Raw genomic sequence first — 56,434 nt, forward strand, 5'->3', positions numbered from 1 at the left:
CGGGGGTTGGCTGGCGTAGATCGGTTAAGCCTCGGGCTGCCGTCCGATCAGGACTTCATCACCGAGTATTGCGCGCGCCGCGGCCTAACGGGGATTGAGAATTTTGGCTTCTACCTTGCTTTTAACTTCTTTCGGATGGCCGGTATTCTGCAAGGTGTCTACAAGCGGGCCTTGGATGGAAACGCGTCAGACCCGGCACGCGCTAAGGCTTTCGGTGCCTATGTGCCGGTCTTCGCCCAAAACGGATTATCTGCGCTGCAAAAAACGTAGGCAGTATTCTCGGCGCCCTTCAACAAATCCAGCAAAAATCAGCAGAATTCGCTGTTGCCTCGGATCTCACGAAGGCAAGATCGGCCTGATCAAGATGGAGTTGCCTCATGGGATTTGATCCGACCGCGCAGACCGACATCCACAATTGGATGCACCGATATGTGGAGCAGAGGAAATACGCAGGCAGCGCCCTTCTGATCCACCAGAACGGGCAAGAGGCATTCTTTCACGCATGTGGCCGCCGCTGCATTGAAACCGACCTCGCGTTCCAGCGCGATAGCCTGGTTCGGATCTATTCGATGACTAAGCCTGTGACGTCCGTTGCTTTGATGATGTTGGTGGAACAAGGGTTGTTTCATCTAGATGCCCCGGTTTCCGATTTCCTGCCAGAGTTTGCAACGATGCAAGCCTTGGTCCCGGGTGCAACGCAGTTGAACCAGACCGAGGACGCGCCGACACCCAGCTTGCATCAATTGCTGACGCACACCAGCGGGCTGAGCTACCCATTCAATCCCGGTGTGTTACCCGAGGCTATGGATGCGTTTGATCTAATCTTTTCTCCGCAACAGGGTCTGCTGGCAGATCGGGTCAAAGTGCTGGCAGAGTTACCGCTGGCGTTTCAGCCGGGCAGCCGCTGGGAATATTCGGTAGGGATCGACGTGATTGGCCGCGTGATTGAAGTCGTATCAGGCAAACCGCTGGACGTGTTTCTGACCGAACACATCTTTCGACCACTTGGGATGAGTGAAACCGCGTTTTCAGTGCCTGAAGGGGCAGGGGACCGATTTGCCTCGCTCTACACCCCGCTCGAAGGCGATGCCATGGCGCTGAATGCCGCAAAATCGGGTGGCGAAACACTGCGGTTGGTGGATCGGGCCGGAGAGTCCCCGTTTGAGGCGGCAACGACCTTTTCTGGCGGTGGCGGATTGATCAGTACCATCGACGATTACAGCAAGTTCGCCGAGATGTTGCGAAACAAAGGAACCGCAAATGGCGCGCGATTGCTTGGGCCGAAGACTGTAGAATTCATGTTTCGCAACCATTTACCGGACGATATTGCATCCATGGGTCCACAAAGCTTTGCCGAGCAACCCATGGAAGGCACAGGCTTTGGCATCGGAGGCGCGGTGGTACTGAACCCGGCGCGCACCCGAGCCCCAAGCTCGGTTGGCGACTATGGCTGGGGCGGGATGGCCTCGACCTACTTCTGGATCGATCCGGTCAACGCGCTGTCGACTGTGTTTTTTACACAGCTCTCGCCATCCAGCTCTTATCCATCCCGAGCCGAGTTAAAGGCGCTTGTTCACGCGGCGCTCGTTGAATGATCGGTGTTTGAGTGATACCGGAAAAGGCCAAGACGCCGGAGAGCCCCGAATGACCGAAGCCGAACGCATATTGCTTGATCTGCTGAATATCGAACCGCTTGAGGTCGATTTGTTTCGCGGAACCGGTTCTGGTGGCGAGACACCAACGCGTATCTTCGGCGGGCAGGTGATCGCGCAAGCGCTTGCCGCAGCGTACAGGACGGTCGAGGATCGTTTATGCCATTCCTTGCACGCCTATTTCATAAGGCCCGGAGATCCGTCAATTCCGGTTATATATCAAGTGGATCGCGCGCGCGATGGAGGTTCTTTTACAACCCGCCGCGTGGTTGCGATCCAGCATGGCAAGCAAATTTTGAACATGTCGGCCTCGTTTCACAAGCAGGATGACGGATGGGAACATCAGCATCCGATTCCGGACGTTCAAGCGCCCGAGCACCATCCATCGCGTGACGAATTGCGCGAAAAATACCTGGATCGCGTTCCCGAAAAGCTGAAAGCTGAATTGCTGCGCGAGCGCCCGATCGAAGTGCGCGAAATTGATCCGCTGGACCTGTTTGCACCCGCCAAGGCAGATGACAAGAACCACGTCTGGTTTCGCATGGGCGCAGCGAACCACGCGGACACCGTCACACAACATCTTCTATTGGCCTATGCCTCGGATATGAGCTTGCTCAGTTCCGGAATGCGGCCCCATGGGCTGAGCTGGTTCACTGGTGAAATTGATGGGGCCAGTCTGGACCATGCCATCTGGTTTCATGCACCCGTGCAGTTTCAAAACTGGCATCTGTATTCGATGGAGTCGCCGTGGACAGGGCAGGGGCGCAGCTTCAATCGGGGTTCGATCTTCTCGCAGGATGGCAAACTGGTTGCATCCGTCGCGCAAGAAGGCCTGCTCAGAAGACGGAAACCGCGCTAAGAACTGCCAGCAAACCTTTGATTAAGCTTCATCATTCCACCTAACCATCGGTCGTAGTCTTCTGTTTTTAAACGCATATAGTCAAGCACTTGTGGATGCGGAAGAATCAAGAAACGTTCATCCGCCAACGCCTCGACACAGGCTTGGGCGACCTCATCAGGTTCAATTATTCCGTCAATCGCGGCGACCGAATCCTCATGTCCACGTATCATCTCGGACCGAACGGCCTGTGGACACAGAACTGAGACCCTGAGACCTTTACCGCCATAGGTCATCGCAACCCATTCAGCAATACCCACAGCCGCATGTTTGGTTACGCCATAAGGGGCTGCGCCGGGTTGATTGAGCAATCCAGCCGCTGATGCTGTGATCATCAAATAACCACCACCACGCGCAACCATCCTTGGGACCAGGTGCCGCGCGGTCCAGACATGAGACATCACGTTGATCTGCCAGATGCGGTCCCATTCAGCATCCGGCACTTCAAATCCACCTAAGGTGAGTATTCCCGCATTGGCACAGAATAAATCAATCGGAGCGATCGTATCCTCGACAGTCTCAATCAGATTTCGAATATCACTTTCCTTGGACACATCACAGCTGAGTGCATCACCGCCAATTTGCGCCGCCACGGCCTGCGCGCCGGCAAGGTCGATATCGGCGCAGACTACATGCGCACCTTCTTCTGAGAACCGCTTGGCAAGACCTTTACCTATGCCATTTGCAGCGCCAGTGATGACGACGGTCTTCCCAATCAGAACCATTGCATAGCTCGTGTCTTACTTCTCAAACACAGCGTAACATATTGGCAAGCCACGACCAATGTGTGTTCTATAGTCGTGGCTCGCTTGCTAAGTATTTTACATAATACCGATTATGCGAGTAACAGATGCAGCCTCAGTAAAATGCCTGTAGTCCGGTTTGCGCCCGCCCCAGGATCAATGCATGAACGTCGTGCGTGCCCTCATAGGTGTTGACTGTCTCAAGATTGATCATGTGACGCACCACCTGGAACTCAAGTGAGATACCGTTGCCGCCGTGCATGTCACGCGACATCCGCGCAATGTCCAATGCCTTGCCGCAATTGTTACGTTTGATGATCGAGATCATCTCGGGCGCAGCTTCAGCCTGATCCATCAGACGGCCGACGCGCAAGCTTGCTTGCAGTCCCAAAGAGATTTCGGTCTGCATCTCTGCCAGTTTGCGTTGAAACAACTGGGTCTGCGCAAGTGGTCGATTGAACTGTTTACGATCCAAGCCGTATTGACGCGCTGCGTGCCAGCAGCATTCCGCGGCCCCCATCGCACCCCAGCTGATACCATAGCGTGCGCGGTTCAGGCAGCCGAACGGCCCCTTGAGACCCTGAACATGTGGAAGCAAAGCGCCCTCGTCCACCTCAACGCCATCCATGACAATTTCACCTGTGATCGAAGTACGCAGGCTCAGCTTGTTCTCGATCTTCGGTGCGCTCAGGCCCTTGGTGCCTTTATCCAGCACGAACCCACGAATCTTGCCATCATGCGCATCTGACTTGGCCCAGACCACATAGACATCTGCGATCGGTGCGTTTGAAATCCACATCTTGCTGCCGGTCAGACGATACCCGCCATCAATTTTCTCGGCGCGGGTCTTCATCGCCGCCGGATCCGAACCCGCATCCGGCTCTGTCAGGCCAAAACACCCAATCCATTCGCCACTTGCCAGTTTCGGCAGATATTTGCGACGCTGTTCTTCGCTGCCATAGGCGAAAATCGGGTACATCACCAACGAGCTTTGCACCGACATCATCGAGCGATAGCCGGAATCCACCCGTTCAACTTCCCGCGCCACCAGTCCATAAGATACGTAGCTCGCACCGATCCCGCCATATTCTTCGGGGATTGTCGTGCCCAACAGCCCCATTTCACCCATTTCACGAAAGATCTCGGGATCGGTTTCTTCGTTTGCAAAAGCCTTGGTGACACGCGGCTGCAATTTCTCCTGGGCGTAAGCGCGCGCGCTGTCGGCAATCAGGCGTTCATCCTCTTCCAACTGGTCCGACAAGCGAAACGGGTCGTCCCAGTTGAAACGTCCAAGGTCAGGCGCATCTTTTGCGCGCAGGACAGGCTTTGTATCTGGAGCGTTCATTTTGCTTCTCCGACTTGAATAGATTTGCGCAACTATAATCTGAGAAATATTCAAAAAACAGCGAGACATTTGCATTGTTTCATGATCAAAACGCATAGATGGACACCAAGCGCCCTATCCTGCCACCTATATCCGCGCTGCGCGCGCTTGAAGCTTTGGATCGCCTTGGATCAGCCTCGTCAGTCGCGGATGAAATGGCACTGACGCAGAGCGCGGTCAGTCGGCAACTGCAGACGCTTGAAGCGCATTTGGACGCAGAATTGGTCAGCCGTGATCGCAAGCGATTGTCACTGACAAAGGCTGGACAAGACTATGTACAAGAAATTCGGCCAGCCTTGTCTCAGATCGCGCAGGCGGCGCTGAAACTGCACATTTCCCCTGTCGGTGGGACATTGAATCTGGCGATTCTGCCGACATTCGGAATGCGCTGGCTGGTACCGCGTCTGCCGGATTTCGCCCGCCGCCATCCGGATATCACAATCAACATGACCACGCGGTTGCGACCGTTTAGTTTTGCTTCGGAACCCTTTGATGCGGCTTTACATTTTGGGGAACCTGATTGGCCCGGAACTGATCGCTTGCTATTAAGTGTCGAGCGGGTTTTGCCCGTCTGCGCGCCCGAGCTTTTACCCAAAGGCACTCCGACCTCACCTCGCGATCTGCTAAAACTGCCGCTGCTGCATATCCAGACACGACCGCGCGCCTGGCAGGACTGGTTTCAACAGATGGGTGTCACGCACCCGCATCCCCTGCCCGGCACCGTCCACGACCAGTTCAACACGATCAACCAAGCCGCGCTGCACGGCCTGGGTGTTGCCCTGTTGCCAAACTATCTGGTGGAACAAGACCTAGCGACAGGTAGGCTGGTTGCAGCCTTCCCTGACGCGATAGAGACGATGGGGGCATATTATCTGGTTTGGCCGCGCGAAAAATCGGGTGATGGATCATTGCGAGAGTTCCGACACTGGCTTGCTTCTCAGGCCCAGACCGAAGAGTCATTGCCGCGTTAGCCGAGCGCGTACCCTGCCCCGCGTACAGTGCGCACCGGGTCTTCGCCGCCATGTTGGGTCAACGCTTTGCGAAGGCGTCCGATATGAACATCAACGGTACGCGTATCAACGTAGATGTCACGGCCCCAGACGCGGTCAAGCAACTGCTCTCGGCTCCAGACCCGGCCGGGCTTCTCCATGAATGTGCTCAGCAACCGGAACTCGGTCGGGCCCAGTTTTAACAGCTTGTTGTCGCGGCTTACCTTGTGGGTCTCAGAGTCCAATATGATATCGTCAAACTCCAACCGGATGCCCACGGTCGCTGGACGCACTCTGCGCAATTGTGTCCGTACACGCGCCATCAATTCGACAACCGAGTAAGGCTTAACCACATAATCATCGGCACCGGTTTCAAGGCCGCGCACTTTATCAACCTCTTCCGAGCGCGCCGACAGCATGATGATCGGAATTGATCGGGTGTCGGGCCGCGTTTTCAGGCGGCGGCAAACCTCGATACCGCTCAGATTGGGCATCATCCAATCCAAAACGATGATATCCGGGCGGTCTTCTTCGACCAGCAACAAAGCTTCGTCGCCATTAGCGGCACGGATAACCCGGAACCCTTCGGCGTCCAGATTATAGGCCAGTACCTCTCTTTGGGCCAACTCATCCTCAACAACCAGTACCGTCGGTTGATCAGCGGACATGACTGAGATCTCCTAGATCGTTTGCGACGTGTTGTCGGCTTTGGGGCGCGCTTCGCTGGGTCTCTCGCCGGTGACGAGATAGACGACCTGCTCGGCAATGGCGGTGACGTGATCGCCCATGCGTTCGATATTTTTTGCGATGAAATGCAGGTGCATGCACGATGAGATATTGCGCGGATCCTCCGCCATGAAGGTCAGGAACTCGCGAAACAGGCCGTTATACATCTGGTCCACTTCCAGATCCCGTTCGATCACGTCCTGCGCCAGCTCAGCATCACGCTGGATATAGGCATCCAGCGCGTCGCGCAGCATCCGCTCGACCTCGCGCGCCATTCGGCGCAGAGCGGCGGCACTGCCGTTGATTTCGCCGGCATTCACCAGAACGGTCGTTCGCTTGGCGATGTTCTTGGAGTAATCTCCAATCCGTTCAAGGTTGGTCGCAACTTTCAGAACGGACAGAACCAGCCGCAAATCGCTGGCCGTCGGTGCACGCAAGGCAATCAGGCGCGCGGTCTCTTCGTCAATCAGTTCTTCCAGTGCGTCGATGGCCTTGTCGCCTTGACGCACTTCATTTGCCAGTTCTTCGTCGCGGGTCTCCAGCGACCGGGCCGCGCCCATAATGGCGGCTTCGACCAGTCCACCCATCTTCATGATGTGTGCTTGGATGGCCTCAAGGTCGCGGTCGAACGCGGATGCAATATGTTGTTCGCTCATTGCAGTTATCCTGTGCTCAGCCAATCCGGCCGGTGATGTAACTTTCGGTTCGGGGATCTTCGGGGTTGGTGAAGATCTGCCCGGTTTCGCCGAACTCAACCAAGTTCCCCAGATGGAAAAACGCTGTCTTCTGACTGACCCGCGCGGCCTGTTGCATCGAATGGGTTACGATCACCACTGAATAGCGTGAACGCAGTTCGTCAATCAGTTCCTCGACCTGCGCGGTTGCGATTGGGTCGAGCGCCGAACAGGGTTCGTCCATCAATAGCACCTCAGGCTCGGTGGCTACGGCGCGCGCAATGCAAAGACGCTGTTGCTGACCACCAGAAAGGCCGGTACCGGGGGCATCCAGACGGTCCTTGACCTCATCCCAGATCGCACCACGACGCAGAGATTTCTCTACGATTTCATCCAGTTCTGCCTTATTCTTGGCAAGGCCGTGGATACGCGGACCGTAAGCCACGTTGTCATAGATCGATTTGGGGAACGGGTTCGGTTTTTGAAAAACCATGCCGACCTTGGCACGCAACTGTACCGGATCTACGCGCTTGTCGTAAATGTCTTCACCGTCCAGCAGGATATCACCCTGCACCCGGCAAATATCGATTGTGTCGTTCATCCGGTTCAGACAGCGCAAGAAAGTGGATTTACCGCAGCCAGAGGGTCCGATGAAAGCCGTCACAGTCTTGTCTTCGATATCGACGCTCACGTCCTTGATGGCGTGGGTCTCACCGTAGTAGACCTGAACCTGTTTGGCGTTGATCTTGATGTCTTTGGAGTCCACGGTTCTCTCCACTCGTGTCATATCGTTCATTTTAAACCCCTCCTACCAGCGGCGTTCAAAGCGGCGGCGCAGGATGATAGCGATGATATTCATGGTCAGCAGGAACATCAAAAGGATGATGATGCCACCCCAGGCTTTCTCGTAAAAACCCACATCGGCACGCGCGGCCCAGGTGTAGATCTGTGCCGGCATGGCCGAGTTCGGCTCGGTGAAGCCCGCCAAAAAGCCATCGGGATAGCCTCGGGCGACAAAGCCCACCATGCCGATCAACAGCAACGGAGCAGTTTCACCCAGCGCCTGCGCCAGACCAATGATGGTACCAGTCAGGATACCGGGCGCGGCCAACGGCAGCACGTGGTGGAAGACGGCCTGCATCTTCGAGGCCCCTACCCCCAACGCCGCGTCGCGGATAGACGGGGGAACCGCCTTTAGCGAGGCTCGGGTCGAGATGATGATCGTTGGCAGGGTCATCAGCGTCAGCACCAGACCACCCACCAGCGGTGCCGACTGCGGCAGGTGCATGAATTGAATGAACACTGCCAGCCCCAGGATACCGAAGACGATGGACGGAACGGCGGCCAGGTTCGAGATATTCACCTCGATCAGGTCGGTAAATTTGTTCTGCGGCGCAAACTCTTCCAGATAGATCGAGGCGGCGACCCCAATGGGCAGCGATAGGCACAGCACCACCAGCATCATGAAGAACGAGCCAACAACTGAGGCACCAATACCCGCGCCACCGGGGTTATCCACGCCCGAGTCCGCACCAGTGATGAACGGCCAGTTGAATGCCTGTTTGATGATCCCTGCCTCTTTCAACGCGTCCACCAGATCCAGATCGCTGAGTTGCAGGAAGCGGCTGTCCTGCAGGGTGTCACGAGACACCCGACCCTTGAAGTAGCCATCCACACGGCTTGAAGCCGCCAGATCGAACATGATCGGCTCACCCAGCTTGCTAGGATTATCGGCATAGAAGGTTCGGATCGTACCGCCGATTTTGCCCAACAGACGCTCGATGGCATCCTGATCGAAATCCACGGTGATGCCACTTTCGGCTAGTTGTTCATTCAGTTCCGCAATGAACAGATTGGAGTAGGCCTTTGTCTTGAACATCGTGCCTTCGGCTTCATCGCGCTGCGCTTCACTCAGCGTGAATTCTAAACTGATAACTGTGCGCTGGAAGGCCGGGATGCCCTGCGACAGGATTGAGGCAAACAGCACAATCAGAAAGAACAGTCCGGTCGCGATGGCGACGATCCCATAGGCGCGAAAACGCTTTTCGGCAGCCGCGCGTTTTTTGGTCCGGGCATCGGATGCAGTCAGCGAGGTCGAGGTGTTTTGCATGCTGGCGTCGGTCATTCGTACTGCTCCCGATACTTGCGCACGATATAAAGGGCGAAAACGTTCAGCCCCAGCGTGAGGATGAACAGCGTCATGCCAAGCGCGAAGGCGACGAGGGCCTCGGGCGAGGCGAAATCGGCGTCGCCTGTCAGCTGGCTGACGATCTTGGCGGTTACGGTGGTCATGGCCTCGAACGGGTTCAGGTCCAGACGCGCAGCGGCCCCTGCCCCCAGAACCACGATCATGGTCTCACCAATTGCGCGCGAAGCTGCCAGCAAGATCGCACCGACGATCCCGGGCAAGGCTGCGGGCAAAACGACCTGCCGGATGGTCTCGGATTGTGTGGCCCCCAGCCCGTAAGAGCCATCACGCATGGCCTGAGGCACCGCGTTAATGATGTCGTCGGAAAGCGACGAAACGAACGGGATCAGCATGATGCCCATGACAAGACCGGCGGTCATCACCGCCGTACCGGCTTTCATCCAGCCCAATCCGTCATCCCCGAACACGCTCAGCAACAGCGGGCCAACGGTCAGCAGGGCGAAAAGGCCGTAAACGATGGTCGGGATACCGGCCAGCACCTCAAGCATCGGTTTGGCGATCGAGCGCACGCGCGAAGAAGCGTACTCACTGAGATAAATCGCAGCGAAAAGACCGATTGGCACGGCCACCAACAACGCCACCAACGAGATATAGAACGTGCCCCACAGCAAGGGGATGATACCCAGATCTGATGCCCCGCCACGGCCCGAGAAACTGGGCGCCCAGGTAGTACCGAAAAAGAACTCTGATGCCGGGTAAAGCTTGAAGAACTCCCACGTATTGAAAACCAGCGAAAGGACGATGCCGACCGTTGTCAGGATCGCAATCGACGCAGCCGCCAGCAGCATCACACGAATTCCCTGCTCAACCACATTGCGGGCACGATATTCAGAATGCGTCTGGAACCAACTGAACACAGCCCCGGCCAAGGCGACCAGTATCACAGCGGCGGACATTATCGCGTAACCGGTTGAATTTATCGCCCGATAGGCTTGAGCTGCATGCAAAACCGTCTGCGTGATGTCCGAGGTTACGACTTGACCCGCGTCCTTCAACTTTTGGGTCATCTCGGAAATATCCGCCCGCGCATCCTGTGCGAGCGTTTCGGTGAGATGTCCCTGCGCAACGGCACTGTCCAGACCATTTGCGGTCCGACGCACCTCGGCCATAACAAGACTGCGCGACGATCCTTCCTTGATCGCCGTTTCGGGAACCATATCCGAGATCTGAGAGTTAACGTAGAGCGGCTGAACCAGCAGCCAGACGATCAGCAAACCTAAGGCGGGAACTATGACTTTCAGTGCGACGTTAGCGCCATAAAACGAGGGAAGAGAATGCAGATTGCGGCTGTCCCCTCCGGCACTTTGCAAGGCGCGCATTCGCCCCAAAACATATCCGACTGCCGCGATCGCAAGCACGATCAGAATGAGCCAAAGAATTGGCATGACGCCCCCATAGGTCTTGATCGGGATTAGGGAAAAATTGGGGGCGACAGAAAACGCCGCCCCCAGTCAATTCAATCGGGGTGAGGGATTAGCTGCCCGAACCCAAGGTTACTTCGTTGGCAATCGCGTCCTGCGTTTTTGCCAGTTCAGGATCGGCAACCAGACCGTAGTTGGCCAGCGGGCCCGAGGGACCAGCAATTTCTTCATGAGTGAAGAACTGGGCGTATTCTTTCAGACCGGGGATCACGCCGATATGCGCTTTCTTGACGTAGAAAAACAGCGGGCGCGAGACGGGGTATTCACCCGACGCGATGCTCTCGGTCGACGGTGCGATACCACCCATCGTAGCCACTTTCAGCTTGTCGGTGTTGTTCTCGTAGAACGCCAGACCAAACACGCCGATACCATTGGTGTTGGTGTCGATGCGGGCCAGAGTTTCGGTGTAGTCACCGTCGATATCGACCGATTTGCCGTCGGTGCGCACGTCCAGGCATGCATCTTCGGCGTCATCTTCGCTTAGGCCGCCCGCGACCATGGCTTCCATCGCGCCCGTCGCTTCGCAACCTGCCAGCAGAACCTTGTCTTCGAACACTTCGCGGGTACCGTGCTTGGTGCCCGGGATGAACATTGCGATTTCCACATCCGGCAGGTCAGCGTTGAACTCGGCCCAGCTGTTGAAGCTGTTGTCGACCAGCGCGCCATCTTTCATCACTTTCGATCCGATGGCGTTGTAAATATCCGCGGGCTCAAAGGCAGTGAACGCAGGACCCGACTGCTGGCTTGCAAATACGATGCCGTCATAACCGATGCGGACTTCCATGATATCGGTCACACCGTTTTCGGCGCATGCTTTAATCTCTTTTTCACGGATGGCACGCGATGCGTTTGCAACATCGATCGTGTTTTCACCGACGCCTTCGCAGAAGCGTTTCAGACCGGCGGACGAGCCGCCTGATTCAACAACCGGTGTGGGGAAGTCGGTATTTTCACCGAACAGTTCTGCAACGATTGACGCATAAGGCAGAACGGTGGAAGAGCCAGCAACTTGAACGTTGTCACGCGCAGCAGCAGTGGTTGCCGAGACGGCAGCGATAGCCAGCGCAGAAGCCGACAGTTTTACAAAGGACATTTCAGTCTCCTTGAAAAGGATGGGTACTGATCATCCCCATGATGATCTGAGCGCAGCACTATGACGCCTGCGTAAGCCTTTTGTGACAGGTATGTAACGGTTTCATGACAACTCATGAATTTCTCAGAAATTCTTAACTTGACGAAGCGTCACCCCAGTAAAGCCTGCGTTTGGCACGATCTCAGCGTGGTAGAATGACCGTAAACGTCGCTCCCTGCCCCGGTTCACTTTCCACCCGCAACCTGCCCCGATGGCGATTGACGATATGCTTCACGATCGCAAGCCCCAGTCCGGTTCCGCCCAACTCGCGCGAGCGGTGACTGTCTGCGCGGTAGAACCGCTCGGTCAACCTGGGCAGGTGTTTGGCATCAATACCGGGCCCTTGATCAATGATCTTGATCCTTACCGCGGGACCGCGCATCGCCGTATCCCGCTCAGACAGTGTTACGACCACACCGACCTTGCCACCGCTGCCCCCGTATTTGATCGCGTTTTCAACGAGATTGGTTATCACCTGACGAAGCTGATCGCTGTCTCCGACCATCTCGATCGACTCGTTTGGGGCATCCAACGAAACAACAACACTGGCATCATCCGCCAGCGGTCGCAGAGTGTTTAAGGTCGATTGAATCAGGCCTGTCAGTTCCAATGGCTCTTTAGGTCTGACCCGTTCTTCACTTTCCACCCGATTGAGCGACAGCAAATCCCCCACAAGCCGGTTCATCCGATTGGCCTCATCCGCCATGATCTGAAGAAAGCGGTCGCGGGCGGCGGTGTCGTCGCGGGCGGGGCCTCGCAATGTTTCGATAAACCCCATCAAGGCCGTTAGCGGCGTGCGCAATTCATGGCTGACATTGGCCACAAAATCGCGCCGCATCTGACCGGCCTGTTCCAAATGCGTGATATCCTGAAATACCGCCAATACCGCCTCGGTCCCGCCGACGAATCTGCACTGCACCTCAAACGTCGTATCCTGAGCACCATCATTGGAAAGATGCCGCGCTTTGCCGGGTTGCTTCGAGCGCAGGCATTGTTCGACGGCATCGATGACCTGAGGTTGGCGCAGGATCGTGGCAAAATGCCTGCCTTCGATTGCGTGCCCCAAAAGCGTCCGTGCCTCGCTATTTGCGGCGACAATACGCTCGGTCTGACCGACCAGCACGGCGGGCATCGGAATGGCAGAAACCAATTCGGCAAGCAGGGTATCCGTCATGCGCGTTTAGACCGGACGCAATGTTTGGCGAAACTTGCGCATGTTGTCCTGATAGTGCAGCGCACTCAGCGTTAGTTTCTGGGTCGCCGCCTCATCAAGCTGCCGCACAACTTTGCCCGGCGAGCCCATGACCAACGAATTATCGGGAACCTCTTTGCCTTCGGTAATCAGCGCCCCCGCCCCTATCAGACAGTTCTTTCCGATCTTCGCTCCGTTTAGAACGATAGCCCCCATACCGATCAGCGTATTGTCTCCGATCGTGCAACCATGCAGCATGACCTTGTGACCAATTGTGCAGTTCTTCCCAATGGTCAGCGGATAACCCGCATCGATGTGCATCACGCAGTTTTCCTGCACATTGCTGCCTGCGCCCACACGGATTTCTTCGTGATCGGCCCGGATGGTGCACCCGAACCAGACCGAAGCGCCTTGTTCCAGGACTACTTTGCCGATCAAGTTGGCGTCGGGGGCTACCCAGGTGTCTTCGTGAATTTGCGGCGAGTGATCGCCCAAGGCATAGATGGTCATGACAAGCCCTCGAACTCGGTCTGCAACGAGCGGATGTGGTTCTGCAGGCTGGGCTGTTGGATGCGACGCATGCGTTCTGCGCTGACGATGGTCTTCAGCTTTTCCTCGGTGGTATCCAAATCATCGTTGATCAGAACATAGTCGTAGTAGCCCCAATGGCTGATCTCATCCCAGCTTTTCAACATGCGCTTGGCGATCACATCCTCACTGTCCTGCCCACGCCCTTCCAGCCTGCGCCGAAGCTCGCGGATCGAGGGCGGGAGGATGAAAATCGACAACGCATGCTTGCCCAGATCCGAATTGCGGATCTGCACTTCTCCCTGCCAATCGACATCAAAAAGCACATCGCGCCCCTGTGTGATGGACTCGCGGACCGGTCCAGCAGGAGAGCCGTAGAAGTTGCCGAACACATGCGCGTGTTCCAGCATCTGCCCATCCGCCACCTGCTGTTTGAACTCGTCCTCGGATAGGAAGTAATACTCCCGGCCATGCTCCTCACCCGGGCGCGGAGCACGGGTGGTGGCCGAGATCGAGAATTCCAAACCGACATCCCATTGCATCAAACGGCGGGCCAGAGTGGATTTACCTGCGCCCGAAGGCGAGGACAGTATGATTAATAGACCGCGGCGATCCGCCATGTGATGTTCCCGTCCTTATTCCACGTTCTGCACTTGCTCGCGCATCTGATCGATGACCGCTTTCAGCTCCAACCCAACCGCCGTCAGTTCGGCATTCTGCGATTTCGAGCAGAGCGTATTGGCCTCACGATTGAATTCTTGCATCAGGAAATCCAGCTTACGCCCAACCGGGCCGTCTTGCGTTAAAAGGGAACGCGCCGCAGTGACATGGGCCTTCAACCGGTCAATTTCTTCGGTAATATCGGCCTTGACCGCGATCAGGGCCAGTTCTTGTGCAACACGATCAGGGTCCGCACCTTGCGTATTGTCGAGAACGCGCGTCAGATTTTCGCGCATGTTTTGCGCCATTTCCTCGCGGCGACGCTCGGCCAGATCAGCGGCCTGATCCGTCAACTTTGCGACTTGGTCGAGTTGTCCCGCAAGAATGCCTGACAGAGCTTCACCTTCGGAACCGCGCATCTCAATGAATGAAGCAAGCAAGCCACCGAACTCAGATTTCAGGTGCTCGACAAGTTGGGCTGGATCATCCGCGTCAGCTCCGGCTTCCAACATCCCTTTCAACGCAAGAAGATCACTTGCTTTGGACGGTGCCAACAATACGCCCCGCGCGCCTGCAAGCGCTTCGGTCTGGGCCAGTGCATCCAGCGCAGCTTCCATCGCTGGGGTGTTCAACCGGACATCCGCGGCGGATTCTTCCCGTCCCATCCGAAGGGACAGCGTGATGTTCCCTCGGTTGACCTGCTTCGACAGATCGCCTCTCAGCGCGGCCTCTAGCCCTGTCAACCAATCGGGGAGCCGCAGTCGCAAATCCAGCCCCTTGCCATTGACGCTGCGCAATTCCCAAGTCCAGCTATGGGGACCAAACGCCCCCTTGCCCGAGGCGAAACCGGTCATGGATTTGATCATGCCTGCCCTTTCCGTCAAATTCACTGGTCGCACCTAATGCCATTGACCAGCAAGGGGCAAGACCTTGCTCATTCCCCAATCAATGCCAAGAGGTTAACCATTCGTTAAAGAATTGCTCCAAAATTGTATTAACCCGTGTCAATCTGACAGTCAGAAAAGCTGGCGGATCGCAGCTTTGCCCATTAGATGGCATTTTAGGAAAATCGCGAGTGATTGACGGTAGGGTGATGAAATGAAAACCTTTTTCGGGACTGGTTCCGGCTCAGAACTTGGAAAGATCATCGCAATGGACCGATTTGACAGCGGGCGAAGCCTTTCTCCCATCCGTCAGGCCGAAGCCTATTGGACCGCCTTGCTGACAGGTGAAGGCGTTCCGATGCGCTCGCAGATCGATCCGCGCGGCCTGGAGAATATTCTCGAATACACATTCATACTGGAACGCATCGCGCCGGGTTTGGCCCGGTTTCGGCTGGCGGGAAGTCACCTGAACAATCTGGCGGGCATGGAAGTTCGCGGTATGCCTCTAACGGCTTTTTTCGAACCGAGCGCCCGCGATGATGTCAAATCCATTCTGGACCAAGTCCTCACCGGCCCCGCAGTTGCTGAACTGGGCTTGCTTTCGAAAGGCAAGCTCGGACGAACCAGCCTTCAGGCCCGCATGATCCTGCTGCCGCTTAAAAGCGATCTGGGCGACGTCAGCCGCATTCTTGGGGTCATGGTCAGCGACGGAACCATCGGGGCAACACCGCGTCGCTTCATCGTCTCGGATCGCCGCATCAACCCGATCTCTGAACTGCAACAGCCTCCGAGGCCTGTCCAACAGCAAGCAGAGGGGTTCGCTGAAGACCAGACTACGTTCAAAGGGGCACCGCACCTAAGGTTGGTATCATCACGTGACGACTAAATGAAAACGGCGGGCATGAGGCCCGCCGTCTTACTAATTCAGGATGTATTCGAAGTCAGCTTGCAGCGCGCTTGCTGCGGTCACGACGTAGGTTGGTCAGTTCTTCCGCGACAAGGAATGCAAGTTCCAGCGACTGCGAAGCGTTCAGGCGCGGGTCACAAGCTGTGTGATAGCGATCCGAAAGATCCTCTTCGGTCACCGCGCGCACACCTCCGGTGCATTCGGTGACATCCAGCCCTGTCATCTCGAAATGAACGCCACCGGGGATCGTGCCTTCAGCCTGATGTACGCCAAAGAAATCGCGTACTTCGCGCAGCACGGAATCAAACGGCCGGGTCTTGTAGCCGGTTGCGGATTTGATCGTGTTGCCATGCATCGGATCGCAGACCCAAGTAACCTGTGCGCCCTCTTCCTTTACGGCTTTGACCAGACGCGGCAGATGCTCACCCGCTTTACCTGCACCAAAGCGCGCGATCAGAGTCAGACGCCCCTCTTCGTTTTCGGGATTCAACTTGGACATCAGGACCTTGAGGTCTTCGGCACTGGTTGTCGGACCACATTTCAGACCGATCGGGTTCAGTACGCCCCGGCAGAACTCGACATGCGCACCGTCGGGCTGACGGGTGCGGTCGCCGATCCAGATCATGTGACCCGAGCCAGCCAACCAATTGCCAGATGTCGAATCCAGACGCGTCAGCGCCTCTTCGTACTCAAGCAGCAGGCCTTCGTGGCTGGTGTAGAATTCCACCGACGAGAATTCGTGTGTGGTATCTGCGGTGATGCCCGCAGCCCCCATGAAGTCAATCGAATCCTGAATGCGGTCGGCGATCTCAGAGTATTTCTGAACGTCTTGCCCGTCGGCAAAACCCAGCGTCCACGAATGCACGTGGCTCATATCCGCAAAACCACCGGTCGAGAACGCCCGCAGCAGGTTCAGTGTAGCCGCCGCCTGTGTATATGCCTGAAGCATCTTGTCGGGATTCGGAATGCGTGCCTCGGGTGTAAAGGCCAGCTCATTGATGATGTCACCGCGGTAGCTGGGCAACTCCACACCGTCGACAACCTCAGTCGGTGCACTGCGCGGTTTTGCAAACTGGCCCGCCATGCGGCCAACTTTAACCACGGGAACCTTGGCGCCGTAGGTTAGCACCATTGCCATCTGCAGCATCACCTTGAACGTGTCACGGATCGCATCCGCGCTGAACTGCTCAAAGCTTTCAGCGCAATCCCCGCCTTGCAACAGGAACGCTTCGCCACGGCCCGCGGCTCCCAGATGCTGCTTCAGCCGTCGCGCTTCACCCGCAAAAACCAGCGGGGGATACTGCGAAAGCTGCGCCTCGACTTTGGCCAGCGCGGCCGCGTCGGTATAGTCTGGCATCTGAACCCGGGGCTTGTTGCGCCAGTTCGTTTTTTGCCATTCAGTCATAGCTTTTATCTCCGCTGAAGTATTTCAGGTGGCCTCTATACAAAATGCATGAATGAGAGGCCATATCCCTTTTGCGCCTCTTGACGCCATAATCAAGCTTTGAGCATGGTGACTGGCATATCCGCCACCGTGGAAATCCCGGTGCGCGCCGAATCAAGGACAGTTCGCCATGCAAGAGCAACGCCAAGTTGTCACTGTGGATCATAGCACAGGCAAGCCGCATAACTTTGTATTTGTGCTTTTGGACAAGTTTTCCCTTCTGTCATTCGCTTCGGCTTTGGACAGTCTACGGATCGCCAATCGAATGGCCAACCGAGAGCTTTATACCTGGACCTTGACGGGCGAAGGCGGTGAAACAGTGACTTGTTCAGCCGGAACTTCTTTCAATCTTGATTCTGATCTGACCGAATTGCAGCGTGACGACGTCGTCCTGATCTGCGGGGGGGTCGATGTACAAGCGGCAACCACCAAGCGCATTCTGAACTGGGTACGGCGCGAAGCGCGTAAAGGGTTGAAAATCGGCGGTCTTTGCACCGCGGCCTATACGCTGGCCAAAGCCGGTTTGCTGGAAGGCAAGCGCGCAACGATCCATTGGGAAAACTCAGACAGTTTTGCCGAAGAATTCGACACAGTAGAGCTGACCAAGTCGGTGTTTTTGGTTGATGGCAACCGAATGACAACTGCTGGCGGCACATCCTCGATTGACCTGATGCTCAAGCTGATTGCCGAAGATTACGGAGAAGATCTGGCCAACGCGGTCGCTGATCAGATGATCTATTCTTCGATACGTACGGATCAGGACACGCAACGTTTGTCGACCCCTACACGGATCGGCGTACGCCACCCCAAGCTCAGTCAGGTTATCCTGATGATGGAAAAGAACATAGAAGAGCCAATCTCGCCTTCTATTCTAGCCAAGGACGTAGGCATGTCGACGCGCCAGCTAGAACGTCTGTTCCGCCGCTATCTCAGCCGCTCGCCCAAGCGCTACTACATGGAACTGCGCCTGCATAAAGCGCGGAACTTGCTGATGCAGACCGATATGAGCGTCATCAATGTGGCGCTGGCTTGCGGCTTTGCCAGCCCGTCGCATTTCTCCAAATGCTACCGGGCGCATTACAACACCACGCCTTATCGCGAACGCGGTGCACAGAGCGGTCGGTTGTCTGTTTAATCCAAAGCCGCAGGGAAACCTTACAAATCTTTCGCAAAGTAGTGCAGGTGCGGCCGTAACATCGGTTGATCCAGATAGGTCGTGGTTTCGATTGGTGAGTCCAGTTCAACAAAACCAAGTTTGGGGTACAGGTCGCGCATTTCGACATTCGGTGTAAGCGTATCGGCGATGAGGCGTTTCAAACCCATATCACGCGCGGCCTGTTCCCGGGCTTCGATCAAGGCACGCCCGGCACCGGTCCCCCGTGCCTCCTCGGTCACAAAAACCCGCTTAAGTTCACCGGTTTGGTGATCAAATCGTTTCAGCATCCCACATCCAATGATGTCTCCGGCATCGTTTCGCGCCACCACAAGACATCCATTCGGGGGTAGGTAATCATCTGAATGCGCCCAAAACTCCGCCAATGCGCTTTCGGGGGCCGCTGGATCAATCTCAAAGCACATATCCTGCATTCGTTGCACGATAAGCGCGTAATACTGTGCCAGAATCGTATTCAGTTCGCGCTTTGGCGGCGTTGTTTCACAAAGCTCGATTACAAAATCACTCATTCAAATCTCCTGATCACCCTGAAGCCCGGAACAGATACACCGTGACCGAATGGCATAGAAGCAAACGCCCTAACCCCGTTTTATACCGTCAGAGGGGCGTCATTCGGTAAACCGCGCCTTGCCCGACGGAAATGAACCAGATCGACCCATCTGGTGCTTCGGCGATGTCGCGAACACGTTCGGTCTCGGGGCCTTCGATCTGCTCAGCCTCACGCAGTGGATCGCCCGCCAAACGTGCAATGTAGTCGAATTTCAAAGAGCCAACGAACAGATTTTCCTTCCATTCCGGCCAAAGTTTTCCGGAATAGACCATCAAGCCAGAGGGTGCGATGGAAGGATCCCAATAATGCTCGGGCTGTTCCATTCCTTGCTTCGACGTGCCTTCACCGATCTTCTGACCCGAATAATGAACGCCATACGAAATCACTGGCCAGCCATAATTGGCACCGGGTCTGATCAGATTAACCTCATCCCCGCCTTTTGCCCCGTGTTCCGAAACCCAAAGCCGGCCCTGCTGATCCAAATTGGCACCCTGAGGGTTTCTGTGACCAAACGACCAGATCTCGGGGCGGACACCGGGATTGCCCACAAACGGGTTATCACTGGGAACTGAACCATCACGGTTGATCCGAATGACCGTACCCATGTGGTTCGTTCGATCCTGCGCAGCCGGGCGATCACCTCGGTCACCGATAGTGACGAACAACGTGCCATCATTCGCTTCAACGACGCGAGAACCAAAGTGGCGCCCGCCGGAGCCACCGGGAGAGGCCTCGAATATCACACGCAGATTGGTCAGACGTTCTCCGTTCTCCGATAAATGAGCGACAGCGACAGCGGTGCCTGCACCGCCTCGTTGCGATTTGGAGAAAGTCAGAAAAAGCTCGCGGGTCCGATTGAAGTCACGCGCGATGGTGACATCTAGCAAACCGCCCTGCCCGTTCGCGACCACTTTTGGCAGACCCTTGATGCGCTTCGCCTCACCTCCGGCAACGTACAAAAGCTCGCCATCTCGCTCAGTGACAACAAAGCTGCCATCCGGAAGAATGCCAATCGCCCAAGGTGTATCAAGGCCTCTGACCACCTGAGTAACCTGAACCGGCCCGCCGGTTGTGTTGATGACATCGGACCAGCCTGCAATCGACCAGCACGACAGAATGAGAATCGCAAAAGTCCTGATCATATCGACCCAACCCCTAGTGGTGCACCGCAACAAACTGACCTAGCCTAACAAAACAGATAGGATTGCTGCTTTCAAAAGCACTTTTTTGTTAGGACTTTTCTTTTTCGGACAGCTTGCCTAGGGTCATGCCCAGAACGACGACGTTCAAACGATAAATAGGGAGTAACCTAATGAAAAAGCTGCTTACCGCTACTGCAGCAACCGCTCTGCTGGCGGGTACCGCTATGGCCGAGGACGTGAAGCTGGGCGTGCTGTTCGGCTTTACAGGCCCGATTGAATCGCTGGCCCCGGCCATGGGTTCGGGCGCAGAAATGGCGATGGCCGAGGTCACCGAATCCGGCAAACTGCTGGACGGCGCAAGCGTGACCGGAACCCGCGCCGATACCGGCTGTATCGACAATGGTCTGGCCACATCGAACGGCGAACGTATGATCGCCGATGGCGTCGCCGGTATCATCGGCGGCGACTGCTCGGGCGTCACTGGCGCGATCCTGCAGAACGTCGCGATCCCGAACGGCATGGTCATGATCTCGCCGTCGGCCACGTCTCCGGGTCTGTCGACCATGGAAGACAACGGCCTGTTCTTCCGCACCGCCCCGTCGGATGCGCGTGAAGGTCAGGTGATGGCTGACATCCTGAACGATCGTGGCATCAGCTCGATCGCGCTGACCTACACCAACAACGACTATGGCAAGGGTCTGGCGGATGCGATCCAGTCCTCGTTCGAGGCATCGGGTGGCGAGGTGACCATCGTTGCCGCGCACGAAGACGGCAAGGCCGACTATTCGGCCGAAGTTGGCGCGCTGGCCTCGGCCGGTGGCGATATTCTCGTGGTCGCAGGATATCTGGACCAAGGTGGTTTGGGCATCATCCAGTCGGCTCTGGACAGCGGAGCGTTTGACACGTTCGGTCTGCCGGGCGGCATGATCGGTGACTCGCTGCCGGCAAACGTTGGCCCCGACCTGAACGGCTCGTTCGGTCAGATCGCTGGCTCGGGCGGTGAAGGTGCCGAGAAGTACTTTGCCATGGCTGAAGCTGCGGGCTTTGACGGTTCGTCGCCCTACTCGCCGGAAAGCTATGACGCCGCCGCGCTGTTCATGCTGGCGATGCAGGCCGCAGGTTCGACCAACCCCGCTGAATACGGCGCGAAAATCATGGATGTCGCCAATGCTCCGGGTGAGCAAATCTTCCCCGGAGAACTGGCTAAAGGTCTGGAGCTGTTGGCTGCCGGTCAGGACATCGATTATGTCGGCGCATCGGGCGTTGAGCTGATCGGCCCTGGTGAAAGCGCAGGTTCCTATCGCGAGATCGAGGTGACCGACGGCGAAAACAAGACCGTCAACTTCCGTTGATCCAAGGTTAAAAGTCATAAAAACAAGCAGCCCGGCCCTTGTGTCCGGGCTGTTTCAATGAAAAAAGGCCGCACTCCGGTTAACGGGGATGGTAAAAACGCCGAAAACGGCGGCTAGGGGAAAAGATGATCGTCGTCGATGACGTGCACAAGCATTTCGGCGGGTTTCATGCGGTGGACGGGGCATCGCTGGAAATCCAAAAGGGCTCGATCACCGGTCTGATCGGACCGAACGGGGCCGGAAAAACCACGCTATTCAACGTGATCGCGGGCGTACTTCCACCGACTAGCGGTAAGGTACATATGGACGGTGAGGATATCACTGGCCTGCCCCCGCATGAGCTGTTTCATAAAGGCCTGCTGCGCACCTTCCAGATAGCGCATGAGTTTTCGTCGATGAGCTGCCGTGAAAACCTGATGATGGTGCCCGGCGCACAATCCGGAGAATCGCTGTGGAACACATGGTTCGGGCGTAAGCGTATCGCGGATGAGGAACGCGCACTTAGGGCGAAAGCCGATGAGGTGCTGGAGTTCCTGACTATCGAACATCTCGCCGATCACAAGGCCGGTCAGGTCTCGGGCGGTCAGAAGAAGCTGCTGGAACTTGGCCGAACCATGATGGTCGATGCCAAGATCGTGTTTTTGGACGAGGTCGGCGCTGGTGTGAACCGCACCCTGCTGATGACCATCGCCGACACGATCCTGCGCCTGAACAAGGAACGCGGCTACACCTTCGTGGTCATCGAGCACGACATGGATTTCATCGGCAAGATTTGCGACCCGGTCATTTGCATGGCCGAGGGCAAGGTGTTGGCCGAAGGCACTCTGGACGAGATCAAGGCCAATGAACACGTGATCGAAGCCTACCTAGGCACCGGCCTTAAGAACAAAGACAAGCTGGAGGCGGGCGCATGAGCGACAACCCCTACCAGGACGACAAGGGCAACAAGGACGCCTCGATCACCAATACGCATGGCGTCGGCACCATGACACCAGCGCATCGCAAAAGCGGTGAAACGCATCGGGTCGAGGGCGGTCCTTTCCTGATTGGCGACACCATGACTGGTGGCTATGGCAAAGGGCCGGACATCCTGCATGACTGCACCATCGCCGTTGATAAGGGCGAGATCGCGGTGATCGTCGGCCCCAACGGCGCGGGCAAATCCACCGCAATGAAGGCTGTGTTTGGCATGCTGGACGTACGCCAAGGGTCTGTGCGGCTGGATGGCGAAGATATCACCAATCTTAGCCCGCAAGACCGCGTGGTACGCGGCATGGGCTTTGTCCCGCAGACCTCGAACATTTTTACGTCGATGACAGTGGAAGAGAACCTAGAGATGGGTGCTTTCATCCGGCGCGACGACATCAGCCAGACGATGGAACAGGTCTATGACCTCTTCCCCATTCTCCGCGACAAACGCAATCAGGCCGCCGGAGAGCTGTCAGGTGGTCAACGTCAACAGGTCGCCGTGGGCCGTGCGCTAATGACCCAGCCCAAGGTGTTGATGCTGGACGAACCCACCGCCGGTGTCTCACCAATCGTGATGGATGAGCTGTTCGACCGGATCATCGAGGTCTCGCGCACCGGGTTACCGATCCTGATGGTCGAACAGAATGCCCGTCAGGCGCTGGAGATTGCGGACAAGGGATATGTACTGGTCCAGGGTCGCAATGCCTATACCGGGACAGGCAAGGAGCTGTTGGCCGATCCAGAAGTTCGCAAGAGTTTCTTGGGGGGATGACACCAGTGACAGCTACTCTCGTGTTTGATCACTCTGAAATCAGGTCGAAAAGACGTACGAACTTGGAAAATGAGGTAACGAACTAATGGACTTCCTCAACGCCCTTGTGGCGCTCTCCAACTTCGTTCTTGTTCCCGCAATCGCCTATGGCAGCCAGTTGGCACTGGGCGCTTTGGGGGTGACGCTGATCTACGGCATCCTGCGGTTTTCTAACTTTGCCCATGGCGATACGATGGCCTTTGGCGCGATGATCGCGGTGCTGGTCACTTGGGGCCTGCAAGCCGCTGGCGTCAGTTTCGGGCCGTTGCCAACGGCTCTGCTCGCCCTGCCCTTTGCCATTCTGGGCTGTATCGTTCTGGTGCTGATCACCGACCGGTTGGTCTATCGCTTCTATCGGGAACAGAAGGCCAAGCCTGTCATTCTGGTGATCGTCTCGATGGGTGTGATGTTCATCATGAACGGCCTTGTGCGGTTCATCATCGGTCCGGATGACCAAAGGTTCTCGGACGGAGCGCGTTTCATCGTCTCGGCGCGAGATTTCAAGGCGATGACTGGGCTGCGTGAAGGGCTGGCTATCAAGACCTCCCAGGGCATCACGGTGATCGTGGCGGTTGTCGCCGTGGCGCTGTTGTTCTGGTTCCTGAACAAAACGCGCACCGGCAAATCAATGCGGGCCTATTCTGACAATGAGGATCTTGCGTTGCTGTCCGGTATCAACCCCGAGCGCGTGGTGATGATCACATGGATCATCGTTGCCGCGCTGGCGACCACTGCGGGCGTGCTTTACGGCCTCGACAAAAGCTTCAAGCCATTTGTCTATTTCCAGCTTTTGCTGCCGATCTTTGCCTCGGCTATCGTGGGTGGCCTCGGAAACCCTCTGGGAGCCATCGCAGGCGGTTTCATCATCGCGTTTTCTGAGGTGACGATCACCTACGCGTGGAAGAAAGTGCTGACTTATCTGGCACCTGAAAATCTGGAGCCGTCAGGTTTGGTGCAGTTCCTGTCCACCGATTACAAATTCGCTGTCAGCTTTGCCATTTTGCTGATCGTACTTCTGTTTAAGCCAACCGGCTTGTTCAAAGGAAAAGTGATATGAGCGAGCCCGTCAAAAACACGCTGCTTTTCGTGGTCGTCGGCGCACTCATCCTGTTGACCGGATTCACCCAAAGCTGGAACGCCGCAATCCTGATCCTGAACATGGGCTTGATCTCGGCCATCATGTCGATTGGCGTCAACCTGCAATGGGGCTTTGCTGGCCTCTTCAACGTTGGAGTCATGGGCTTTGTCGCGCTGGGCGGGTTAGCGGTTGTGCTGGTTTCGACACCCCCAACCCCCGGCGCCTGGTCTGGTGGCGGGTATGGCGTCATCCTGTCGCTTTTGATGGGTGCGGCAACCGTAGTTGCAGCTGTGATGGTGGCCAAAAAAATGCCCAAGGGACGCACACAAACCTTTGCGATCATCGGTATTCTGGTCGTAGGTTTTTTTGTTTACCGCGCAATTTTTGATCCCAACGTAGCTGCGATCGAAGCGATTGATCCTGCTGTCGCTGGTAATATCGGCGGTTTGAACCTTCCTGTCCTATTCGCTTGGCCTGCCGGGGGACTTTTGGCGGCGGGCGCAGCATGGCTGATCGGAAAAACGGCGCTGGGCCTGCGCTCGGACTATTTGGCAATTGCCACACTTGGTATCGCCGAGATCATCATCGCCGTCATGAAAAACGAGGACTGGCTGGCACGTGGTGTCAAGAACGTCTACGGCATTCCACGTCCCTCACCGGTGGTTGGCTACGAAGTTGAATTGCAGCAAGACCCATCTTTCCTTGCAAGGGCCGAGTGGTTTGGGCTGGATCCGGTTACAGCCTCGACGCTTTCCGTCAAGCTGGGCTACTCTTTGCTGTTCCTGATCGTGCTCCTGGTGCTGCTGTGGATGGCTCAGATGGCGTTGAAAAGCCCTTGGGGCCGCATGATGCGCGCCATCCGCGACAATGAGGTTGCCGCCGAGGCGATGGGCAAGGATGTCACCCGCCGCCATCTGCAGATCTTCGTGCTGGGCTCGGCCATCTGCGGCATCGCCGGTGCGATGATGACCACTTTGGACGGGCAGCTGACGCCGGGCACTTACAACCCGCTTCGCTTTACCTTCCTTGTCTGGGTCATGGTGATCGTCGGCGGGTCGGGCAACAATTTCGGAGCCGTACTGGGAGCGTTCCTGATCTGGTTCCTGTGGGTTCAGGTTGAACCCATGGGCCTGTGGCTGATGAACCTGATAACCTCAGGCATGCCTGACGGCAGCGCACTTAAGACGCATCTGATCGATAGCGCCGCACATATGCGCCTGTTCACCATGGGGCTGATTCTTTTGATTGTTCTCAGATTCAGTCCAAGAGGGCTGATCCCCGAGAAATAAGCAAAATTTCTTGCGAAATTCCCCTAACGCACCGTTAATCGGTGCGTTTTATTGTGCGGCGAGTCAGAACGCTCTAAATCGGTGTATCGTGATCCACCACATCGCGCTGTGCCCCATACCATGTTTGTTTGGTGCGGAGTTGTAACGATCTGACAGTTAACCAAGATGAGAGCACCGTAGTCGCAATGATTAAACCACTCAGAGTTTTCGCAATCGGGATCCCGCTGATGGCAACGCTATCAGCGTGTATTCCCTCACCCGAACAATTAGAGACCACCCCGGTCAAGGTCCAGACGCCCAAAGGAGTTGTGACCTGTCAGCTTTACCGCCAGGACCGCGTCACCTGGGACCGCGCAATCGATTTTCCGGCCACCAAAATGTCGGTGCCCGAGGCGGATAATTATTGCAGACAGGAAGGCCTGCGCCGGCTTAATCGATAACAATATGGGCGCGCGACTGGTTCGGCGCGCGCCGCACTCCGGCTTCTAGCGATTGCGGAACAAGCCGCCCAGTATGCCCCTGACGATGCGGCGGCCAGTTGTTCCTTTCAGCTCTTTGATCACGGCCTCGCTCATGGCCGTGGCGAAGGTATCCTTTTTGCGCGAAAGACGAGATGACGATCGCCCAATGCGGTTGCCCGAATACCTTCGGGCCGAGGCGTATTCGCGTTCTGCCGGGGTCTGCTGTTCCAGAACTTCGTCGGATTCCGCCTGTTCCGCCGCATTCGCAGCGGCATCCGCGCGCGCCTGCAGAATCTCAAACGCCGATTTGCGGTCGATACGCTTGCCGTATTTTGCATCCATCGGCGAAGCTTTGATCACCGACTGACGCTCAGCTTTGGTAATCGGACCAAGTTGTGAGCCCGGTGGCCGGATCAAAGTGCGCTCGACCACGCCCGGTACACCCTTCTTTTGCAGCATCGACGTCACGGCCTCGCCCACGCCCACCTCTCGGATTGCGGTCTCAGTATCGAAAGCTGGGTTTTCACGATAGGTCTCAGCAGCAAGTCGCAGATTCTTGCGGTCGCGCGCTGTGAAGGCCCGCAGCGCATGTTGGACCCGGTTGCCCAGCTGACCCAAAATATCTTCCGGGATGTCTGCCGGATTCTGCGAGATGAAATAAACGCCAACGCCCTTTGATCGGATCAGGCGCGCCACCTGCTCGACCTTGTCCACCAGCACCTTGGGGGCGTCCTCGAACAGCAAGTGCGCTTCGTCAAAGAAGAACACCAGCTTCGGTTTTTCAGGGTCCCCCACTTCGGGCAGTTCTTCAAACAATTCGCTAAGCAGCCACAACAGGAAAGTCGCGTATAGGCGCGGAGAGCCCATCAGCTTGTCAGAGGCCAGAATGTTCACCATCCCCTGCCCGTTCGCATCTGTCCGCATCAGGTCGGCCAGGTCCAACGCAGGCTCGCCAAACAGATTGGTACCGCCCTGATTTTCCAGAACCAGCAAGCGGCGTTGAATAGCACCGATCGAAGATGTCGAGACATTGCCATAGCGCAGCGATAGTTGGGCGCGATTCTCGCCTATCCAGACCAGCAATGCCTGCAGGTCCTTCAAGTCGAGCAGCGGCATGCCTTCTTCGTCTGCGACCCGAAAGGCGATGTTCAGAATGCCTTCCTGCGCCTCGCTCAGCTCCATCAGTCGCGATAGTAGCAGTGGGCCCATCTCGGTCACTGTGGTCCGGACCGGATGCCCCTGCTCGCCAAACAGATCCCAGAACGTGACTGGACACGCGGCGTAAGAGAATGTGCCGAACCCGATCTTCGCGGCCCGATCCAAAAAAGCCTGGTGTAATTTGTGGGTTTCGCTTCCAGGCAGCGCCAGCCCCGACAAGTCCCCTTTCACATCGGCCAGAAACACTGGAACCCCTGCCTGTGAGAAGCCTTCAGCCAGAATTTGCAGCGTAACCGTTTTGCCCGTACCGGTCGCACCAGCAATCAGGCCATGGCGGTTCGCATATTTCAGCGACAGCCCCTGTGCCACTGAATAGCTGTCGCCACCACCGCCTACGAAGATCTTGTTGTCCATTGAAAATCTGTCCCGAATTCTACCGATCTGCTGCAAGCATACAAAGTTAACCTTTCGCTGCGAGAGTAAATGTTGCTTCTCGTGGCCTGGCTGCGGGGGCAAACTTCCTCCCTGTCGACTGGCCGTGCCTTTGGGCACGGCTTTTTTTTAATTTCTACGAAAACCGAAAGACGCAAGAATAGTTTTTTAGGGTTAGGAGTTGACCAACGGGTTCCCCTTTCGTAACGTCTGCGCATAACTAAGTCGGCCAGTCCGACGGGGAGAAAATATTCAGGAAGGGAGCCGCTCCACCGGCTCCCTTTTTCGTTGCAGATCGCGGTGTTTCCCACGCATTTCGGCAAAAAACGATCAATTCCCGGTCTGGAATTCGGATTTACCCTGACACCATTGAATTGCGGTGATAGAGGAAACAAAAAACTGGATCAGTTAGATGAGGCATTCATGATCAGGAAACTTGTCCCTTTTAATGTGGCGGCCGCAGCACTGTTATGCGGAACAGCATTTGCGCAGGAAACCACACAGCAACCTGAAGCCGGTGCTGAAGCCGAAGTTGGCAGCGATCTGGATCTGGGTGAATCCGGTCCCCGTGTTGGCGAGCAATACGTCAAAGAACAAACGGGTGAATGGAATATTTCCTGCATCAAAACCGAAGGCGAAGACGATCCCTGCGCGATGGTTCAGATCCTCAATAACCAACAGGGTGATCCGATTGCCGAAGTTTCGATCGGAAAACTGCCCGAAGGCGGTGCCGCTGTTGCTTGGGCGAATGTCGTTGTACCGCTCGAAACCCTGCTGCAGGCGCAATTGGCTATGTCGATCGATGGGGCACCGCGCAAGCTTTACAATTATCACCACTGCATTCCGGTTGGCTGCGTGGCGCAACTGGGTTTGACTCAGGGTGATATCGACGCGATGAAATCAGGCCAAAAGGCGGTGCTGTCGCTGGTTCCTGCGCGCCTGCCAGATCAGGTTCTGAATATGGACATGTCTTTGTCTGGCTTCACAGCAGGCTTTGACGGGCTGAATGTTTCCATAAACTAAGCCCCGCAAAAACATCGAATAAGAAAGCCGCCGTGATAACACGGCGGTTTCTTCATATACGCTTCAACGCAAGAACGGCGTTCAGCCCACCAAAGGCGAAAGCATTGCTAAGGGCGACATTAACTTTCGCTTCACGCGACTCGTTTGGCACCACATCCAGCGCGCATTCGGGGTCGGGCTCTTCATAGCCAATGGTCGGGGCGATCACCCCGTCGCGCAGGGCCATGATACAGGCTAATAGCTCAACTGCGCCGGTACCGCCGATCAGGTGTCCGTGCATGGACTTTGTTGACGAAATCATCAGATCGTCGGCGTGTGGACCAAACACACCAGCAACGGCTGCACATTCGGTTTTGTCATTTGCAGCCGTGCCGGTCCCATGGGCATTTATGTAACCCACATCGCTTGCATTCAGCCGTGCATCCGATAACGCCCCGGCCATGGCCCGTGCTGCCCCTTGTTTGCTGGGCATAACTATGTCGGCCGCGTCCGAGGACATGGCAAAGCCCACGACCTCGCACAGGATATCTGCTCCGCGCGCGCGCGCGTGTTCGTATTCTTCGAACACAAAAACACCCGCACCTTCGCCTTGCACCATCCCGTTTCGGTTTGCGCTAAAGGGCCGACAGGCATCTTTTGACATGACGCGAAGCCCTTCCCATGCCTTGACGCCCCCAAAGCACAGCATCGACTCCGAGCCACCGGTCACCATTGCGGGCGCCGCCCCGCTGCGCACCATCTGAAATGCCTGCGCCATCGCATGGTTCGAAGACGCACACGCTGTTGATACTGTAAAGCTAGGGCCTTTGAGGTTGTGCTCCATCGAAACGTGGCTGGCCGCCGCGTTGTTCATCAGCTTGGGCACGACAAAAGGATGCACGCGATTTTTACCATCCTCGTAAACCGAGCGGTAGTTGTCATCCCAGGTGGAGACGCCACCACCGGCCGTTCCCAGCACCACCCCCGACCGCGCGGCTGTGTCACCCGAGAATACGATACCGGATAGATCGATCGCTTCTTTGGCGGCGGTTAACGTGAACTGCGTGAACCGATCATACAGCGTCATCTGTTGGCGGTTGAAACGGCCCTCGGCCTCAAAACCCCGGACTTGACCGCCGATCTTGATCGACAGGCGATCCACATCACGAAACTCAAGCTCGGAGATACCACAACGACCCTCGCGCATGGCTTCCAGAGTGTCGGGAACGGAATGGCCCAACGCGTTAATGGTGCCAGCACCCGTAATGACGACGCGTTTCATACCAGCGGTCAGACCTTTTCAGACACGAGTTTTTCGATACCCGCAATGATCGCTGTCACATTCGAAATGTCGAAATCGCCGGATGTGGGCTCGTTTGCGTTGAAGGGCACGGTGATATCGAACTCTTCCTCGATGGCAAAGATACTCTCAACAAGACCCAGGCTATCGATGCCCAATTCTTCGAGCGTACTGTCGGGCGTCACATCCGAAGGCTCAAGCACGGCCTGTTCGGCAATGATTGCTATGACGCGGTCGCTGATGCTCATCTCGATCCCCTGATTTTCGCCTTGGGGATGATTTAATCACTTGAAGGCTGTTTGAAAACAGCCTTTTTCAGCGCCTCGACGTCGCGCGACAATCGGGGCAGACGACGTTGGGCTTTATATATCTCGGTATGGCTTTCCATTTTAATGCCCGGGTAGCCCATGATCACGCGACCAGCAGGAACATTTGACAGAATCTTGGTGCCGCCACCGGCAATCACGCCATCACCGATGAAAATATTATCGACAACACCAGTCTGACCACCCAGTACTACGTTATTACCAATCTCGACCGAACCAGAAACGCCGGTTTGCCCACATAACAAACAATCCTGCCCGACTCGGGTGTTGTGTCCCACGTGGACAAGATTATCCAGTTTCGATCCACTACCGATTACAGTATTGCGTATGGTCCCGTTGTCGACAGTGCAGTTCGAGCCGACCTCGACGTCATCGCCAATCTCGACCGCACCCAGCGAATGGATGCGCAACCAGCTTTGCGCCTTTGCATCCCCCTGATCACCCAGAGTTTTCCGCGCATTTTCGGCACCCGAGACTTCTGGTGTGACATAGCTGAAACCGTCCCCGCCGATACGGGCACCCGGCTGCGCGATAAAGCGATCACCGATTTGAGCCCGCGCACCGATGCTGACCATTTCGCGCAGCAGAGCGTTTTCACCAAGCGACGCATCCATACCGATCACGCAATGCGCGCCGATAACCGAACCCGCGCCGACGCGCGCGCGCGCGCCGATAACAGCAAGCGGGCCGACCGATACGTCTACCCCGATCTCGGCGGTTTCATCAATGACAGCCGATGGATGAATTCCCGGCGCAATCCCCTGCCCGCGATCCAGCATCGCGGTGATCCCTGCCATCGCCATGCGGGGGCGTTGCACAAAAATGGCGGCCTCAAGCCCCAGTGCTTTCCAGTCCGCGCCATCCCACAAAACCGCGGCCCGTGCTGTACCGGTCTCCAAGGCTTCAGCATATTTTGGCGACATCGCCATGGCCAGATCGGTTGGCCCGGCATCTCCCGGCTCGGCTGCCCGCAAGATGGTCAGCCCAGTCTGGCCTTCTGCGACGACCCCCAAGGAATCGGCGATTTGTTGAACGGTAAACTGCATGTCGGGCGTCCTCGTGGCGGGATTTGCCTCGTGATTACCCTTGAACGTCCGGCAGGACCACCCCTGCCTTTTGCAGCGCTTCCCAGATTTTGCGATCCCGGTCATACACGTCGCGGCGATACTGCACCTCGCCTTTGGGGCCAATATAGGCCGTGCGATAAATCAGATGCACCGGAATTTTTTTATCCAGTTCAACCTTCGTTTCTTTGCCCGTGTTCAGCACCCGGTGGAAAAACGCCTTTGGATCCTCTTCCTGCTTGGCCAGCAGCTTATAGGCAAACTCGAACGGTTGCGCCAAACGGATGCATCCATGCGAGAATGCCCGAACCTCGCGTGCGAACAGAGATTTCTGAGGCGTATCATGCAGATAGATGTTGTACTTATTAGGGAACATGAACTTCACTAGCCCCAGTGCGTTGCTTTTGCTGGGGGGCTGACGCATGGAAAACGGGAAATTACGCGCAGTGAATTGGGTAAAGTCAACCGCTCCACGATTCACCTGACGGCCACGGCGATCGGTGATCTGGATATGGCCGACAGCATTTGGATTGGCCCGCAATTGCGGCAGATATTCCTTCGTGATGATCGAGCGTGGCACATACCAACTTGGGTTGATCACCATATGCTCCATCTCATCTGAGAACTCTGGGCTTCGGCGATCATGTGTGTTTTTGCCGATCACGGCACGAGTCTCAAACGTGACCTGCCCGTCATCGACGATCTTGGCAGAAAAATCAGCCAGATTCACCAGAATATGCCGCTCACCACGGTCTTTGGGTAACCAGCGCTCCCGTTCAAGCGCAACGTAAACAGCTTTCAAGCGATCTGAAACTGGGCGATTGATCTCGGAAATCGTGCCTTTGCCAGCTACGCCATCCGCCTCAAGACCATGAGCAGCCTGAAAGGATTGCACCGCCGCAAACAGCGCATCATCATAGTTTGGGCTGGCAGTAGGCTTCAGATAACCCATCGCGACAAGTCGATTGCGCAGCCTGATGACATTGCTCCCTGTGTCCCCAAGCTCAAGCTTGGAGACAGGAACGGTCTCGCCCCAGCCACCTTGTGTCATCAGCGCTTCCAGCGCCTTCTTCTGTTTCAACAGCGCAAGATACTGGCGCGATTGAGGCATCATATCCCTGAAATAGGTATCACCCTGGCTGGAAACGAGCAGTTCAAGATGCGCTGCGGCGCTGCGTCGTTCCACCGCCCGCACTAGGCCGGGATCAATCTGCGAAGGCGTTACAGAACCGGAATGCAAGTCTCTGGCATATTTGACAAAAACCCGTGTCAGCTCGGCCTCGAGCATGCCCAGATCACGGGTGTTGCGCGCGTCCTGCATCTTTGTCACCAAAGTCTGGACGTCGTATTGTGCCCCAGGCAATCCATGCAGGTCGGTCGTCGAAAGCGCTTCGATCAGAGCTTTGCGTCGTGCAGCATGCTCGGGCGTATCGCCAACCCAAACCGGATCAAACCCGTTTGTGCGATAAAACTCAGCAATTGCCGGGCTGTTGGACACACTTTCCGCAACGGCCATTTGAAACGCTGTGCCATCCGTCCCCGCCTGCGCGACTGAGGCCGAAGCCACAAGGAAAGCGGCGATAAAAACACTTGAACGAGCACGGGTAACAAATGACATAGGATGGCCCTGTTTCTTCAATGACTTGTCACGCCCTATAAGCGGCGTCTGAAAATAATGTTTTGCCGAGCGCCTGATGTCTATTCACAAATTCATCACCAGACCGCTTCTTTGACCCCTGGTGCGCGTTTGCATCGCCGACGCGCGAACTGCGCCAAAAGCAAGCATACTTGCATCAGTTGCGCAAAAAACTGCCGAAATTTCCCCCTTGATTTGACTGCGACCAAAGATTTCTTGGCTGTTGAATCCTACTGTGCCATAAATCCCGCATCTGGGATGGGAAAAAATTAATACGGCACGCGTAACATCGTGTGCAGGCAGGAACAGTACGGGACGAAACAAAAAATGACCAAGAGCAGTACCTCGGGCCTGACCCGGCGTGCCCTATTGGGCGCATTCGCCGCAACCGCAGTTGTTGCAGCCCCCACATATTCCAACGCAGCAGGTTTCCTTCGCGGCGGAGGTGATATTCGCCGTATCCGCATGTATTCCGGCCGTACCGGTGAACGTATCGATATGGTCTATTGGGTTGATGGCAAATACATCAAAGACGCGGTGAAAGAGGTCAATCACTTCATGCGCGACTGGCGCAGCGATCAAGTCAAGTCAGTGGACCTGAGGACCATCGACATCATGGCGGCCACCCACAATCTTCTGGATGTCAGCGAACCCTACATGCTGCTGTCCGGTTACCGCTCGCCGCAAACCAACGCAATGCTGCGCCGCCGCTCGCGGGGTGTTGCCAAGAATTCGCTTCATATGAAGGGTCAGGCTGCTGATCTGCGACTGTCATCACGCTCGGTCTCGCAAATGGGCAAAGCAGCGATGGCCTGCCGTGCCGGTGGCGTTGGACAGTATTATCGTTCGAATTTCGTTCACATGGATTGCGGTGTCATCCGCTCGTGGCGCGGCTAATCGAGCATTTCATCTTTCGCTTTTGCACAAACCCCATCAGATAGTTCTGGCGGGGGTTTTGTTTTGCCTGGAAAGAACAGGTTCGTGCACCGTCAGTTCTGCGTAATATGACGACTAGCAAGGGTGAAATGGCGCACCTGAGAGGATTCGAACCTCTGGCCTCTGCCTTCGGAGGGCAGCGCTCTATCCAGCTGAGCTACAGGTGCCTTGGCCGTTAGCTACCCTCGTTCCAATCCGGGTGCAACTGCAAATCCGCAGTACGATCAGGCAAACAGATCGTGGGCAAGCTCCAACGCATCGATCAGGGTGTCGACCTCATCCGTCGTGTTATAAAGCCCAAAGCTGGCACGACAGGTAGCAGTGACCCCCAAATGATCCATCAGCGGCCCGGCGCAGTGGTGGCCTGCGCGCACGGCGACACCCTTTTTGTCCAGAATGGTTGAAACATCATGGGCATGCCCTGCCCCATCCAAAGTAAAGCTGAATATCGCGGCTTTGTTCGCTGTGGTGCCTTGAACCTGCAGCCAGTTCAATCCATTCAACCGTTGCATCGCATAGTCGCGCAAGCCGGCCTCATGCGATGCGATGCTCTCCATGCCAAGGTCCATCATATAGTCAAGCGCCACACCCAACCCGATGGTCTGCACGATGCCGGGGGTTCCGGCCTCGAACTTCATTGGCGGATCGTTGTAGATCACCTGATCTTTTGAAACCTCTTTGATCATGTCACCGCCACCAATAAAGGGGCGCATTTCAGCCATGCGGTCCGATTTGATAAAAATTGCGCCAGAACCGGATGGGCCGTACAGTTTATGACCCGTGATGGCATAGAAGTCACATCCGATGTCATCGACATTGACGGGCATATGAACCGCGCCCTGGCTGCCATCCACCAGAACCGGAACGCCTTTGACGTGGGCGGCTTGCGTGATTGCTTTGACATCAACCACAGTGCCCAGCACGTTCGAGCACTGGGTCACCGCAACCAGCTTTGTCTTGGGGCCAATGGCGTCGATTACCGCCTGAGGGTCAAGATGGCCGGTCGCATCGACGTCGATCCATTTCAGCACCACGCCCTGCCGTTCGCGCAGGAAGTGCCACGGCACGATGTTGGCGTGATGTTCCATCACGCTGAGGACAATCTCGTCCCCCGCCTGCAGGCGTGGCATTGCCCAACCGTAGGCGACCAAATTGATTCCTTCGGTCGTACCCGAATTCAGGACAATCTCATTCTCGTTTGATACGCCCAGAAACCGCGCAACCGTGCCACGGACGGCCTCATATTTCTCGGTCGCGAGATTTGACAGATAGTGAAGCCCTCGATGCACGTTCGAATATTCGTGCGCATAGGCCTGCGTGATCGCGTCGATCACCACCTGGGGTTTCTGCGCGGAGGCCCCGTTGTCTAGATAAGTCAGCGGCTTTCCGTTGACCTGACGTGACAGGATCGGAAAATCTGCGCGGATTTTTTGTACGTCATACATAGACAGGAATTCCCTATACAGACCCGGCGGGGATCAGCCAAAGAACAAACGGGACGGCCACAAGACCAGAGATCAGGATCACAACAAACGACTTTCCCAACGACTTAAATCGATGCGCCTCGTTGAGAAAATGCAGGGTGATGTAAAGGCTAAGACCCAGCATCGCCAGACTGGCCGGTAAGAATAGAAACGGCAGCGCTGCAACCAGCGCTAGAATGATTGCTTGCCCCGCAATTTGCAGGATTTGCAACCAGACAATCAGCGTCATGAAGTCATTGAACGTTCCCGTTCCACCCAGGACGCGGCCCACTAATAGGAACGTCACGACGCTGATCATGATTGCCGCAACGGAAACAAAAAGCGTCCTCGATAGTGGCTCAGCCAGTTGCTGAACATCCGGACTGATAAGCGGCAGGACGAAGCTGGACGCAGACTGGACCAGAGCGTTCAGGATCACCGCAAGAGAAAAGGCGAGCCATAGTACATCCGTACCCAGCCGCAACGCGAGCAATCGTCTTGCGGCTTCGGCTGGATTGGACAGGGTCAGAACGACCAGGTTGAGCAGCGCGGTGGAATTCATTTAGCAGCCTTTTGCGATTGCTTGAGGCCCGACAACCAGAACCAGAGAAAAACCGCAACCCATAACAGCCCCACAAGTGTTTGCGCTGACCCGGGGCCGATGAAACCGGACACCAGCCCATTCAGCAACACCAAAGGCGCTGACGCGAGAAGCGCCCAGAACAAGGCTAGCCGCGCGCCATAGCTGGTGCCAACGCCCCCCATCATCCGCGCGATGAAATGGGTGAGCCAAGCAAGAAGATAAAAGCACAATGGCAGAATAAAGACCGAGCCCAACAGGGCCCCGCCCATCAGCATGTTCAGCTCTATCCCTTCCAGATGAGCCCTCCGTGCAAGGCCGGGCAATTGCGCGATAAAGCCTATTACACAGAACGCCATCACAAACGCCAATGCGCGATCTTCGCGCGGCCCCATATCAAGCAGCCGACGCACCACACGCCCCGGTCCGCGATACGTGGCCACGATATCAGTTGTGACAGGCATCAGCGGCGGCGTGCCAGCCAATCTTGCAATCGGGACACGATATCAGCTGCCAGATCCTCGTCCTCGATTTCATCAACGGCTTCAGCCAGGAAGGCCAGTGTCAACATGTCGGTTGCTTCTGCCGTTGGGACGCCACGGGAGCGCAGGTAGAACAAAGCCGTTTCATCAATGGCGCCCGAGGTCGAACCGTGCGAACACGCCACGTCATCGGCGTAAATCTCAAGCTCGGGTTTGGCGAGGAACTGACTGTCATCGTCCAGAAGCAGCGACTGGCTGATCTGGTAACCGTCGGTTTTCTGAGCACCTTCCTTCACCAAGATCTTGCCCTGAAAAACACCCGTCGCACCGTTGCGAAGCACCTTCTTGAACACTTGGCGGCTCTCGCAATTCACCGCATCATGCGTGACAAAGACCGTGTCATCATGGAGAAAATCACCGTCTCCAACACACGCACCCGCCACGTGAGCGACCGCATCGTCACCCGTCAGTTCGACGACTTGCTCGTTTCGCGTCAAAACTCCGTTCACGGTCAGCGTGAAGGATTTATAGACGGATTCTTTGCCAAGCCGCGAGAACATATGAGTCGCCGCACGGCGTTGATGATCCCTGCCCTGCGCACGGATATGATGCAGCGTGCCATTGTCGGCGATATCGATCTCCATGCATTTGTTGAAGCGCGACGCTGCGGGTCCGTTTTCAAGGATCGTGACTTCGGCACCGCTTTCAACCCGAACGACGTGATGCAGGATCGCATCCGACGTTTCAGATTCATGGCGATAAATCAGGTTAATCGGTTTGCTCGGCTTGCCGGATACATGAATGGCAACTCCATCTGACGCATAGGCCGTGTTCAGCGCCGCCAAGGGACGCGCCACTGGATCTTGGCCTTTTGCTTCAAGAACGCCGTATAACTCTTTGGCCCAATGGATATCTTTGCAACAGATATCTTCCAGCCGATCGATCGTTACACCCTCCAGAGACAGATCATCAGACTCTTCCGGGCTGAATACGCCATCAATGAAAACGATCTTCAGTCGGTCGAGCGCGTGGAACAGAGCCGGTTCATCCGTTTTGAACAAAGCAGCACTGGGAGCTTCCGCAGAGACCAGAGTGTCTGGACGGGTATATTTCCAGTATTCATCTCGACGACTGGGCAAACCCATCGCGCGTACACGTGCAATTGCGGCTTCGCGCGCTTTCCGTGTGCATCCCGCATCCGGCATGGTCAGCGCTGCCAGCCGTTCCTCGGTCGCCGTTTGTTTTGCTTGGGGCAAAGCCATCAGTTCACCTCGGCCAGTATGTCGGCATAGCCGTTGTTTTCAACTTCCAGCGCCAGTTCGGGACCACCGGATTTCACGATACGACCATCCGCCATGATGTGAACCACGTCAGGTTTGATGTGATCGAGAAGCCGCTGATAGTGCGTGATAACAAGGAAACCCCGCCCTTCATCGCGCAGGGCGTTCACACCCTCGGCCACCAGTTTCATCGCGTCCACGTCAAGGCCCGAGTCTGTCTCATCCAGGATGCACATCTTCGGCTCAAGCATCGCCATTTGCAGGATTTCGTTGCGCTTTTTCTCACCACCCGAAAAGCCAACATTGACCGGACGTTTCAACATTTCAGCGTCGATTTTCAGCGCCTTGGCCTTGGCACGAACCTCTTTCAAAAAATCCGTCGCCGACAGCTCTTCCTCGCCACGTGCTTTGCGCTGCGCATTCACGGCGGTGCGCAGGAAGGTCATGTTGCCCACACCGGGAATCTCGACCGGGTACTGGAACGCCAGAAACACACCTGCGGCTGCACGTTCTTCCGGTTCCATCTCAAGCAGATCCTCGCCATCAAGCGTCGCGCCGCCCTCGGTCACCTCATAGCCATCACGACCAGACAACACGTAGCTGAGCGTTGATTTGCCCGAGCCATTGGGCCCCATGATCGCATGCACCTTGCCAGGCTCGACCGTCAGGTCGACCCCTTTCAGAATTTGCTTGTCTTCTTCCTCAAGTTTGACGTGCAGGTTATTGATTTCCAGCATTTTCTGTCCTTTAGCATCTCGCAAGGGGCGCATTGCGACCCCGATAAGTTCTTATCCCAGCACCTTGCGGATCACGCGGGCGATGATCCATCCAAGCAACGCGCCTGCGCCCACTGCCCAAACCGGGTTTATGAAGTCCATGTACTTGGTATTGACGTAAGCAACCCCCAACAGGCCGCCGAGCACCGGCAACGCATAGCCAAGCACGGTCAGGACATCGTCCTTTCGGAGTCGCTGTTGGGGTTTTGGTGTCATCAGCCGACTGATCCCTCAAGGCTGATTGCCACAAGCTGTTGCGCTTCCATCGCAAATTCCATCGGCAGCGCCTGCAGAACGTCCTTGCAGAACCCGTTGACGACTAAGGCCACGGCTTCTTCCTCGTCCATGCCACGCTGACGGCAATAGAACAGTTGATCGTCGTCTACCTTCGAGGTAGTCGCCTCGTGCTCGACCCGAGATGAGTTGTTCTTCACCTCGATATACGGAACCGTATGCGCCCCGCATTTGTCGCCAATCAGCAAGCTGTCGCACTGCGTATAGTTGCGGCTGTCCTTGGCCTTTGGATGCATCGACACCAGACCACGATAGGTATTCTGCGCCTTACCGGCGCTAATCCCTTTCGATACGATCCGCGACTTGGTGTTCTTGCCCAGATGCACCATCTTGGTGCCGGTGTCGGCTTGCTGCATGTTGTTCGTGATTGCGATCGAGTAAAACTCACCCTGGCTATCGTCGCCACGCAGGATGCAGGACGGGTATTTCCAGGTCACAGCCGAGCCGGTTTCGACCTGCGTCCACATCACCTTGGACCGATCACCCCGACAATCGGCGCGCTTGGTCACAAAGTTGTAGATACCGCCTTTGCCATTCTCATCCCCGGGGAACCAGTTCTGAACGGTCGAGTATTTCACCTCGGCATCTTCTTCGACGATGATCTCGACAACCGCCGCGTGCAACTGAGCGGTGTCGCGCTGGGGCGCGGTGCAGCCTTCCAGATATGAGACGTAAGAGCCCTTGTCGGCGATGATCAGCGTGCGCTCAAACTGGCCGGTATTTTCAGCATTGATGCGGAAATATGTGCTCAGTTCCATCGGGCAGCGTACGCCCGGTGGGACGTAGACGAATGAACCATCCGAGAATACAGCCGAGTTGAGCGTGGCATAGAAATTGTCCGAGACCGGTACGACCGTCCCCAGGTATTTCTTGACGAGTTCCGGATGCTCTTTGATCGCCTCGGAAATCGAGCAGAAGATAACGCCGGCTTTCTTCAACTCTTCCTGAAAAGTCGTCCCGACCGACACCGAGTCAAATACTGCATCAACAGCAACCTTACGGCCTTCTGCCGGTGCATTCTCAGCGCCCTCGACACCTGCCAGGATCATCTGTTCTTTCAGAGGGATACCCAGCTTTTCGTAAGTCGCCAGAAGTTTGGGATCGACCTCATCAAGAGATTTGGGTTTATCTTCCATCGATTTCGGACGGGCATAATAATACTGGTCCTGAAAGTCGATCGGCGGGTAGTGCACCATCGCCCATTTAGGCTCTTCCATCTGGGTCCAGCGCTCGAACGCGGCCAGACGCCATTCGGTCATCCACTCAGGTTCATCATTTTTGTCCGAGATCAGACGAACGATATCGGGATTCACGCCTTTTGGCGCATACTCCATCTCGATATCAGTTTCCCAGCCGTATTTATAAGTGCTGACCTCGCGAACCGCGTCTACGGTTTCCTGATCGACACCCTCTTTCACCTGGGTCTGGTCCAAAGCGGCCATAATTCACCCTCCGTCAGATCACGCGGCCCGCGCGCGATGCTTTTTCTCTTTTTCAAGCCACGTTTCCGCGAAACGCAGCACATCTTCTTCCGTCGTTTCTGGCCCCAGCGATACGCGGATTGCGCTGGAGGCCGTCATCTCATCAAATCCCATGGCCGTCAGTACGGCGCTTGCGCGAACCTTGCCGCTGGAACAGGCCGAGCCTGCGCTGATCGCAAATCCCGACAAATCCATCTGCATGACCTGGGTCTCACCCTTCCAGCCCGGTGTGGCGAAGCACAGAGTGTTGGGGAGTCGCCCTTGGTCTTTCCCGACAAAAATAGTAGCTTTCGTACCAGCCTCAAGAGCGTTTTCTAGAATATTTCTAAGTTCTGCAACGTTTTCCCAAACGCCATTTGCTAAATCGCGGGACGCGGCTTCAGCTGCTGCTCCGAACCCCGCAATTCCAGTGACATTTTCTGTACCCGAGCGACGCCCCATCTCCTGCCCGCCGCCCTTGATTTGCGCAGCAAGATCGGTGCCGCGTTTCATCACCAACGCCCCGATCCCTTTTGGCCCGCCAAGTTTGTGGGCTGAAATCAGCGCCATCTCAGCCCCCAGCCAGTTGAAGGCTATCGGCAACTTACCAAAAGCCTGAGTCGCGTCGGTGACCGCAAGACCGGCAGGCAAAGTTTGAACAATTCCAGTTTCCGAATTGGCCAGTTGTAGCGTGGATCGGGAAGCGTCCGGCACGTCAACGTAACCGCCTTGGGAGACAGGCAGAACCTCATTAATCCAAGCTCTTACCGCGTCATGTTCAATCGCTGCACCTTGAAGATCGCGCCCCGCCATGGCCAAAGCCGCTGCCTCCGTCGCACCAGAAGTAAACACGATGTCGGCACCATCGGCCCCAAACGCTGTTGCGATTTGAGCCCGCGCTTTCTCGACCACCGCTTTTGCGGCGCGCCCTTCGGCATGGACCGAGGACGGATTGCCCACCAAATCCATCGCCGCGATCATTGCATCGCGGGCCTCGGGCCTCAGAGCGGCGGTTGCGTTATGGTCGAGATAAACCCGTTTCATAGATGTATCTTTTCCAAGATGGGTTTTGACGGAACACAGAAAAACGTCATCAGATCAATCGTCCACGACTGCGAACAAGCTGGGAACAGCAGGACACGGTGCAAGATCATTCCGAATTACATCCGACAGCCGCGTTTGATGCAGGAATACGTAAACATTCGCGCTCAGGCTTTCCCACAACCGATTGGTCAGTGACTGCGCCCGGCTGCCCGAAGACGCGCCCGAGGCACCTGCCCCCTTGTGCATCGCATCCACCGTCTCATCAACCGCGGCCAGTATCTCGACCACACGGATTTCCGAGGCAGGTCGCGCCAGGCGATAGCCCCCACCCGGTCCGCGTACTGAACTGACCAGATCAGCTCGGCGCAGTTTCACGAAAAGCTGCTCCAAATACGGCAGTGAAATATCCTGGCGTTCGGAAATCTCGCCCAACGTGACGAGTTTGTCCGAGGACTGAAGGGCGATATCCGCCAGCGCAACCATCGCATAGCGGCCTTTGGTCGACAGCTTCATTTTGTTTCCTTCAGGCAAGAACTGCGCGAAAACATTGACGTCGCCCGAGCCAGTGCGTATCTCCCACTGACAGCGTTTTCACGCGACACAATGTAATTAGAACCGTTCTAAGGTACCTGAGGATTACCGTCAAGATAATCTCGGGGCCGACGCGTCAAAAAACAGGACCAAAGCACACATGCCCGAGGTGATTTTTCCCGGACCCGAAGGCCGCCTGGAAGGCCGCTACCACCCGCAAAAGGAAAAAGACGCACCGATCGCTATCGTGCTTCACCCGCATCCACAATTTGGCGGGACCATGAACAACAAGGTGGTCTATAACCTGCATTACGCCTTTTACAACATGGGCTTCACGGTTCTGCGTTTTAACTTTCGCGGCGTTGGTCGCAGCCAGGGTGAGTATGACCAGGGTGTAGGTGAGCTGAGCGATGCAGCATCAGCGCTGGATTACCTTCAGTCGATGAACAACAACTCCAAGCATTGCTGGGTCGCTGGGTTCTCGTTCGGTGCATGGATCGGAATGCAGCTTCTGATGCGCCGCCCCGAGATCACTGGCTTCATCAGTGTATCGCCGCCCGCAAACATGTACGACTTTTCGTTCTTGGCACCCTGCCCGTCTTCTGGCTTGATCATCAACGGATTGGCGGACCGTGTCGCGCCACCTGCAGACACTGCGTCTCTGGTCGGAAAGCTGCATGAACAAAAGGGTATCACCATCACCCATAATGAGGTGGAAGGTGCCGATCACTTCTTCCAAGACCGCCACATGGACACGCTGATGACAGATGTGACGGATTACGTGAAACGCCGCCTGACAGAGAATACGCGCTGATGTCCGATACCATCACTACCCTCGCCGCCAGATTGGCCGAGGACACGATGAAGGTTATGGACGAGACAGGCGAGGATCGATTCTTTGTGGAGGTTGGAGACGTTCTCGGCGCAGCCTCGCAATCTCTGGAAGAAGCGTTCTTGACCGAAATCCGGGTTAGGCTGGCGGAACGCAAGGCGCGTCAATTCGTGGTGAAAAGACTGTCTGAACATCGATCCAAGCTGAAAGCGATCGAAAAGCAGTAAAGATTGCTTAGCGTCTGAAGAAAAGAAAAGGAGCCCGAAAGCTCCTTTTCGAGGATATCGCTCGGTGGGCGCCTAAACCGGAAAACCTGTGAACCGCTCAACATTCTGGGCTGCATCAATGTCGACGGACCCCCCGTCTGCAAGCCACCCCAACGCCACAATCAAAACCGAAGCGATAATGACCGATTTTGCAAAAGTCGTCATCTTATCAAACTCATTAAAAACACACTAAAAACAATTGAGTGTTTAGCACGAATGCAAAAGCCCGAATAGTCGGGTTTACCTGACCTTTGGTAAAGTTAGGGTTTTGATCATCTGCATCTGAATCCCCTTGCCCAAATGATCGCAAGTATGCTCAACCTTTCGCGATAATTCAGAGAGGCATCGCTCGTGCCAAAGACCTACCTAATCCTAATGTTGGCTGTTATCGCGGAAACCATCGGCACGACTGCGTTGCAGGCTAGCCATCAGTTTACGCGAATTTGGCCGTCGGCTCTTGTCGTGGTTGGCTATGGGTCGGCCTTTTATCTTATGGCCCTCACGTTAAAGGTCATGCCTGTGGGCATTGTCTATGCAATCTGGTCGGGCCTTGGTATTGCCCTGATCGCACTGATTGGATTTCTGGTTTTTGGCCAAAAACTCGATTGGCCCGCAGTCTTGGGTTTGGGCATGATTTTGAGTGGCATTCTGATCATCCACCTGTTTTCAGCCACAGCGGGCCACTGACCGCCGGTTAGGGCTGGTATATTTTGTCGCGCCGCGTTATGCGCGCGGCAACTTCCCGTTCAAAGGCTGACCTCTCATGGACCTGCGCAATATCGCAATCATCGCTCACGTGGACCACGGCAAGACGACCCTGGTGGATGAGCTGCTCAAACAATCCGGCGCGTTCCGGGAAAACCAGGCCGTGGCAGAACGCGCCATGGACAGCAACGACCTGGAACGCGAACGCGGCATTACCATCCTGGCCAAAGCCACCAGCGTTGAGTGGAAGGATACCCGCATCAACATCGTCGACACCCCCGGCCACGCTGATTTCGGTGGGGAAGTCGAACGTATTCTCAGCATGGTCGACGGCGTTGTACTGCTGGTCGACGCCGCCGAAGGCCCGATGCCGCAAACCAAATTCGTGACCTCAAAGGCGCTGGCTTTGGGCCTGCGCCCGATCGTCGTGCTGAACAAAGTCGACAAACCCGATGCCGAGCCTGATCGCGCTCTGGACGAATGTTTCGACCTTTTCGCCAACTTGGGCGCCGATGACGATCAGCTGGACTTCCCGGCCATGTATGCTTCGGGCCGGGCCGGCTGGGCCGATATGGAGCTTGACGGTCCGCGCAAGGACTTGACCGCCCTGTTCGATCTGATCGTTGATCACGTCCCCGCCCCCAAGCAGATCGAGAAAAAGGACGAACCGTTCAGGATGCTCGCCACCACTTTGGGCAGCGATCCATTCATCGGTCGCATTCTGACCGGTCGTGTGGAAAGTGGAACTCTGAAAGCGGGTGACAGCCTCAAAGCACTCAGCCGAGACGGCACCCAGATTGAAAGCTTCCGCGCGTCGAAAATCCTTGCATTCCGTGGATTAGCTCAACAACCCATCGACGTCGCTGAAGCAGGCGACATTGTCACGATTGCGGGTATGAGCAAAGCCACCGTGGCAGATTCCCTTGTAGCCCCGCAAGTCGACGAGGCCCTGCCTGCCCAGCCTATCGATCCGCCAACCATCACAGTGACCTTCGGCATAAACGATTCCCCGCTGGCCGGTCGTGACGGCAAAAAGGTTCAGTCTCGGGTCATTCGTGATCGCCTGATGAAAGAAGCCGAATCGAACGTAGCCATCCGCATCAGCGACACGCCCGGCGGCGAGGCCTTCGAGGTTGCTGGTCGCGGCGAATTGCAAATGGGTGTTCTGATCGAAAACATGCGCCGCGAAGGATTCGAGCTCAGCATCTCGCGCCCACAGGTTTTGTTCCGCGAGGAGGACGGCCAGCGCCTTGAACCTATCGAAGAAGTCACGATCGATGTGGATGATGAATATTCTGGCGCGGTGATCGAGAAAATCACGGGTGCGCGCAAAGGTGAACTGGCTGAAATGCGCCCTGCAGGGGCAGGCAAAACCCGGATCATCGCCCACGTGCCGTCTCGTGGCCTGATCGGCTATCACGGAGAGTTCCTGACCGATACACGCGGAACTGGTGTCTTGAACCGGGTCTTCCACGGCTGGGCAGCCCACAAAGGGCAGATTCCTGGTCGACGTGCGGGTGTTCTGATCTCGATGGAAAACGGTCAGGCGGTCGCCTATGCGCTGTGGAATTTGGAAGAGCGTGGCCGCATGTTTGTTGGCCCGCAAACTGATGTCTATCAAGGCATGGTGATCGGCGAGCATTCGCGAGACAATGATCTGGAAGTGAATCCGCTGAAAGGTAAGAAGCTGACAAACGTGCGTGCCAGCGGCTCGGACGACGCAGTAAGGCTGACCCCTCATATTCAGTTCTCGCTTGAAGAGGCAATCGCCTATATCGACGACGATGAACTGGTCGAGGTTACACCCAATGCGATCCGGCTTCGCAAACGTTATCTGGATCCGCACGAGCGTAAACGGATGTCAAAATCAGCCTGATCAATGCTGTGAACTTGTTCACGTTTTGGAAACATTGCCACATTCGTGACATTTTTGCGTCAGGCTAGAAACAACACAGAAAAAGAAGACCTGGTGCAACAGCAGGTCTTCTTTTTGTTTTTTATGGATTAATCGTGTTTGAGTGAGCTGGATCACAGAAATCCAACAGAAAGTTTGCTTGAAAATAGGCGATAGAAAGAGGACTTTGTGTTCAAAGTGTGACGCCGTTTGAGTATACGGCAATTTAGTTAACGAGTGCTTAAGGAGCGTGCGATGCGCATTAGATCCAAACTGTTATCGATTGCTTTTGCTTCTGCAATCTTACCCTTCACCTTCGGAAATTCCGCTCAGGCAGCTGGTACGTGCACTGTGAGCACGGCCAAACAGTCTGTTTCTTCGAACACTCTTTGTGCGTGTGACGTGGTTACTTCGGGCATGCTCCGGTATATCCAGCGACGCGCCGACTTCGAGTCGATCCTGGAGCGTACAATTCTTGATTGCCCGAGATTTGCAGCAGTTTTGACTGACTTGCCGACTGCGAGCATCGGCATAAACCCACAGCGCACGGGTGACGGTGCCTCAGACGAAAGAACCGAGCGCGATAGGCCTGATACCCCGGTCACACCCGATACGCCTGATACGCCTGACACGCCCGATACGCCCGATACGCCTGAGAAGCCAAACGGCGACGACGAAAAAGCTAAGGAAGAAAGAAAAAAGGCAAAGGAAAACAGGAAAAAGGCGAAAGAAGAGCGTGAAAAGGCAAGGGAATACAGGGAAAGAGTCAAAGATAAAAGAAAGACAATCAAGCAGCACCGGCAAACGGCTAAAGACTATTCTGAAAAAGCCAAGCAACTACGTGACGCTGGCGATAAAAAGGGTGCGAAGCAGGCAAGGGAACAAGCGCGACTGTTTGCTGGGTGGGCCAAAGAAAGCCAAGCTTGGGCTAATGAGCAACGTGCCTACGCACAACAACATGCCGCTAACGCCAAGATGTACCGGGAAAGTGCCCGGCAGTCGCAAGAGCGTTTGGGAAAACTGTCAATAGCCGAAGCCAAACGGGTCAAAGACAGGGCCAAATCCCAAGAACGCAGAGCTGAGCGCGAAAAAGAGGATGATCGCGGTCATTAATTCCTTCGATCAGGGTTGTGCGCGACCATAGCGCCACTGACGAGAATAGCGGATGGGCGGCGTGCAGATGCACCCGCCCACTCTAGTTGAGGTCGAAGAACTCAGCTTTTTCCATAAACTCCCAGCCATCTGGCGGGCTGCTTAGGATCTTGCATCCTCAGGAACAGATAGCGCGTCGCCTTCCAAGGCTTGATCTGATTGGTCAAATTATCCAGAACCAGATCGCCGTCGCTTGACCGATAGACCAAAACAGCATGAGAGTTTCTGCGCGTATCCAACACTGTCGCGAGCAGTAGTTTACGAGGGTCGAAACCAGCCTGGATCAAATCTCTTTTCTTTAGAAGCGCAAAATCTTCGCAGTCACCACCGCGCGAGGTCGGAAGCGCCCAAAGTTCACTGGTTTTGTATTGCGACTGATCCGTGACCTCTCGCGTGGATCGATTAACGCGGCGGTTGATCTCTTTGACAAGCTTCAATTCTTGGCTGGTGGATAAGGAACCGATACCTTTTTGCGCACATGCCCACGAATACTTACCGCAAAGCTGACGCGCGCCGGAGGGTGGTGGCGAGGCAGCGATACTCGGGATAAACGCGGCATCTTTCGCCGATGCTTCAGTCCCAAACAACAGCGAACCGTTAATCAGGATAGCCAAACCAAACAGCCCGCCAAGCTTGGCAGCGCTCTTTAAGTAGGCGTCTAAGGTCGTACCAAAGAATTTCATGCCTGTCCCTCGAGTCCTATTAATCCCTGTAAATTGCGTGGATCAGAACCCATCTGAATACCGGACCATATCCGCAAACCGTGGTTGTCACGCAATCAAATCCGAGATTGAGCGGAAAAAACGGCGGAAATTCGTCACTTTTCGTGACCATTTCCGCGCAAGAAAGTGGCGCGAAGTGCCACAATCGGACAGAGAAATATGTTCAAAACCAACAGGAAGTACGCACAACCCATTGTAATAATGCATATAAATTCAGAGCGCTCGTGAAGAGCCGCCCAGTCTAAAATGCATGGCATGTCGCACCGCTCTAGGCCGGGCAGAATTTGCAAGTTTCATGCAAAAGTAGATTTAGCCTGATTCTCAATCGGTAATTTCAACGACCACCAGCTCTCGCTCGCTGGCGCCACGGGCATGATCCAATGCCTGCTGATATGCAGGAGAATTGTAGCACTCTACCGCAGCCTCGACGGTTGGGAAGCGGGCGACCACATTGCGTGGTCGCTCTTTGCCCTCTAACTGCACGTAACGTGCCGCGCGGGCGATGAATTCACCCCCATGCGCCGCAATTGCCGGCCCTGCAAGCTCGGCGTATTTTCCATAAGCATCGGCATCAGTCACAGTAACGTGTGCGATCCAAAGTGCTGGCATCTTATCCTCCCAAAACCTGTTCAGCCGCCTTGATTGCAGCCTCTGCATTTGAGGCATCCTTGCCCCCACCCTGTGCCATGTCAGGCCGTCCACCACCGCCCTTGCCGCCAAGTTCGGTCACCGCCGCGCGGACCAGATCCACCGCAGATACCGTGTCTGTCAGGTCCGAAGTGACACCCGCTGCGACAGCCGCTTTGCCGCCGGTATCAGCAATCAATAATACTGCGCCCGTACCCAGACGGCTTTTGTGCTCATCAATCAATGCAGGCAAGTCCTTTCCGGAAACACCCGAGAGCGACTGCGCAAAGAACGCCACACCGTTCACATCGCGCGCCTCAGCGCCACTGCCCTGCCCCGCACCTCCGGCCATCGCCAAATCGCGGCGCAACTGCGCAACTTCGTTCTGCAGCGATTTACGCTCGTCCAACAGATTCTTTACACGTGCCACAACGTCATCCGGCTGGGCTTTCAACTCAAGCGCAATCGCTGAAAGGCGATGATCCTGTTTCGACAGATACTTAAACGCGTCATCACCGGTCAAAGCCTCGATCCGCCGTACGCCCGCGCTGCTGGCACTGTCACCTAGCACGACGAAGGTTCCGATATCACCGGTCTGGCGCACATGGGTACCACCGCACAGTTCGATCGACCATGTCTCACCATCCTGACCCTTACCGGTGGGTGCCTTGCCCATCGAAACCACACGCACCTCATCCCCGTATTTCTCACCGAACAAGGCCTGAGCACCCAATTCTCGGGCGTCATCCGGGGTCATGATGCGGGTCTCCACGGTCGAGTTCTGACGGATGAAGGCGTTCACCTCTCGTTCAACCTTTTGCACTTCTTCTGTTGTCAGCGCTTTTGAATGGCTGAAATCGAACCGCAAACGATCTGATGCGTTGAGCGACCCGCGCTGCGCCACGTGGTCACCCAATGTCTCACGCAGGGCTTCATGCAGAAGGTGCGTCGCGGAGTGGTTGGCACGAATGGCCGTGCGGCGCGCGTGATCGACTTCCAGCTCAACTGCGTCACCTTTTGAGATCGCTCCATGATCAATCGTGACCTTGTGAGCATAGACTTTGCCATCAGCAAACTTTCTGGTGTCTTCAACACGGGCGATATCGTCGCGCTCATCCAGCCTGCGAATTTCACCGGTGTCGCCGACCTGGCCGCCAGCCTCGCCATAGAACGGTGTCTGGTTGACTACGACCCAGCCGGTACCACCCTTCTCGATCTTGTCGACCAATGCACCATCGACCACCAACGCAGCGACCTGCCCTTCGGCCTTTTCAGTATCGTAGCCAAGGAAATCGGTCGCACCAGCCGCATCCAGCACATCGAACCAAACCACCTGATCGGCAGATTCGCCAGACCCGGCCCACGCCGCGCGAGCCTTGGCTTTTTGTTCGGCCATGGCCACGTCAAATCCATCGGTGTCGACGGTTCGTCCTTTCTCGCGCAGCGCATCCTGCGTCAGATCGAGCGGGAAACCATAGGTATCATACAGTTTGAACGCCGCGTCTCCGGGTAGTGGATCGCCTTCAGGTAAGCCCGAGACTTCCTCATCCAACAGCTTCAGACCGCGATCCAAAGTTTGCTTGAACCGAGTTTCCTCAAGCAGCAGTGTCTCTTCGATCAGTGGCTGCGCCTGACCGAGCTCTGAATATTGCGCACCCATCAATTGCACCAATGTGGGTACCAGGCGGTGCATCACCGGATCTTTGGCCCCCAACAGATGCGCATGGCGCATCGCGCGGCGCATGATACGGCGCAGAACATACCCTCGCCCATCATTTGACGGCATCACACCATCCGCGATCAGGAACGAAGTTGAACGCAAGTGGTCCGCAATCACGCGATGATGCACGTTTTGATCCCCATAAGGATCAACACCGGTCGCATCCGCGGAGGCTTCGATCAGCGTTTTGAACAGATCGGTGTCATAATTGTCGTGGCTGCCTTGCAGCAACGCACCAATGCGTTCCAATCCCATGCCGGTGTCGATCGACTGCATGTCGAGTTCGACCATCGAGCCGTCTTCGAACTGCTCGTTCTGCATGAAAACGATGTTCCAGATTTCGATGAACCGATCACCATCTTCCTCAGCCGAACCCGGAGGCCCACCCCAGATGTGATCACCGTGGTCATAGAAAATCTCGGTGCACGGGCCGCAGGGGCCGGTAGGGCCCATTTGCCAGAAATTGTCATTGGTAGCGATGCGGATGATCCGGTCTTCAGGGACACCAACCTTTTTCCAGATTTCAAATGCCTCATCATCGGTGTGATAGACAGTGGCCAACAGACGGTTCTTATCGATACCAAACTCTTTGGTGATCAGTTCCCAAGCGAACGGTATCGCCTCATGCTTAAAGTAATCCCCGAATGAGAAATTCCCCAGCATTTCAAAGAACGTATGGTGGCGAGCGGTATAGCCCACATTGTCCAGATCGTTGTGTTTGCCGCCTGCACGCACGCATTTCTGTGCAGTGGTAGCACGGCTGTAGTCGCGGGTTTCGACGCCAGTAAACAGATTCTTGAACTGAACCATACCCGAGTTGACGAACATCAGTGTCGGATCATTGCGCGGAACCAGCGGGCTGGACGCAACCACTTCGTGCCCCTGCTTGGCAAAGTAGTTCAGGAAGGTAGATCGAATGTCGTTCAGCGTTGGCATAAGGCTCTCTCGGCGCGCAGTCGTTATGGTCAGCAAAGGTTTAGCCCCACCCCCCGTGAGTGTCCACAGCATTGGCCCATCCGAAACGAAACAAGGCGGCCCCGAGGGGCCACCCTGTTCCAGATATTTTAGCACTACCGGGGTGCCGGGGGATTTCTTCGGTTCCCCCTCAGGCACGCTTTAAGCTTCGAGGATGTCATCCTCTTCCGCTTCGGGTGGCATTTCAAAGTCTAACCCATGCGCGGCACGTATTTTGTCTTCGATCTCGAGCGCCGCACGGGAATTGTCACGCAGATATTGCTTGGCATTCTCACGCCCCTGCCCGATCCGCTCATCACCGTAGCTAAACCACGAACCCGACTTTTCGACCACACCGGCCTTGACGCCCAGATCCAGAAGCTCACCCATTTTGCTGATGCCTTCGCCATACATGATGTCGAATTCCACCTGCTTGAACGGCGGTGCCACCTTGTTCTTGACGACCTTGACGCGGGTCTGGTTGCCCACAACTTCGTCCCGATCCTTGATCGCACCGATACGGCGAATATCCAGACGGACCGAGCTGTAGAATTTCAACGCATTACCACCGGTAGTGGTTTCCGGGCTGCCAAACATCACACCGATCTTCATCCTGATCTGGTTGATGAAGATCACCATGCAGTTCGAGCGATTGATCGAGCCGGTCAGCTTGCGCATCGCCTGGCTCATCAGCCGGGCCTGAACACCCACGCTGCTGTCACCCATGTCGCCTTCCAACTCGGATTTCGGCGTCAGCGCCGCAACCGAGTCGACCACGACCATGTTCACGGCCCCCGACCGCACCAAGGTGTCGGTGATCTCAAGGGCCTGCTCGCCGGTGTCGGGCTGAGAGATCAGCAATTCATCCAGATCCACACCCAGCTTGCGCGCATATTGAGGGTCCAGCGCATGTTCTGCGTCGACGAACGCGCAGACTCCGCCGCGTTTTTGCTGTTCAGCGATGCAGTGCAGCGTCAGCGTGGTCTTACCCGAGCTTTCCGGGCCATAAATCTCGACGATCCGCCCCATCGGCAGGCCGCCGATCCCCAGCGCGATATCCAAGCCCAGCGATCCGGTCGAGCTCGCATCGATATCCTGCTTGGAATCTTCGCCCAACTTCATGATCGAGCCCTTGCCGAACTGCCGTTCGATCTGGGCCAATGCGCTATCGAGCGCCTTTTGCTTGTCTGCGTTTTTCTTGTCGCTCATCGTCAGAAGATCCGCCATTGTCCTGTCGCCTTCTCTTTTGTCACACCCTTGATCGGGCGGCAATCGCTGCTTTGTTCGCCTCTTGTTCCTTATGGGACCAAAAAGAGAACATTTCAACTAAAACTTATGAAAACTACTCTTCAGCAATTGTGTTAAAGAGTCGTTTACGACAATCTGAGACTTGAAAGGCGTTGAAGAGAAAAGATAAATGCTTGTTTTCTATGAAAAGCGGCTTGCGCTTCTGTCTGTTCCAAAGACCGGCTCCACCGCGTATCAATCAGCTTTACGCGATAGGGCCGATATCGTTGTATCCGGACCAACAGACCTGAAACATTCGAACATGCGTCGCTATGATCGCTTCTTCCAGACCATGTTTCGCAAGATGTTTGATGCAGAAATGGACGTCATGGCCATTGTGCGCGAACCTGTCGATTGGTTGGGAAGTTGGTATCGATATCGAACGCGCGCCGAATTGGCAGGTCATCCGCATTCCACAAAAGGTTTAAGCTTCGAGGCATTCCTTGACGCCTATATGCAAAACCCCCGCCCGGCCTACGCAGATGTGGGATGCCAAACCGATTTTTTGCGACCCCGCAGTAACGGTAAAGGTGTTGCGCATATCTTCAAATATGACAGCCAGCAAAAGATAATGGATTTCCTTCAGAATCGGCTGGAATGTAAAATCGATCTACCGCGTGAGAACGTCTCGCCCGCTTGCCCGATGGACTTCTCAAAACAAACTGAACTCCGGTTCCAATCATTGAACGCCGCAGAATACGCATTGTATCGTGCTGCCGAATAGCGTTTTCAATTCATTTGCTGAAACACCGCTTCGGTCAGCTGGGTCAACGAAAACGGCTTGGGTAGGAAGGTGGAATTTTCGATCTGAGGACCAGATTCGCCGAATGCCCCCTCAGTATAGCCTGACATGAAGACCACCCGCACGTCAGGCCGTGTTTTCATGGCCTCGCGCACCCAGGTCGGGCCGTCCATTCCGGGCATGACGACATCGGTAACAAAAACATCCACCAGCAAATTGGGGTCGTCCAACAATTGCAGCGCATCTTCGGCTGATTCAGCTTCAAGCACAGTGTAGCCTTTCAAGCGAAGCGCCCGCGTCGCGAAGGCGCGCACCGGGGCTTCGTCTTCGACCAACAAAACCACGCCTTCACCCAATCGGGAACTTTGCACCTCTGACGTATCGGGGGCCTCAGGCTCCGATTCTTGGACCCGGGAACTCACAGGCAAGAGCACGGTGAATTCCGTTCCCCGGTCCTGCACACTGTCGACAAATATGAAACCGCCAGTCTGTTTTACGATCCCGTAAACAGTCGATAGCCCCAGCCCCGTCCCCTCGCCTGTGCGTTTGGTCGTATAAAATGGCTCAAACACTTTTTGCAGTTTGTCTGCAGGAATCCCGATGCCGCTATCGATGACTTTGACCGTAACATATTCTCCCGGCTGTACCGTAGCCCGATCGCGCGTGATCGATTGATCCAATGTCACTACTTCGGTCTCGATCCGAATCTCCCCACCCTCAGGCATCGCATCACGCGCATTGACGACCAGGTTCATCAAGACCTGCTCTAACTGGCGCTTGTCCGCGCAGACGGATTTGAGCACCGGATCATGACTGAGCGTCAGGCGGACCTTCTCGCCCACAAGACGGTTTAGCAAATGGATAAGGTCTGAAATCGTATCTCGCAGATCCAGCACCTCGGGCCGGAGCGTTTGTTTGCGCGAAAAGGCCAGAAGCTGGCTGACCAACGCTGCAGCACGGTTGGCGTTCTGATTGATCTGTATAAGATCGCCGTAATTCGGGTCATCTTGGTCATGGCGCAACAGCAACAGATCACAATGCCCCGAAATCGCCGTCAGCAAGTTATTGAAATCATGTGCGACCCCGCCAGCCAATTGCCCAACGGCTTGCATCTTCTGGCCTTGGACAAACTGCGCCTCCATCGTTTTCAGTTCGGTGGCATCGTTCAGAACCGCAATAAGACAAACCTGACCATCCCTGAGAATCCGTGACAGCGTAACTTGCACAAATACCTCTTTGTCCTTGCGCACCAAACGCAGGAATTCAGACCGCGGTGCTGCGCCTTGTTCGGCAGCACTCGCCAGCCAGTCCCTGATCGGATAGCCGAGCCCCTGCATCATGCTTTCGATATTCGTCCGCCCCGGTTGGATCTCACCGACCAATTCAACTGCGAGGTGGTTTGCTTCGCTAACATCTCCATCGGGAGACATGCACATGATCGCAACTGGCAAATCTGCAAATGATGTCGTGTGCTGCGGTCCTTCGGCGTGCTGCAGCGGCGTTAAAAGCAACTCACGCACAATACCGCTGTGCCTTAGCGTTGTGACAGTGAATGGTGCTTCGGTTTCCCCGGTTTTAATCTGTATGATGCTACCATCAACTGCACCGCCAGCTTGAACCATCGGCTTGAGGCATGTGGGAATCTGACCAAAAAGCTCGATAGCCGCATCATTGGCATCCAGCACCACGTCATTTCGTCCGACCGTCAGAACCGGCCGCTGCACGCTGCGCCAGATCTGGGGTGCATCTATTCTAAAACGCCAGCAAAACCGATTTTCACCCAGCTTTGAAACAGACACCGGTATTGTTTGTCCGCGCGTGACAACATCTTCTTCCCAAAAACCCCGTTTCAGGGCATGAGACTGCAAACGCAACAGCGCCGCCGACGGGTTTGCAAATACGGTACGCAGAGACTCATCTAGTCGCGTACCCGCGTTCCGAATAAGACGCGCATTGGCCTGAGCGTTTGCAACTAGCACCTCGCCCGTCGCATCCGAAATGACACAGGCATCGGTTTCTTGCTCTAGAAAACCCGTCATCGCAGCGTATGTTTGCGCTTCGATCTGATTCAATATCCAAGCACGCGCCAAGGCAAAGACCACTACTACCAGGAAGGACAAGCCAACGGCTGCGACCCCGGCACTTAACCGTGGCGGCAAGACGTCAAAGAAGGAAAGTACGCTCAATAAAATGGCGATCAATGCCAGTGAGGCATAGCGCCCACGATCAATGCCCCATCCACTTGATCGAGAGGGGGTAAATTCAGATTGAATAGACATAAACAGCCCGGATTATTACAATTTCTGATCAATATCTGCCTGCAATGGTTAATTGCTGCTTAATGATCAGTGACATAAACTTCTTAAGGTTGTGTTTTAAAGTTTATATTCGCGTCAAGTGTGCTGTAAAAAAACCATCGGTCCCGTGTGAAACCAGCCACGTTTTGCGGTATCTGCTCTGCCATTCGGGATTGCTGGCCAAGAATCCATCAATAATGCCGTCGTTTTCAATCGTCAGCATCGAGCAGGTCGCATAGGCAAGCACGCCTTTGGGCGCAACGAGAGGTGAAACGTCTCGTAGAATAGCGGCCTGAATCTGCGTCAGCTCGTCCAAGCGCTCCGGTGTAAGCGCCCATTTCCCTGCCGGTGCTCGGCGCCACGATCCGCTGCCGGAACAGGGCACATCTGTCAAAACGACATCGAACAGCGCCTGACTGGAGACTTGGCCTGTGGTCAAGATCGTGACATCTGCGCCCGCCCTTGCCGCGCGTGCTGACAAATCCCGCATGCGTTTGGGACTGGCATCATGGGCAAAGACGTGAACGCCGAGGGCCCTTGCCGCCAAAGCCAAAGCCTTACCACCGCCGCCTGCACAGTAGTCCAGAACTCGCATGCCTGGCTGCAAATCAAGCGCGGCAACAACCGCCTGGCTTGCGGCATCCTGCAACTCAACCAGCCCATCTGTATACGGACCGCTCTGAGATATCTTGCGTGCGCCCTCGGTAACTTCCAATGCAGTATCGCAGGCCGGATGTGGATGCGCCGTGATCTCCTCGGCAGCCAGTCGCTGAATGGCTGTAGGCAGGTCAGTTTTCAGCAGGTTGACCCTCAGATGAATCGGAGCGCGCGATTGTAGCGTGGCTGCGGCAAGTTCAGCTTCGTCCTTCAACGCGGCCTGAAATTGAGGCCACAACCATTCGGGGATATCCAGACGTTCTGCGTCGCTCTGAAATGACCTGGGTTGGTCAGCCTCGGTTACCTCTGCAGGTGCATATCGCTCGCCCGAAAACACTGAAGTTAAGTCTGAGCCCAAGGATCGGGCGGCACCGATCATCAGGCCGCGCCCCGTCTCGGATCCACCGAGCGCCGAGAAGGATCGCTTGCACCGCAATGCATCAAACACATGATCCCGGATCGCAGCGCGATCCTTAGATCCCGCGAACCGACTGCGTCGAGCCCAGCCGGTCAACGCCTTCTCGACCGGTGCACCGGCAAGAATGT

General features: G+C 55.8%; 56 protein-coding genes and 1 tRNA gene (2 of these 57 running past the window's edge). 20 read left to right on the plus strand and 37 right to left on the minus strand.

All coding sequences use genetic code 11. The features are described 5' to 3' along the window. From ACR0CZ_RS11040 to ACR0CZ_RS11050, 3 genes are all read left to right on the plus strand, one after another. Window positions 1–270, plus strand: partial view of a phosphotransferase family protein gene (locus ACR0CZ_RS11040; RefSeq protein ID WP_170393072.1) — the end only. Its footprint begins 762 nt before the window's first position; 270 of the gene's 1,032 nt are visible here — the last part of the coding sequence; its start codon lies beyond the left edge, outside the window; its stop codon occupies window positions 268–270. A gap of 107 nt (window positions 271–377) precedes the next feature. After that, window positions 378–1,595, plus strand: a complete 1,218-nt coding sequence (locus ACR0CZ_RS11045; RefSeq protein WP_170393071.1) for a serine hydrolase domain-containing protein — start codon at window positions 378–380, stop codon at window positions 1,593–1,595. 49 nt (window positions 1,596–1,644) lie between these two features. Then, complete coding sequence (locus ACR0CZ_RS11050; RefSeq protein WP_170393070.1) at window positions 1,645–2,511, plus strand: acyl-CoA thioesterase; 867 nt, start codon at window positions 1,645–1,647, stop codon at window positions 2,509–2,511. On the opposite strand, the gene ACR0CZ_RS11055 is transcribed toward ACR0CZ_RS11050, so the two are convergent. Both ACR0CZ_RS11055 and ACR0CZ_RS11060 read right to left on the minus strand, forming a co-directional pair. Next, on the minus strand, window positions 2,508–3,275 hold the full coding sequence (locus tag ACR0CZ_RS11055) for an SDR family oxidoreductase (RefSeq protein WP_170465355.1): 768 nt from the start codon (window positions 3,273–3,275) through the stop codon (window positions 2,508–2,510). The genes ACR0CZ_RS11050 and ACR0CZ_RS11055 overlap by 4 nt on opposite strands. Window positions 3,276–3,408: 133 nt before the next feature. Next, window positions 3,409–4,638: an acyl-CoA dehydrogenase gene (locus tag ACR0CZ_RS11060; protein ID WP_170393068.1), complete on the minus strand. Its 1,230-nt coding sequence runs from the start codon at window positions 4,636–4,638 to the stop codon at window positions 3,409–3,411. Window positions 4,639–4,736: 98 nt separating this feature from the next. On the opposite strand from ACR0CZ_RS11060, the gene ACR0CZ_RS11065 reads away from it, so the two are divergent. Next, the gene (locus tag ACR0CZ_RS11065; RefSeq protein ID WP_170393067.1) at window positions 4,737–5,648 is read left to right on the plus strand and encodes a LysR family transcriptional regulator; all 912 of its coding nucleotides are present in this window, start codon (window positions 4,737–4,739) and stop codon (window positions 5,646–5,648) included. Here ACR0CZ_RS11065 and phoB read toward each other — a convergent pair. The 10 genes from phoB to ACR0CZ_RS11115 all read right to left on the minus strand — a co-directional run bounded on the left by phoB (window position 5,645) and on the right by ACR0CZ_RS11115 (window position 15,074). Further along, window positions 5,645–6,334, minus strand: coding sequence for a phosphate regulon transcriptional regulator PhoB (phoB, locus tag ACR0CZ_RS11070; protein ID WP_170393066.1), 690 nt, complete (start codon window positions 6,332–6,334; stop codon window positions 5,645–5,647). The genes ACR0CZ_RS11065 and phoB overlap by 4 nt on opposite strands. Window positions 6,335–6,346: 12 nt before the next feature. Beyond that, a complete protein-coding gene (gene phoU / locus ACR0CZ_RS11075) occupies window positions 6,347–7,048 on the minus strand; it encodes a phosphate signaling complex protein PhoU (RefSeq protein WP_170393065.1) in 702 nt (233 codons plus the stop codon). 16 nt (window positions 7,049–7,064) lie between these two features. Beyond that, window positions 7,065–7,862, minus strand: a complete 798-nt coding sequence (gene pstB / locus ACR0CZ_RS11080; protein WP_170393064.1) for a phosphate ABC transporter ATP-binding protein PstB — start codon at window positions 7,860–7,862, stop codon at window positions 7,065–7,067. A 12-nt stretch (window positions 7,863–7,874) separates the two neighbouring features. Further along, complete coding sequence (gene pstA / locus ACR0CZ_RS11085) at window positions 7,875–9,191, minus strand: phosphate ABC transporter permease PstA (protein ID WP_170393063.1); 1,317 nt, start codon at window positions 9,189–9,191, stop codon at window positions 7,875–7,877. After that, complete coding sequence (gene pstC, locus ACR0CZ_RS11090; RefSeq protein WP_170393062.1) at window positions 9,188–10,660, minus strand: phosphate ABC transporter permease subunit PstC; 1,473 nt, start codon at window positions 10,658–10,660, stop codon at window positions 9,188–9,190. Before pstC ends, pstA begins: the two co-directional genes overlap by 4 nt. Before the next feature lie 88 nt (window positions 10,661–10,748). Continuing rightward, window positions 10,749–11,789: a substrate-binding domain-containing protein gene (locus ACR0CZ_RS11095; protein WP_170393061.1), complete on the minus strand. Its 1,041-nt coding sequence runs from the start codon at window positions 11,787–11,789 to the stop codon at window positions 10,749–10,751. 181 nt (window positions 11,790–11,970) lie between these two features. Then, the gene (locus ACR0CZ_RS11100) at window positions 11,971–13,002 is read right to left on the minus strand and encodes an ATP-binding protein (protein ID WP_170393060.1); all 1,032 of its coding nucleotides are present in this window, start codon (window positions 13,000–13,002) and stop codon (window positions 11,971–11,973) included. Between the two features lie 6 nt (window positions 13,003–13,008). Continuing rightward, the gene (locus tag ACR0CZ_RS11105; RefSeq protein WP_170393059.1) at window positions 13,009–13,530 is read right to left on the minus strand and encodes a gamma carbonic anhydrase family protein; all 522 of its coding nucleotides are present in this window, start codon (window positions 13,528–13,530) and stop codon (window positions 13,009–13,011) included. After that, window positions 13,527–14,168, minus strand: a complete 642-nt coding sequence (gene gmk, locus ACR0CZ_RS11110) for a guanylate kinase (protein WP_170393058.1) — start codon at window positions 14,166–14,168, stop codon at window positions 13,527–13,529. Before gmk ends, ACR0CZ_RS11105 begins: the two co-directional genes overlap by 4 nt. Before the next feature lie 15 nt (window positions 14,169–14,183). Then, on the minus strand, window positions 14,184–15,074 hold the full coding sequence (locus ACR0CZ_RS11115; protein ID WP_170393692.1) for a YicC/YloC family endoribonuclease: 891 nt from the start codon (window positions 15,072–15,074) through the stop codon (window positions 14,184–14,186). Window positions 15,075–15,306: 232 nt separating this feature from the next. Here ACR0CZ_RS11115 and ACR0CZ_RS11120 point away from each other — a divergent pair, with 232 nt between their 5' ends. Then, the gene (locus ACR0CZ_RS11120) at window positions 15,307–15,978 is read left to right on the plus strand and encodes a PAS domain-containing protein (protein WP_480536941.1); all 672 of its coding nucleotides are present in this window, start codon (window positions 15,307–15,309) and stop codon (window positions 15,976–15,978) included. A 55-nt stretch (window positions 15,979–16,033) separates the two neighbouring features. Here the strand turns inward: ACR0CZ_RS11120 and ACR0CZ_RS11125 are convergent, their stop codons facing one another. Next, entirely contained in the window at window positions 16,034–17,404 is a 1,371-nt protein-coding gene (locus tag ACR0CZ_RS11125; protein WP_223118039.1) for a class II 3-deoxy-7-phosphoheptulonate synthase, read from the minus strand. A 169-nt stretch (window positions 17,405–17,573) separates the two neighbouring features. On the opposite strand from ACR0CZ_RS11125, the gene ACR0CZ_RS11130 reads away from it, so the two are divergent. Next, on the plus strand, window positions 17,574–18,578 hold the full coding sequence (locus ACR0CZ_RS11130; protein ID WP_170393055.1) for a GlxA family transcriptional regulator: 1,005 nt from the start codon (window positions 17,574–17,576) through the stop codon (window positions 18,576–18,578). Between the two features lie 20 nt (window positions 18,579–18,598). On the opposite strand, the gene ACR0CZ_RS11135 is transcribed toward ACR0CZ_RS11130, so the two are convergent. After that, window positions 18,599–19,126, minus strand: a complete 528-nt coding sequence (locus tag ACR0CZ_RS11135; protein WP_480536940.1) for a GNAT family N-acetyltransferase — start codon at window positions 19,124–19,126, stop codon at window positions 18,599–18,601. An 88-nt stretch (window positions 19,127–19,214) separates the two neighbouring features. Beyond that, on the minus strand, window positions 19,215–20,309 hold the full coding sequence (locus ACR0CZ_RS11140; protein WP_480536939.1) for a PQQ-dependent sugar dehydrogenase: 1,095 nt from the start codon (window positions 20,307–20,309) through the stop codon (window positions 19,215–19,217). Between the two features lie 170 nt (window positions 20,310–20,479). Here ACR0CZ_RS11140 and ACR0CZ_RS11145 point away from each other — a divergent pair, with 170 nt between their 5' ends. From ACR0CZ_RS11145 to ACR0CZ_RS11170, 6 genes are all read left to right on the plus strand, one after another. Continuing rightward, entirely contained in the window at window positions 20,480–21,661 is a 1,182-nt protein-coding gene (locus tag ACR0CZ_RS11145) for an ABC transporter substrate-binding protein (RefSeq protein WP_170393052.1), read from the plus strand. A 125-nt stretch (window positions 21,662–21,786) separates the two neighbouring features. Next, window positions 21,787–22,575, plus strand: a complete 789-nt coding sequence (locus ACR0CZ_RS11150; RefSeq protein WP_170393051.1) for an ABC transporter ATP-binding protein — start codon at window positions 21,787–21,789, stop codon at window positions 22,573–22,575. Next, window positions 22,572–23,402, plus strand: coding sequence for an ABC transporter ATP-binding protein (locus ACR0CZ_RS11155; RefSeq protein WP_170393050.1), 831 nt, complete (start codon window positions 22,572–22,574; stop codon window positions 23,400–23,402). The genes ACR0CZ_RS11150 and ACR0CZ_RS11155 overlap by 4 nt, the downstream gene beginning before the upstream one ends. An 85-nt stretch (window positions 23,403–23,487) precedes the next feature. Further along, on the plus strand, window positions 23,488–24,498 hold the full coding sequence (locus ACR0CZ_RS11160) for a branched-chain amino acid ABC transporter permease (RefSeq protein ID WP_170393049.1): 1,011 nt from the start codon (window positions 23,488–23,490) through the stop codon (window positions 24,496–24,498). Then, window positions 24,495–25,808: a branched-chain amino acid ABC transporter permease gene (locus ACR0CZ_RS11165; protein WP_170393048.1), complete on the plus strand. Its 1,314-nt coding sequence runs from the start codon at window positions 24,495–24,497 to the stop codon at window positions 25,806–25,808. The genes ACR0CZ_RS11160 and ACR0CZ_RS11165 overlap by 4 nt, the downstream gene beginning before the upstream one ends. Window positions 25,809–26,035: 227 nt before the next feature. After that, window positions 26,036–26,248, plus strand: coding sequence for a hypothetical protein (locus ACR0CZ_RS11170; RefSeq protein WP_480438555.1), 213 nt, complete (start codon window positions 26,036–26,038; stop codon window positions 26,246–26,248). 45 nt (window positions 26,249–26,293) lie between these two features. Here ACR0CZ_RS11170 and ACR0CZ_RS11175 read toward each other — a convergent pair whose 3' ends face one another. Next, a complete protein-coding gene (locus ACR0CZ_RS11175) occupies window positions 26,294–27,841 on the minus strand; it encodes a helicase HerA-like domain-containing protein (protein ID WP_170393046.1) in 1,548 nt (515 codons plus the stop codon). A 441-nt stretch (window positions 27,842–28,282) separates the two neighbouring features. Here ACR0CZ_RS11175 and ACR0CZ_RS11180 point away from each other — a divergent pair, with 441 nt between their 5' ends. Then, the gene (locus tag ACR0CZ_RS11180) at window positions 28,283–28,882 is read left to right on the plus strand and encodes an invasion associated locus B family protein (RefSeq protein ID WP_170393045.1); all 600 of its coding nucleotides are present in this window, start codon (window positions 28,283–28,285) and stop codon (window positions 28,880–28,882) included. A 52-nt stretch (window positions 28,883–28,934) separates the two neighbouring features. Here the strand turns inward: ACR0CZ_RS11180 and ACR0CZ_RS11185 are convergent, their stop codons facing one another. From ACR0CZ_RS11185 to ACR0CZ_RS11200, 4 genes are read right to left on the minus strand one after another with little or no spacing between them, the layout of a single operon-like run. Next, the gene (locus tag ACR0CZ_RS11185) at window positions 28,935–30,143 is read right to left on the minus strand and encodes a beta-ketoacyl-[acyl-carrier-protein] synthase family protein (RefSeq protein ID WP_170465353.1); all 1,209 of its coding nucleotides are present in this window, start codon (window positions 30,141–30,143) and stop codon (window positions 28,935–28,937) included. An 8-nt stretch (window positions 30,144–30,151) separates the two neighbouring features. Next, complete coding sequence (locus tag ACR0CZ_RS11190; protein ID WP_170393043.1) at window positions 30,152–30,409, minus strand: acyl carrier protein; 258 nt, start codon at window positions 30,407–30,409, stop codon at window positions 30,152–30,154. Window positions 30,410–30,441: 32 nt separating this feature from the next. Then, window positions 30,442–31,533: a UDP-3-O-(3-hydroxymyristoyl)glucosamine N-acyltransferase gene (gene lpxD, locus ACR0CZ_RS11195; protein WP_170393042.1), complete on the minus strand. Its 1,092-nt coding sequence runs from the start codon at window positions 31,531–31,533 to the stop codon at window positions 30,442–30,444. 34 nt (window positions 31,534–31,567) lie between these two features. After that, on the minus strand, window positions 31,568–33,169 hold the full coding sequence (locus ACR0CZ_RS11200) for a L,D-transpeptidase family protein (protein WP_170393041.1): 1,602 nt from the start codon (window positions 33,167–33,169) through the stop codon (window positions 31,568–31,570). A gap of 345 nt (window positions 33,170–33,514) precedes the next feature. On the opposite strand from ACR0CZ_RS11200, the gene mepK reads away from it, so the two are divergent. Then, window positions 33,515–34,084, plus strand: coding sequence for a peptidoglycan L,D-endopeptidase MepK (gene mepK / locus ACR0CZ_RS11205; RefSeq protein ID WP_170393040.1), 570 nt, complete (start codon window positions 33,515–33,517; stop codon window positions 34,082–34,084). Between the two features lie 129 nt (window positions 34,085–34,213). Here the strand turns inward: mepK and ACR0CZ_RS11210 are convergent. From ACR0CZ_RS11210 to iscR, 10 genes are all read right to left on the minus strand, one after another. Next, window positions 34,214–34,290: transfer RNA gene (locus ACR0CZ_RS11210), tRNA-Arg, on the minus strand. Window positions 34,291–34,347: 57 nt separating this feature from the next. Continuing rightward, window positions 34,348–35,568: a cysteine desulfurase gene (locus ACR0CZ_RS11215; protein WP_170393039.1), complete on the minus strand. Its 1,221-nt coding sequence runs from the start codon at window positions 35,566–35,568 to the stop codon at window positions 34,348–34,350. Between the two features lie 13 nt (window positions 35,569–35,581). Beyond that, window positions 35,582–36,148, minus strand: a complete 567-nt coding sequence (locus tag ACR0CZ_RS11220; RefSeq protein ID WP_170393038.1) for a Yip1 family protein — start codon at window positions 36,146–36,148, stop codon at window positions 35,582–35,584. Next, the gene (locus ACR0CZ_RS11225) at window positions 36,145–36,630 is read right to left on the minus strand and encodes a YIP1 family protein (RefSeq protein WP_170393037.1); all 486 of its coding nucleotides are present in this window, start codon (window positions 36,628–36,630) and stop codon (window positions 36,145–36,147) included. Before ACR0CZ_RS11225 ends, ACR0CZ_RS11220 begins: the two co-directional genes overlap by 4 nt. Continuing rightward, on the minus strand, window positions 36,630–37,910 hold the full coding sequence (gene sufD / locus ACR0CZ_RS11230) for a Fe-S cluster assembly protein SufD (protein ID WP_170393036.1): 1,281 nt from the start codon (window positions 37,908–37,910) through the stop codon (window positions 36,630–36,632). The genes ACR0CZ_RS11225 and sufD overlap by 1 nt, the downstream gene beginning before the upstream one ends. Then, complete coding sequence (gene sufC / locus ACR0CZ_RS11235; RefSeq protein ID WP_170393035.1) at window positions 37,910–38,665, minus strand: Fe-S cluster assembly ATPase SufC; 756 nt, start codon at window positions 38,663–38,665, stop codon at window positions 37,910–37,912. Before sufC ends, sufD begins: the two co-directional genes overlap by 1 nt. 51 nt (window positions 38,666–38,716) lie before the next feature. After that, window positions 38,717–38,920, minus strand: a complete 204-nt coding sequence (locus tag ACR0CZ_RS11240; RefSeq protein ID WP_170393034.1) for a hypothetical protein — start codon at window positions 38,918–38,920, stop codon at window positions 38,717–38,719. Then, complete coding sequence (gene sufB / locus ACR0CZ_RS11245; RefSeq protein ID WP_170393033.1) at window positions 38,920–40,440, minus strand: Fe-S cluster assembly protein SufB; 1,521 nt, start codon at window positions 40,438–40,440, stop codon at window positions 38,920–38,922. Before sufB ends, ACR0CZ_RS11240 begins: the two co-directional genes overlap by 1 nt. Before the next feature lie 18 nt (window positions 40,441–40,458). Further along, the gene (locus tag ACR0CZ_RS11250; protein WP_170393032.1) at window positions 40,459–41,502 is read right to left on the minus strand and encodes a cysteine desulfurase family protein; all 1,044 of its coding nucleotides are present in this window, start codon (window positions 41,500–41,502) and stop codon (window positions 40,459–40,461) included. 54 nt (window positions 41,503–41,556) lie between these two features. Continuing rightward, a complete protein-coding gene (gene iscR, locus ACR0CZ_RS11255; RefSeq protein ID WP_170393031.1) occupies window positions 41,557–42,015 on the minus strand; it encodes a Fe-S cluster assembly transcriptional regulator IscR in 459 nt (152 codons plus the stop codon). 178 nt (window positions 42,016–42,193) lie between these two features. Here iscR and ACR0CZ_RS11260 point away from each other — a divergent pair, with 178 nt between their 5' ends. Next, complete coding sequence (locus ACR0CZ_RS11260; RefSeq protein ID WP_008758207.1) at window positions 42,194–42,847, plus strand: alpha/beta hydrolase; 654 nt, start codon at window positions 42,194–42,196, stop codon at window positions 42,845–42,847. Continuing rightward, complete coding sequence (locus ACR0CZ_RS11265) at window positions 42,847–43,092, plus strand: hypothetical protein (RefSeq protein WP_170393030.1); 246 nt, start codon at window positions 42,847–42,849, stop codon at window positions 43,090–43,092. The genes ACR0CZ_RS11260 and ACR0CZ_RS11265 overlap by 1 nt, the downstream gene beginning before the upstream one ends. A gap of 72 nt (window positions 43,093–43,164) precedes the next feature. Here ACR0CZ_RS11265 and ACR0CZ_RS11270 read toward each other — a convergent pair whose 3' ends face one another. After that, a complete protein-coding gene (locus ACR0CZ_RS11270) occupies window positions 43,165–43,296 on the minus strand; it encodes a hypothetical protein (RefSeq protein WP_255612097.1) in 132 nt (43 codons plus the stop codon). Between the two features lie 186 nt (window positions 43,297–43,482). Here ACR0CZ_RS11270 and ACR0CZ_RS11275 point away from each other — a divergent pair, with 186 nt between their 5' ends. The 3 genes from ACR0CZ_RS11275 to ACR0CZ_RS11285 all read left to right on the plus strand — a co-directional run bounded on the left by ACR0CZ_RS11275 (window position 43,483) and on the right by ACR0CZ_RS11285 (window position 46,843). After that, window positions 43,483–43,818 carry a DMT family transporter gene (locus tag ACR0CZ_RS11275; protein WP_480503260.1) on the plus strand — a complete coding sequence of 112 codons (336 nt, stop codon included), beginning with the start codon at window positions 43,483–43,485 and terminating at the stop codon, window positions 43,816–43,818. A gap of 76 nt (window positions 43,819–43,894) precedes the next feature. Beyond that, entirely contained in the window at window positions 43,895–45,712 is a 1,818-nt protein-coding gene (gene typA, locus ACR0CZ_RS11280; RefSeq protein ID WP_170393029.1) for a translational GTPase TypA, read from the plus strand. Window positions 45,713–45,985: 273 nt separating this feature from the next. After that, window positions 45,986–46,843, plus strand: coding sequence for a hypothetical protein (locus ACR0CZ_RS11285; RefSeq protein WP_170393028.1), 858 nt, complete (start codon window positions 45,986–45,988; stop codon window positions 46,841–46,843). A 101-nt stretch (window positions 46,844–46,944) separates the two neighbouring features. Here the strand turns inward: ACR0CZ_RS11285 and ACR0CZ_RS11290 are convergent, their stop codons facing one another. The 4 genes from ACR0CZ_RS11290 to recA form a co-directional block, all read right to left on the minus strand. Then, window positions 46,945–47,565, minus strand: a complete 621-nt coding sequence (locus ACR0CZ_RS11290; protein ID WP_170393027.1) for a transglutaminase-like cysteine peptidase — start codon at window positions 47,563–47,565, stop codon at window positions 46,945–46,947. Window positions 47,566–47,925: 360 nt separating this feature from the next. Continuing rightward, window positions 47,926–48,213, minus strand: a complete 288-nt coding sequence (locus tag ACR0CZ_RS11295) for a DUF1330 domain-containing protein (RefSeq protein WP_170393026.1) — start codon at window positions 48,211–48,213, stop codon at window positions 47,926–47,928. A gap of 1 nt (window position 48,214) precedes the next feature. Continuing rightward, the gene (alaS, locus tag ACR0CZ_RS11300; protein WP_170393688.1) at window positions 48,215–50,887 is read right to left on the minus strand and encodes an alanine--tRNA ligase; all 2,673 of its coding nucleotides are present in this window, start codon (window positions 50,885–50,887) and stop codon (window positions 48,215–48,217) included. A 180-nt stretch (window positions 50,888–51,067) separates the two neighbouring features. Beyond that, window positions 51,068–52,132, minus strand: a complete 1,065-nt coding sequence (gene recA, locus ACR0CZ_RS11305; protein WP_170393025.1) for a recombinase RecA — start codon at window positions 52,130–52,132, stop codon at window positions 51,068–51,070. 190 nt (window positions 52,133–52,322) lie between these two features. Here recA and ACR0CZ_RS11310 point away from each other — a divergent pair, with 190 nt between their 5' ends. After that, on the plus strand, window positions 52,323–52,916 hold the full coding sequence (locus ACR0CZ_RS11310) for a sulfotransferase family 2 domain-containing protein (RefSeq protein WP_170393024.1): 594 nt from the start codon (window positions 52,323–52,325) through the stop codon (window positions 52,914–52,916). A 5-nt stretch (window positions 52,917–52,921) separates the two neighbouring features. Here ACR0CZ_RS11310 and ACR0CZ_RS11315 read toward each other — a convergent pair whose 3' ends face one another. After that, window positions 52,922–55,213: an ATP-binding protein gene (locus tag ACR0CZ_RS11315; protein WP_170393023.1), complete on the minus strand. Its 2,292-nt coding sequence runs from the start codon at window positions 55,211–55,213 to the stop codon at window positions 52,922–52,924. A 103-nt stretch (window positions 55,214–55,316) separates the two neighbouring features. After that, window positions 55,317–56,434 carry the 3' portion of an RsmB/NOP family class I SAM-dependent RNA methyltransferase gene (locus tag ACR0CZ_RS11320; protein WP_170393022.1) on the minus strand. Its footprint extends 46 nt past the window's final position, so 1,118 of the gene's 1,164 nt are visible here — the last part of the coding sequence; the start codon falls outside the window, past its right edge; the stop codon is at window positions 55,317–55,319.

It is taken from the genome of Ruegeria sp. H9 (assembly GCF_056532915.1).

Bases quoted from the DNA above. Each gene is read 5' to 3' on its own strand.
- ACR0CZ_RS11045 (WP_170393071.1), top strand. From the start codon at position 378: ATGGGATTTGATCCGACCGCGCAGACCGACATCCACAATTGGATGCAC.
- ACR0CZ_RS11050 (WP_170393070.1), top strand. From the start codon at position 1,645: ATGACCGAAGCCGAACGCATATTGCTTGATCTGCTGAATATCGAACCG.
- ACR0CZ_RS11055 (WP_170465355.1), bottom strand. From the start codon at position 3,275: ATGGTTCTGATTGGGAAGACCGTCGTCATCACTGGCGCTGCAAATGGC.
- ACR0CZ_RS11060 (WP_170393068.1), bottom strand. From the start codon at position 4,638: ATGAACGCTCCAGATACAAAGCCTGTCCTGCGCGCAAAAGATGCGCCT.
- ACR0CZ_RS11065 (WP_170393067.1), top strand. From the start codon at position 4,737: ATGGACACCAAGCGCCCTATCCTGCCACCTATATCCGCGCTGCGCGCG.
- phoB (WP_170393066.1), bottom strand. From the start codon at position 6,334: ATGTCCGCTGATCAACCGACGGTACTGGTTGTTGAGGATGAGTTGGCC.
- phoU (WP_170393065.1), bottom strand. From the start codon at position 7,048: ATGAGCGAACAACATATTGCATCCGCGTTCGACCGCGACCTTGAGGCC.
- pstB (WP_170393064.1), bottom strand. From the start codon at position 7,862: ATGAACGATATGACACGAGTGGAGAGAACCGTGGACTCCAAAGACATC.
- pstA (WP_170393063.1), bottom strand. From the start codon at position 9,191: ATGACCGACGCCAGCATGCAAAACACCTCGACCTCGCTGACTGCATCC.
- pstC (WP_170393062.1), bottom strand. From the start codon at position 10,660: ATGCCAATTCTTTGGCTCATTCTGATCGTGCTTGCGATCGCGGCAGTC.
- ACR0CZ_RS11095 (WP_170393061.1), bottom strand. From the start codon at position 11,789: ATGTCCTTTGTAAAACTGTCGGCTTCTGCGCTGGCTATCGCTGCCGTC.
- ACR0CZ_RS11100 (WP_170393060.1), bottom strand. From the start codon at position 13,002: ATGACGGATACCCTGCTTGCCGAATTGGTTTCTGCCATTCCGATGCCC.
- ACR0CZ_RS11105 (WP_170393059.1), bottom strand. From the start codon at position 13,530: ATGACCATCTATGCCTTGGGCGATCACTCGCCGCAAATTCACGAAGAC.
- gmk (WP_170393058.1), bottom strand. From the start codon at position 14,168: ATGGCGGATCGCCGCGGTCTATTAATCATACTGTCCTCGCCTTCGGGC.
- ACR0CZ_RS11115 (WP_170393692.1), bottom strand. From the start codon at position 15,074: ATGATCAAATCCATGACCGGTTTCGCCTCGGGCAAGGGGGCGTTTGGT.
- ACR0CZ_RS11120 (WP_480536941.1), top strand. From the start codon at position 15,307: ATGAAAACCTTTTTCGGGACTGGTTCCGGCTCAGAACTTGGAAAGATC.
- ACR0CZ_RS11125 (WP_223118039.1), bottom strand. From the start codon at position 17,404: ATGACTGAATGGCAAAAAACGAACTGGCGCAACAAGCCCCGGGTTCAG.
- ACR0CZ_RS11130 (WP_170393055.1), top strand. From the start codon at position 17,574: ATGCAAGAGCAACGCCAAGTTGTCACTGTGGATCATAGCACAGGCAAG.
- ACR0CZ_RS11135 (WP_480536940.1), bottom strand. From the start codon at position 19,126: ATGAGTGATTTTGTAATCGAGCTTTGTGAAACAACGCCGCCAAAGCGC.
- ACR0CZ_RS11140 (WP_480536939.1), bottom strand. From the start codon at position 20,309: ATGATCAGGACTTTTGCGATTCTCATTCTGTCGTGCTGGTCGATTGCA.
- ACR0CZ_RS11145 (WP_170393052.1), top strand. From the start codon at position 20,480: ATGAAAAAGCTGCTTACCGCTACTGCAGCAACCGCTCTGCTGGCGGGT.
- ACR0CZ_RS11150 (WP_170393051.1), top strand. From the start codon at position 21,787: ATGATCGTCGTCGATGACGTGCACAAGCATTTCGGCGGGTTTCATGCG.
- ACR0CZ_RS11155 (WP_170393050.1), top strand. From the start codon at position 22,572: ATGAGCGACAACCCCTACCAGGACGACAAGGGCAACAAGGACGCCTCG.
- ACR0CZ_RS11160 (WP_170393049.1), top strand. From the start codon at position 23,488: ATGGACTTCCTCAACGCCCTTGTGGCGCTCTCCAACTTCGTTCTTGTT.
- ACR0CZ_RS11165 (WP_170393048.1), top strand. From the start codon at position 24,495: ATGAGCGAGCCCGTCAAAAACACGCTGCTTTTCGTGGTCGTCGGCGCA.
- ACR0CZ_RS11170 (WP_480438555.1), top strand. From the start codon at position 26,036: ATGGCAACGCTATCAGCGTGTATTCCCTCACCCGAACAATTAGAGACC.
- ACR0CZ_RS11175 (WP_170393046.1), bottom strand. From the start codon at position 27,841: ATGGACAACAAGATCTTCGTAGGCGGTGGTGGCGACAGCTATTCAGTG.
- ACR0CZ_RS11180 (WP_170393045.1), top strand. From the start codon at position 28,283: ATGATCAGGAAACTTGTCCCTTTTAATGTGGCGGCCGCAGCACTGTTA.
- ACR0CZ_RS11185 (WP_170465353.1), bottom strand. From the start codon at position 30,143: ATGAAACGCGTCGTCATTACGGGTGCTGGCACCATTAACGCGTTGGGC.
- ACR0CZ_RS11190 (WP_170393043.1), bottom strand. From the start codon at position 30,409: ATGAGCATCAGCGACCGCGTCATAGCAATCATTGCCGAACAGGCCGTG.
- lpxD (WP_170393042.1), bottom strand. From the start codon at position 31,533: ATGCAGTTTACCGTTCAACAAATCGCCGATTCCTTGGGGGTCGTCGCA.
- ACR0CZ_RS11200 (WP_170393041.1), bottom strand. From the start codon at position 33,169: ATGTCATTTGTTACCCGTGCTCGTTCAAGTGTTTTTATCGCCGCTTTC.
- mepK (WP_170393040.1), top strand. From the start codon at position 33,515: ATGACCAAGAGCAGTACCTCGGGCCTGACCCGGCGTGCCCTATTGGGC.
- ACR0CZ_RS11215 (WP_170393039.1), bottom strand. From the start codon at position 35,568: ATGTATGACGTACAAAAAATCCGCGCAGATTTTCCGATCCTGTCACGT.
- ACR0CZ_RS11220 (WP_170393038.1), bottom strand. From the start codon at position 36,148: ATGAATTCCACCGCGCTGCTCAACCTGGTCGTTCTGACCCTGTCCAAT.
- ACR0CZ_RS11225 (WP_170393037.1), bottom strand. From the start codon at position 36,630: ATGCCTGTCACAACTGATATCGTGGCCACGTATCGCGGACCGGGGCGT.
- sufD (WP_170393036.1), bottom strand. From the start codon at position 37,910: ATGGCTTTGCCCCAAGCAAAACAAACGGCGACCGAGGAACGGCTGGCA.
- sufC (WP_170393035.1), bottom strand. From the start codon at position 38,665: ATGCTGGAAATCAATAACCTGCACGTCAAACTTGAGGAAGAAGACAAG.
- ACR0CZ_RS11240 (WP_170393034.1), bottom strand. From the start codon at position 38,920: ATGACACCAAAACCCCAACAGCGACTCCGAAAGGACGATGTCCTGACC.
- sufB (WP_170393033.1), bottom strand. From the start codon at position 40,440: ATGGCCGCTTTGGACCAGACCCAGGTGAAAGAGGGTGTCGATCAGGAA.
- ACR0CZ_RS11250 (WP_170393032.1), bottom strand. From the start codon at position 41,502: ATGAAACGGGTTTATCTCGACCATAACGCAACCGCCGCTCTGAGGCCC.
- iscR (WP_170393031.1), bottom strand. From the start codon at position 42,015: ATGAAGCTGTCGACCAAAGGCCGCTATGCGATGGTTGCGCTGGCGGAT.
- ACR0CZ_RS11260 (WP_008758207.1), top strand. From the start codon at position 42,194: ATGCCCGAGGTGATTTTTCCCGGACCCGAAGGCCGCCTGGAAGGCCGC.
- ACR0CZ_RS11265 (WP_170393030.1), top strand. From the start codon at position 42,847: ATGTCCGATACCATCACTACCCTCGCCGCCAGATTGGCCGAGGACACG.
- ACR0CZ_RS11270 (WP_255612097.1), bottom strand. From the start codon at position 43,296: ATGACGACTTTTGCAAAATCGGTCATTATCGCTTCGGTTTTGATTGTG.
- typA (WP_170393029.1), top strand. From the start codon at position 43,895: ATGGACCTGCGCAATATCGCAATCATCGCTCACGTGGACCACGGCAAG.
- ACR0CZ_RS11285 (WP_170393028.1), top strand. From the start codon at position 45,986: ATGCGCATTAGATCCAAACTGTTATCGATTGCTTTTGCTTCTGCAATC.
- ACR0CZ_RS11290 (WP_170393027.1), bottom strand. From the start codon at position 47,565: ATGAAATTCTTTGGTACGACCTTAGACGCCTACTTAAAGAGCGCTGCC.
- ACR0CZ_RS11295 (WP_170393026.1), bottom strand. From the start codon at position 48,213: ATGCCAGCACTTTGGATCGCACACGTTACTGTGACTGATGCCGATGCT.
- alaS (WP_170393688.1), bottom strand. From the start codon at position 50,887: ATGCCAACGCTGAACGACATTCGATCTACCTTCCTGAACTACTTTGCC.
- recA (WP_170393025.1), bottom strand. From the start codon at position 52,132: ATGGCGGATCTTCTGACGATGAGCGACAAGAAAAACGCAGACAAGCAA.
- ACR0CZ_RS11310 (WP_170393024.1), top strand. From the start codon at position 52,323: ATGCTTGTTTTCTATGAAAAGCGGCTTGCGCTTCTGTCTGTTCCAAAG.
- ACR0CZ_RS11315 (WP_170393023.1), bottom strand. From the start codon at position 55,213: ATGTCTATTCAATCTGAATTTACCCCCTCTCGATCAAGTGGATGGGGC.